At 68.1% G+C, this 49913-nt stretch carries 48 protein-coding genes and 1 pseudogene; 42 read left to right on the forward strand and 7 right to left on the reverse strand.

Features of this window, described 5'->3' with window-relative positions; all coding sequences use genetic code 11:
• The 12 genes from GORHZ_RS06150 to GORHZ_RS06205 form a co-directional block, all read left to right on the forward strand.
• On the forward strand, positions 1-2539 hold a 2539-nt coding region (locus GORHZ_RS06150; protein ID WP_006331315.1), incomplete at its 5' end, for a [protein-PII] uridylyltransferase.
• A 34-nt stretch (positions 2540-2573) separates the two neighbouring features.
• Positions 2574-4142 (forward strand): signal recognition particle protein, encoded by a 1569-nt coding sequence (ffh, locus tag GORHZ_RS06155; protein ID WP_006331317.1) that lies wholly within the window; start codon positions 2574-2576, stop codon positions 4140-4142.
• Positions 4143-4175: 33 nt separating this feature from the next.
• Positions 4176-5264: an amidohydrolase family protein gene (locus tag GORHZ_RS06160; RefSeq protein ID WP_006331319.1), complete on the forward strand. Its 1089-nt coding sequence runs from the start codon at positions 4176-4178 to the stop codon at positions 5262-5264.
• A gap of 494 nt (positions 5265-5758) precedes the next feature.
• Positions 5759-6220, forward strand: a complete 462-nt coding sequence (gene rpsP, locus GORHZ_RS06165) for a 30S ribosomal protein S16 (protein ID WP_006331320.1) — start codon at positions 5759-5761, stop codon at positions 6218-6220.
• Positions 6217-6459 carry an RNA-binding protein gene (locus GORHZ_RS06170; RefSeq protein WP_006331321.1) on the forward strand — a complete coding sequence of 81 codons (243 nt, stop codon included), beginning with the start codon at positions 6217-6219 and terminating at the stop codon, positions 6457-6459. Before rpsP ends, GORHZ_RS06170 begins: the two co-directional genes overlap by 4 nt.
• Before the next feature lie 16 nt (positions 6460-6475).
• Positions 6476-6994 carry a ribosome maturation factor RimM gene (rimM, locus tag GORHZ_RS06175; RefSeq protein WP_006331322.1) on the forward strand — a complete coding sequence of 173 codons (519 nt, stop codon included), beginning with the start codon at positions 6476-6478 and terminating at the stop codon, positions 6992-6994.
• 3 nt (positions 6995-6997) lie between these two features.
• Positions 6998-7696: a tRNA (guanosine(37)-N1)-methyltransferase TrmD gene (gene trmD, locus GORHZ_RS06180; protein WP_006331325.1), complete on the forward strand. Its 699-nt coding sequence runs from the start codon at positions 6998-7000 to the stop codon at positions 7694-7696.
• Positions 7697-7755: 59 nt separating this feature from the next.
• Positions 7756-8694, forward strand: coding sequence for a hypothetical protein (locus GORHZ_RS06185; protein ID WP_040530420.1), 939 nt, complete (start codon positions 7756-7758; stop codon positions 8692-8694).
• A 79-nt stretch (positions 8695-8773) separates the two neighbouring features.
• Positions 8774-9115 carry a 50S ribosomal protein L19 gene (gene rplS / locus GORHZ_RS06190; RefSeq protein ID WP_006331327.1) on the forward strand — a complete coding sequence of 114 codons (342 nt, stop codon included), beginning with the start codon at positions 8774-8776 and terminating at the stop codon, positions 9113-9115.
• A gap of 18 nt (positions 9116-9133) precedes the next feature.
• Positions 9134-10012 (forward strand): signal peptidase I, encoded by an 879-nt coding sequence (gene lepB / locus GORHZ_RS06195; RefSeq protein ID WP_006331328.1) that lies wholly within the window; start codon positions 9134-9136, stop codon positions 10010-10012.
• 31 nt (positions 10013-10043) lie between these two features.
• The gene (locus GORHZ_RS06200) at positions 10044-10736 is read left to right on the forward strand and encodes a ribonuclease HII (RefSeq protein WP_006331329.1); all 693 of its coding nucleotides are present in this window, start codon (positions 10044-10046) and stop codon (positions 10734-10736) included.
• Positions 10726-11037 carry a DUF2469 domain-containing protein gene (locus GORHZ_RS06205; protein WP_006331330.1) on the forward strand — a complete coding sequence of 104 codons (312 nt, stop codon included), beginning with the start codon at positions 10726-10728 and terminating at the stop codon, positions 11035-11037. The genes GORHZ_RS06200 and GORHZ_RS06205 overlap by 11 nt, the downstream gene beginning before the upstream one ends.
• Positions 11038-11392: 355 nt before the next feature.
• Here the strand turns inward: GORHZ_RS06205 and GORHZ_RS06210 are convergent, their stop codons facing one another.
• Together GORHZ_RS06210 and GORHZ_RS06215 are read right to left on the reverse strand one after the other, a co-directional pair.
• Positions 11393-12637: an HNH endonuclease signature motif containing protein gene (locus GORHZ_RS06210; RefSeq protein ID WP_051998772.1), complete on the reverse strand. Its 1245-nt coding sequence runs from the start codon at positions 12635-12637 to the stop codon at positions 11393-11395.
• A gap of 354 nt (positions 12638-12991) precedes the next feature.
• Positions 12992-13492, reverse strand: coding sequence for a nitroreductase/quinone reductase family protein (locus GORHZ_RS06215; protein ID WP_006331332.1), 501 nt, complete (start codon positions 13490-13492; stop codon positions 12992-12994).
• 188 nt (positions 13493-13680) lie between these two features.
• Here GORHZ_RS06215 and GORHZ_RS06220 point away from each other — a divergent pair, with 188 nt between their 5' ends.
• Genes GORHZ_RS06220 through dprA form a run of 3 tightly spaced genes read left to right on the forward strand, consistent with a single transcriptional unit; the run spans position 13681 to position 16756 of the window.
• The gene (locus tag GORHZ_RS06220; protein WP_083877206.1) at positions 13681-14103 is read left to right on the forward strand and encodes a YraN family protein; all 423 of its coding nucleotides are present in this window, start codon (positions 13681-13683) and stop codon (positions 14101-14103) included.
• A 2-nt stretch (positions 14104-14105) separates the two neighbouring features.
• Positions 14106-15626 (forward strand): YifB family Mg chelatase-like AAA ATPase, encoded by a 1521-nt coding sequence (locus tag GORHZ_RS06225; RefSeq protein ID WP_006331334.1) that lies wholly within the window; start codon positions 14106-14108, stop codon positions 15624-15626.
• Positions 15623-16756, forward strand: coding sequence for a DNA-processing protein DprA (gene dprA / locus GORHZ_RS06230; RefSeq protein ID WP_006331335.1), 1134 nt, complete (start codon positions 15623-15625; stop codon positions 16754-16756). The genes GORHZ_RS06225 and dprA overlap by 4 nt, the downstream gene beginning before the upstream one ends.
• Positions 16757-16812: 56 nt before the next feature.
• Here the strand turns inward: dprA and GORHZ_RS06235 are convergent, their stop codons facing one another.
• Positions 16813-17376, reverse strand: a complete 564-nt coding sequence (locus GORHZ_RS06235; RefSeq protein ID WP_006331336.1) for a TetR/AcrR family transcriptional regulator — start codon at positions 17374-17376, stop codon at positions 16813-16815.
• Between the two features lie 133 nt (positions 17377-17509).
• Between GORHZ_RS06235 and GORHZ_RS06240 the strand changes: the two genes are divergently transcribed.
• Both GORHZ_RS06240 and GORHZ_RS06245 read left to right on the forward strand, forming a co-directional pair.
• Positions 17510-18400 carry a siderophore-interacting protein gene (locus GORHZ_RS06240; RefSeq protein ID WP_051998771.1) on the forward strand — a complete coding sequence of 297 codons (891 nt, stop codon included), beginning with the start codon at positions 17510-17512 and terminating at the stop codon, positions 18398-18400.
• 79 nt (positions 18401-18479) lie between these two features.
• On the forward strand, positions 18480-19400 hold the full coding sequence (locus tag GORHZ_RS06245; RefSeq protein WP_006331338.1) for a tyrosine recombinase XerC: 921 nt from the start codon (positions 18480-18482) through the stop codon (positions 19398-19400).
• Here GORHZ_RS06245 and GORHZ_RS06250 read toward each other — a convergent pair.
• Positions 19348-20004 (reverse strand): M23 family metallopeptidase, encoded by a 657-nt coding sequence (locus GORHZ_RS06250; RefSeq protein WP_006331339.1) that lies wholly within the window; start codon positions 20002-20004, stop codon positions 19348-19350. The two genes, GORHZ_RS06245 and GORHZ_RS06250, sit on opposite strands and share 53 nt — an antisense overlap.
• 224 nt (positions 20005-20228) lie before the next feature.
• On the opposite strand from GORHZ_RS06250, the gene rpsB reads away from it, so the two are divergent.
• From rpsB to GORHZ_RS06275, 5 genes are all read left to right on the forward strand, one after another.
• Positions 20229-21044 (forward strand): 30S ribosomal protein S2, encoded by an 816-nt coding sequence (rpsB, locus tag GORHZ_RS06255; protein WP_006331340.1) that lies wholly within the window; start codon positions 20229-20231, stop codon positions 21042-21044.
• Between the two features lie 73 nt (positions 21045-21117).
• On the forward strand, positions 21118-21942 hold the full coding sequence (gene tsf, locus GORHZ_RS06260) for a translation elongation factor Ts (protein ID WP_006331341.1): 825 nt from the start codon (positions 21118-21120) through the stop codon (positions 21940-21942).
• A 135-nt stretch (positions 21943-22077) separates the two neighbouring features.
• Positions 22078-22818 carry a UMP kinase gene (gene pyrH, locus GORHZ_RS06265; RefSeq protein ID WP_006331342.1) on the forward strand — a complete coding sequence of 247 codons (741 nt, stop codon included), beginning with the start codon at positions 22078-22080 and terminating at the stop codon, positions 22816-22818.
• Positions 22819-22890: 72 nt separating this feature from the next.
• Positions 22891-23448 carry a ribosome recycling factor gene (frr, locus tag GORHZ_RS06270; protein ID WP_006331343.1) on the forward strand — a complete coding sequence of 186 codons (558 nt, stop codon included), beginning with the start codon at positions 22891-22893 and terminating at the stop codon, positions 23446-23448.
• Between the two features lie 35 nt (positions 23449-23483).
• Positions 23484-24407 (forward strand): phosphatidate cytidylyltransferase, encoded by a 924-nt coding sequence (locus GORHZ_RS06275; RefSeq protein ID WP_006331344.1) that lies wholly within the window; start codon positions 23484-23486, stop codon positions 24405-24407.
• Between the two features lie 36 nt (positions 24408-24443).
• On the opposite strand, the gene GORHZ_RS06280 is transcribed toward GORHZ_RS06275, so the two are convergent.
• Positions 24444-24827 (reverse strand): LapA family protein, encoded by a 384-nt coding sequence (locus tag GORHZ_RS06280; protein WP_006331346.1) that lies wholly within the window; start codon positions 24825-24827, stop codon positions 24444-24446.
• A 30-nt stretch (positions 24828-24857) separates the two neighbouring features.
• Here GORHZ_RS06280 and rlmN point away from each other — a divergent pair, with 30 nt between their 5' ends.
• Positions 24858-25964, forward strand: coding sequence for a dual-specificity RNA methyltransferase RlmN (gene rlmN / locus GORHZ_RS06285; protein WP_006331348.1), 1107 nt, complete (start codon positions 24858-24860; stop codon positions 25962-25964).
• A 30-nt stretch (positions 25965-25994) separates the two neighbouring features.
• On the opposite strand, the gene GORHZ_RS06290 is transcribed toward rlmN, so the two are convergent.
• A complete protein-coding gene (locus tag GORHZ_RS06290) occupies positions 25995-26258 on the reverse strand; it encodes a DUF2631 domain-containing protein (protein WP_006331349.1) in 264 nt (87 codons plus the stop codon).
• Positions 26259-26409: 151 nt separating this feature from the next.
• On the opposite strand from GORHZ_RS06290, the gene puuE reads away from it, so the two are divergent.
• The 14 genes from puuE (at position 26410) to GORHZ_RS06360 (ending at position 43207) form a co-directional block, all read left to right on the forward strand.
• A complete protein-coding gene (puuE, locus tag GORHZ_RS06295) occupies positions 26410-27369 on the forward strand; it encodes an allantoinase PuuE (protein ID WP_006331350.1) in 960 nt (319 codons plus the stop codon).
• 78 nt (positions 27370-27447) lie between these two features.
• The gene (gene dxr / locus GORHZ_RS06300) at positions 27448-28623 is read left to right on the forward strand and encodes a 1-deoxy-D-xylulose-5-phosphate reductoisomerase (RefSeq protein ID WP_006331351.1); all 1176 of its coding nucleotides are present in this window, start codon (positions 27448-27450) and stop codon (positions 28621-28623) included.
• Positions 28620-29831: a M50 family metallopeptidase gene (locus GORHZ_RS06305; RefSeq protein ID WP_006331352.1), complete on the forward strand. Its 1212-nt coding sequence runs from the start codon at positions 28620-28622 to the stop codon at positions 29829-29831. Before dxr ends, GORHZ_RS06305 begins: the two co-directional genes overlap by 4 nt.
• Positions 29832-29863: 32 nt before the next feature.
• On the forward strand, positions 29864-31054 hold the full coding sequence (gene ispG, locus GORHZ_RS06310; RefSeq protein ID WP_040530429.1) for a flavodoxin-dependent (E)-4-hydroxy-3-methylbut-2-enyl-diphosphate synthase: 1191 nt from the start codon (positions 29864-29866) through the stop codon (positions 31052-31054).
• Positions 31055-31136: 82 nt separating this feature from the next.
• Positions 31137-31973 carry a GNAT family N-acetyltransferase gene (locus GORHZ_RS06315; protein WP_006331354.1) on the forward strand — a complete coding sequence of 279 codons (837 nt, stop codon included), beginning with the start codon at positions 31137-31139 and terminating at the stop codon, positions 31971-31973.
• 82 nt (positions 31974-32055) lie between these two features.
• Positions 32056-33891 (forward strand): penicillin-binding transpeptidase domain-containing protein, encoded by a 1836-nt coding sequence (locus GORHZ_RS06320; protein ID WP_006331356.1) that lies wholly within the window; start codon positions 32056-32058, stop codon positions 33889-33891.
• A 113-nt stretch (positions 33892-34004) separates the two neighbouring features.
• The gene (map, locus tag GORHZ_RS06325) at positions 34005-34868 is read left to right on the forward strand and encodes a type I methionyl aminopeptidase (protein ID WP_006331358.1); all 864 of its coding nucleotides are present in this window, start codon (positions 34005-34007) and stop codon (positions 34866-34868) included.
• Between the two features lie 10 nt (positions 34869-34878).
• On the forward strand, positions 34879-36408 hold the full coding sequence (locus GORHZ_RS06330; protein WP_006331359.1) for a cobyric acid synthase: 1530 nt from the start codon (positions 34879-34881) through the stop codon (positions 36406-36408).
• A gap of 51 nt (positions 36409-36459) precedes the next feature.
• On the forward strand, positions 36460-37278 hold the full coding sequence (locus tag GORHZ_RS06335; RefSeq protein ID WP_373279565.1) for an alpha/beta fold hydrolase: 819 nt from the start codon (positions 36460-36462) through the stop codon (positions 37276-37278).
• 166 nt (positions 37279-37444) lie between these two features.
• Positions 37445-38476 carry a DUF6777 domain-containing protein gene (locus tag GORHZ_RS29415; protein ID WP_006331362.1) on the forward strand — a complete coding sequence of 344 codons (1032 nt, stop codon included), beginning with the start codon at positions 37445-37447 and terminating at the stop codon, positions 38474-38476.
• A 42-nt stretch (positions 38477-38518) separates the two neighbouring features.
• A complete protein-coding gene (locus tag GORHZ_RS06345) occupies positions 38519-39841 on the forward strand; it encodes a trypsin-like peptidase domain-containing protein (RefSeq protein ID WP_169330660.1) in 1323 nt (440 codons plus the stop codon).
• Between the two features lie 45 nt (positions 39842-39886).
• Positions 39887-40513, forward strand: a complete 627-nt coding sequence (locus tag GORHZ_RS06350) for a response regulator transcription factor (protein ID WP_006331369.1) — start codon at positions 39887-39889, stop codon at positions 40511-40513.
• A 1-nt stretch (position 40514) separates the two neighbouring features.
• Complete coding sequence (locus tag GORHZ_RS06355; RefSeq protein WP_006331370.1) at positions 40515-41156, forward strand: Pvc16 family protein; 642 nt, start codon at positions 40515-40517, stop codon at positions 41154-41156.
• Positions 41153-43207, forward strand: coding sequence for an ATP-binding protein (locus GORHZ_RS06360; RefSeq protein WP_245551359.1), 2055 nt, complete (start codon positions 41153-41155; stop codon positions 43205-43207). Before GORHZ_RS06355 ends, GORHZ_RS06360 begins: the two co-directional genes overlap by 4 nt.
• Here the strand turns inward: GORHZ_RS06360 and GORHZ_RS06365 are convergent.
• Entirely contained in the window at positions 43178-45109 is a 1932-nt protein-coding gene (locus tag GORHZ_RS06365) for a zinc ribbon domain-containing protein (protein WP_006331372.1), read from the reverse strand. The two genes, GORHZ_RS06360 and GORHZ_RS06365, sit on opposite strands and share 30 nt — an antisense overlap.
• 228 nt (positions 45110-45337) lie before the next feature.
• On the opposite strand from GORHZ_RS06365, the gene GORHZ_RS06370 reads away from it, so the two are divergent.
• From GORHZ_RS06370 to GORHZ_RS06385, 5 genes and pseudogenes are all read left to right on the forward strand, one after another.
• On the forward strand, positions 45338-46870 hold the full coding sequence (locus GORHZ_RS06370; RefSeq protein ID WP_006331373.1) for a phage tail sheath family protein: 1533 nt from the start codon (positions 45338-45340) through the stop codon (positions 46868-46870).
• A gap of 27 nt (positions 46871-46897) precedes the next feature.
• Complete coding sequence (locus GORHZ_RS06375) at positions 46898-47350, forward strand: phage tail protein (protein WP_006331374.1); 453 nt, start codon at positions 46898-46900, stop codon at positions 47348-47350.
• Positions 47343-47786 carry a hypothetical protein gene (locus GORHZ_RS31375; RefSeq protein WP_006331375.1) on the forward strand — a complete coding sequence of 148 codons (444 nt, stop codon included), beginning with the start codon at positions 47343-47345 and terminating at the stop codon, positions 47784-47786. Before GORHZ_RS06375 ends, GORHZ_RS31375 begins: the two co-directional genes overlap by 8 nt.
• Before the next feature lie 11 nt (positions 47787-47797).
• Positions 47798-47932, forward strand: a complete 135-nt coding sequence (locus GORHZ_RS32180) for a DUF6760 family protein (RefSeq protein WP_373279566.1) — start codon at positions 47798-47800, stop codon at positions 47930-47932.
• 41 nt (positions 47933-47973) lie between these two features.
• Positions 47974-49913 (forward strand): annotated as a pseudogene (locus tag GORHZ_RS06385) (hypothetical protein); the annotation flags it as partial.

The raw sequence follows: 49913 nt of genomic DNA on the forward strand, positions 1-49913 counted from the left end.
ACAGCTCCTGGAGTCGTCGAAGACCGGCAAGCTCGATGCGGCGGGTCTTCGGCAGGTGCTGGTCGATCTGCACGAGTTCTGGCTCACCAGCAAGGGCGCAGAACTCGGCATCCGCCCGGACAGCGGATTCGCGATCGTCGCCGTCGGTGGTCTCGGGCGCGGTGAACTGCTGCCGTTCTCCGATCTGGATCTCATTCTGCTCCACGACAACCGGCCTCTCGAAGAGGTCTCGGAGGTCGCCGACGGTCTCTGGTATCCGTTGTGGGACGCCAACATTCCGCTCGATCACAGCGTCCGTACCGTTCCGCAGGCCCTGCAGGTCGCGTCCGAGGACGTCACCGCCGCCCTCGGACTGCTCGAGGCCCGGCACATCGCCGGCGACGAGGACCTGTCGTCGCTGCTGATCAGCGGCATCCGGCAGCAGTGGCGTTCGGGTATCCGCGATCGGTTCGTGGATGTCGTCTCGCACGCGCAGGATCGCTGGCGTCGCGCCGGGGACATCGCACACCGGGCCGAACCCGATCTGAAGAACGGTCGTGGCGGTCTGCGCGACGTGCAGTTGCTCGGCGCGCTTGCGATCGCACAGCTCACCGACGGCATGGCCAGCCTACGGCCCGACTCGCCGGGCGCGGGGCCGCAGGTGGCGTACGCGAAACTCCTCGACATCCGTACCGAATTGCACCGCATCGCGGGTCGCCCCCGCGAGCAGGTCCGGGCGCAGGACGCCGACGAGATCGGTGCCGCGCTGCGGATCGGGGACCGGTTCGACCTCGCCCGCGTGATCAGCGATTCCGCCCGCACCATCAGCTATTCCATCGATGTGGGTCTGCGCACGGCCGGCAACGCCCTGCCTCGGCGCGGACTGGCGAAGCTGCGGCGGTCACCGATCCGCCGACCGCTCGACGAGGGCGTGGTCGAACACAACGGCGAAGTCGTGTTGGCGCGCAACGCGATTCCCAGCAAGGACCCCGGTCTCATCCTGCGGGTGGCGTCCGCGTCGGCGCGCACCGGCCTGCCGATCAGCGCCTCGACACTGAGCCGGCTGGCCGACTATGCACCCGAATTGCGCGAACCGTGGCCGAGCGAGGCGCTGAGTGACCTGCTCGTGCTGCTCGGCTCGGGACATCACATGGTCGACCCGATCGAGGCGCTCGACCGCACCGGGCTGTGGGGTCGACTGCTGCCCGAGTGGGGAGCGGTCCGCGATCTGCCGCCCCGCGACGCGATCCACACCTGGACGGTCGACCGCCATCTGGTCGAGACCGCCGCCCACGCCGGATCGATGACCACGCGCGTGTCGCGGCCGGACCTGCTGGTGCTCGGCGCGCTGATCCACGACCTCGGCAAGGGACGGGGAGCCGACCACAGCATCGTCGGGGCCGACCTGGCCATCCAGGTCGGCAACCGATTCGGGCTGTGGCCGCAGGATGTCGAGTTGGTGTCGGCGATGGTGCGCCACCACCTGCTGCTGCCCACCGTGGCGACCCGCCGCGATCTCGACGATCCGGCCACCTGGGAACTGGTCGCGGAGACCCTCGGGCACAACCGGGTACTGCTGGAATTGCTGGCGACGCTCGCCGAGGCCGACTCGCTCGCGACCGGCCCGGGCGTGTGGGGCGACTGGAAGGCGTCGTTGATCACCGAACTCGTCCGGCGGACCCAGCGGCTGATCGACGGGGCACAACCGGCCCGTCCGGAACCGTTGTCACCCGAGCAGATCGCACTCGCCGAGGGCGGCGGGTTCTCGGTCGGCATGGTCCCCGCCGACGGGCCGCACACCTTCCGGGTGACCGTGGTCGCCCCCGATCAACCGGGGTTGTTGTCCAAGGCTGCGGGGGTGCTCGCCCTCAACGGGCTGCGTTCACATGCCGCCACCGTGCAGAGCCACGCCGGCAGCGCGGTCAACACCTTCGTCGTCGTGCCGGCCTTCGGCAGCCCGCCCGAGGAGGGCCTGATGCGTCAGCAGCTGATGGCCGCCGTCGAGGGCAAGATCGACGTGCTCGCACGGCTCGATGCGCGCGAAGCCGACTCGCCGATCCCGACGATCGGCACCGTGACCGCCACGCCGGGATCGGTCGCGGGTACGGGCGTGTCGGCAGGCTCCACCGATCCGGCCGTCGACGGCGCCGGACACCCCAAGAGCGCCGTGCCGGCGCTGTTCGCGGTCGCGCCGCCCCGCGTGATCTGGATCGATCCCACCGAGATCGGGGGACAGACCGCACCGTCGGACGCGACGGACTCCTCGGAGGTGCTGATGGAGCTGCGTACCGACGACCGCACGGGTCTGTTGAGCCGGGTCAGCGCGGTGATCGAGCGGCACGGCGCGCAGGTGCGGTGGGCAAAGGTCACCACGCTGGGTGGCACCGTCGTCGACACGTTCTGTCTGAAGATGGCCGACGACAGCGGGGCCGGCCGCACCGCGCTGGCCGACGACGTCATCGCCGTCTGCCCGCCGCCGCGGCCGACCGTGGAGTCCGACGACGGCGACAATCCGCAGAGCTACGGCGGCACCGGACGCACCGGCGTACCCATCAGCTGACCGACAACTCCGACGAGCATGGAACACTAGAGGAATGTTCGATTCGCTATCCGATCGATTGGCCGACGCACTCAAAGATCTGCGCGGCAAGGGCCGTCTGACCGACGCCGATATCGACCGCACCTGCCGGGAGATCCGGCTCGCCCTCCTCGAGGCCGACGTTTCGCTGCCGGTGGTGCGGGGATTCATCGCCAAGGTGAAGGAACGCGCCAAGGGAGCGGAGGTCTCCGGCGCGCTGAACCCGGCCCAGCAGGTCGTCAAGATCGTCAACGACGAGCTCGTCGGCATCCTCGGCGGCGAGACGCGGCGCGTCACGTTCGCCAAGAAGCCCCCGACGGTCATCATGCTCGCCGGTCTGCAAGGTGCCGGTAAGACCACGCTCGCCGGCAAGCTGGCCCACTGGCTCAAGAAGCAGGGCCATTCACCGATGCTGGTGGCGTGCGACCTGCAGCGCCCCGGGGCGGTCTCGCAGCTGCAGATCGTCGGCGAGCGCGCCGGCGTGAAGGTCTTCGCCCCGCACCCGGGTACCAGCGTGGGTGGCGAGGGGACACTCGGGGTGTCCTCCGGCGATCCGGTGGAGGTGGCCCGCGCGGGCGTGGCCGAGGCGCAGGCACAGCACTTCGACGTGGTGGTGATCGACACCGCCGGGCGCCTGGGCATCGATGAGGAGCTCATGAAGCAGGCCTCCGACATCCGCGAGGCCACGACACCCGACGAGGTGCTCTTCGTCGTGGACGCGATGATCGGCCAGGACGCGGTGACCACCGCCGAGGCCTTCGCGACCGGCGTCGGCTTCACCGGTGTCGTGCTCACCAAGCTCGACGGCGACGCCCGCGGTGGCGCCGCCCTGTCGGTGCGCGAGGTGACCGGCAAACCGATCATGTTCGCGTCGTCGGGTGAGAAGCTCGAGGACTTCGACGTCTTCCACCCCGACCGGATGGCCAGCCGGATCCTCGGCATGGGCGACGTCCTGTCGCTGATCGAGCAGGCCGAGCAGCACTGGGATGCCCAGCAGGCCGAGGCCGCCGCCACCAAGATCACGCAGGGCGAGCTCACCCTCGAGGACTTCCTCGAGCAGATGCTGATGATCCGCAAGATGGGCCCCATCGGCAACATCCTCGGCATGCTGCCCGGTGCGGGGCAGATGAAGGATGCGCTCTCGCAGGTCGACGACAAGCAGCTCGATCGGGTGCAGGCAATCATCCGCGGCATGACGCCGCAGGAGCGGGAGAATCCCAAGATCATCAACGCCTCCCGGCGGATCCGCATCGCGAACGGTTCGGGGGTGACCGTCACCGACGTCAACCAGCTCGTCGACCGGTTCTTCGAGGCCCGCAAGATGATGGCGCAGATGTCGGGCCGGATGGGCTTCGGCGGCGGCGGGCGCAAGTCGAACCGCAAGAAGGGCAAGGGCAAGAAGGGCAAGAACCGCGGGCCGACGCCACCAAAGGCCGCGCGCGCCGGATTCCCCGGGATGGGTGGGATGCCCGGGATGCCGGCCGGTTTCCCTGATCTGTCCAACATGCCCGCCGGTCTCAACGAGCTGCCTCCGGGCCTCGAGGGCATCGACGTCTCGCAGTTCCAGAAGCCCAAGAACACCTAGGCACGTCTCAGTGGGGCAGTCGGACAGAGAGGGATGATCGTGAACGCCGACGATGTGCGGCACTACCGCGGGCGTGACCCGTTCACCGACGAACAAATCGACGTGTGGGTGGTCGGGGACACGATCACCCGCGAGCCGGTTGCCGGTGCGACCACCGTCGTCGATGACGGATGGATCATCCCGGGCCTCGTCGACGCCCACAACCATGTCGGTATCGCCCCCGGTCTGGGCGTCACCATCGACCGGGCCCGCGAGTTCGCCCACGCCGACGCCCGGGCGGGCACGCTGCTGATCCGGGAGGTCGGATCGCCCCTGGATACCCATCCGCTCGACGCCGATCCGGCCTCACCCCGGTTCATCCGGTCGGGCAAACACATCGCGCGGCCCAAACGTTACCTGCGCGACTACGGTGTCGATCTCGACGACCCGGACGACCTCGCCGACGAGGTCACCCGTCAGGCCCGTGCCGGGGATGGCTGGGTCAAGATCGTGGGTGACTGGATCGACCGGGAGATCGGTGATCTGGCGCCGCTGTGGACCCGCGCCCAGATCGACGCCGCAGTCGCCGCCGCCCACGCCGAGGGCGTCCGGATCACCGCACACGTGTTCGGCGCCGACGCGTTGCCCGATCTCATCGGTGCCGGCGTCGACTGCATCGAGCACGGCACCGGTCTGACCCTCGACCAGATGGACGAGATGGTGCAACGATCGATCGCGCTGGTACCCACCCTGATCCAGGTGGAGAACTTCCCCGGGATCGCCGACGGTGCCGACCGCTTCCCGGCCTACCAGGCAAATATGCGCAAGCTCTACGAGAACGCCGGTGCGGTGTTCGCGGCCGCGCGCGAGGCCGGTGTCGCCATCTTCGCGGGCACCGACGCCGGAGGTTTCGTCGAACACGGACGCATCGTCGACGAGATCGACGCGATGGCGGCCGTCGGGTTCGGCGCGCGGGACGCGCTGTACGCGGCGAGTGTGGCCCCGCGGCAATGGCTCGGTGCCGGTCTGCTCGCCGACGGGGACCCGGCCGACTTCATCGTCCTCGACGACGATCCGCGCCGTGACCTGACCACGCTGCGCCGCCCGCGCTCGATCGTTTGCTCCGGGCTAACGGTCGTCTGACCGCATCGCTGACAAATCCCCAGGTCACGATCTCCAGGATCATTCCAACGTGTGACGAATTGCACCCTGTCGTGTTCTGGTGCCGCTAACTTACTGTTTGGTAATGTAGCAATCGCGTTGCGGAGGGTTCGCGAGTGTCTCGAGGCCCGCGCGGGCGCCGCGGTCGCAGCTGATCAGGGGAGGGTCGCTGCGGCCGCGCCCACGTAATGGAGCCGATTCGACGCTTGAGCACGCGGCATGTGGTTACCTTCAGCGGGGTGGGTAACCACATGCCGAGCCCGGTACTTCGTTCGCGGAGCCAGACCGCGGAGCCGCACACGGCCGTCGACGCATGGCGATTTCCGAACACACCGCCTCATCTGGCACAATTTCAGGTCGGTTCGTCGGAACCGGTCACGTACCGACCGACGGTCACACCGAAACAGATCGCAAAACCGGGTCCGCCACACCGGGCGGGCCGCTGAATTGCGCAGTGACCACATGAGGAAGAAGACATGGCTGTCAAGATCAAGCTCACGCGGCTCGGCAAGATCCGCAACCCCCAGTACCGCATCGTCGTCGCCGACGCTCGGACCCGCCGTGACGGCCGGGTGATCGAGACCATCGGCAAGTACCACCCGAAGGAAGAGCCGAGCCTCATCGAGGTCGATTCCGAGCGCGCCCAGTACTGGCTGGGTGTCGGCGCGCAGCCGACCGAGCCGGTCGCGGCCATCCTCAAGGTGACCGGTGACTGGCAGAAGTTCAAGGGCCTGCCGGGCGCCGAGGGCACCCTGAAGGCGCCGGCGCAGAAGCCGTCCAAGCTGGACCTGTTCAACGCCGCACTGGCCGCCGCCGACAGCGCGCCGGTCGCCGAGGCAACCACCCCGAAGAAGAAGGCCGCCAAGAAGGACGAGGCCCCGGCCGAGGTCGCCGCCGAGGAGACCGCTGCAGCCGACGCCGGCCAGGCCGACGCGTGAGCGCAGTCGTCGCCGACGCGGTCGAACATCTCGTCCGCGGTATCGTCGCCAACCCCGATGACGTCCGGGTCGAGCTGATCACCGGCCGTCGGGGTCGCCTCGTCGAGGTGCACGTCAACCCCGACGACCTCGGCAAGGTCATCGGCCGCAACGGCCGGACCGCGACCGCCCTGCGCACCCTCGTCACCGGCATCGGTGGCCGTGGGATGCGTGTGGACATCGTCGACACCGACCGCTGACGTCGGCTCGTCCGCGATGGATCTCGTGATCGGCCGTGTCGCCAAGTCGCACGGCGTCCGCGGCGAGGTCGTGGTCGAGATCCGCACCGACGATCCGGAGGCACGGTTCGCACGGGGCAGCGCCCTGCGCGCCCGCCTGCCCAAGGCCGGCGGGGAGAAGACATTCACGGTGACAGCCGCCCGGCACCATGCCGGGCGGCTGTTGCTGTCCTTGGACGGGGTCGCCGATCGGACCGCCGCCGACGCTCTGCGCGGGACCCTGTTCCTCATCGACTCCTCGCAGGTCGACTCGGGTACCGATCCCGACGAGTTCTACGACCACGAACTTGAGGGATTGCCGGTCTCGACCGTCGACGGCACCGATGTCGGTGTGCTCGAGACGGTGCTGCATATGCCAGGTGGAGAGATCCTCTCGGTTCGCACACCCGACGGCCGCGAGGTGCTGATCCCGTTCGTGCGTGAGATCGTCCCGACGGTGACACGCGAACGCATCGAGATCGATCCGCCCGACGGCCTGCTCGACGTCGAGGCCTGAGCTATGCGCATCGACATCGTCTCGATCTTCCCCGAATACCTCGATCCGCTGCGGGTCGCCCTGCTGGGCAAGGCCATCGACGCCGGCCGGATTCGCGTCGACGTGCACGACCTGCGCGACTGGACCCACGACGTGCACCGCAGCGTCGACGACGCGCCCTACGGCGGCGGCCCCGGCATGGTGATGAAGCCGCAGGTGTGGGGACCGTGCCTCGACGACGTGTGCCCTGACGGCGCGCTGCTCGTCGTCCCGACGCCCGCCGGTGTGCCGTTCACCCAAGCCACCGCACAACGCTGGAGTCACGAGTCGCATCTGGTGTTCGCGTGCGGCCGCTACGAGGGGATCGACCAACGCGTCTTCGACGACGCGGCGCGGCGAGTGCGGGTCGTGGAGGTGTCCCTCGGCGACTTCGTGTTGATCGGTGGCGAGGTCGCGACCATGGCGATGATCGAGGCCACCGTCCGGCTGCTCGACGGGGTGCTCGGCAATCCGCAATCCCACCAGGAGGATTCGTTCTCCGACGGACTTCTCGAAGGACCGAGCTACACCCGGCCGGTGTCGTGGCGCGGCCTGGACGTGCCGCCGGTGCTGCTCAGCGGCAATCACGCGAAGGTGGCGCAGTGGCGCCACGAGCAGTCGCTGCAGCGCACGCGGGCCCGGCGCCCGGATCTGTTGCCGGACGAACCGGCCGGGGACGACTGAGCGGCGACGCTACGCTGGACACTGTGCACCGATGGCTCTCGGAGCGGGCTGCCGACTGGATGACCCACGACATCATCGAGCGCGGGCGACTCCCGTTGCTGGTGTTCTTCTGCGGTTTCATCGTCGGCTTCGTGTGTATCCGCATCAGCGTCCGGCTGATCAGGGCCGACGCGCGGTGGTGGTTCTCCAATGTCACCGCCGGCGACACCCATGTCCATCACGTCGTGTTCGGAGTGGTGCTGACGCTGCTCAGCGGACTGGGACTGATCTTCTTCGCGCTCAGCGAGGATCAGGTGATGATGTCGGTGCTGGCCGGACTGTTCGGTGTCGGTGCGGCGCTGATCCTCGACGAGTTCGCGCTGATCTTCTACCTGCGTGATGTGTATTGGTCACACGAGGGCCGCACGTCGGTGGATGCGGTGTTCATCGCGCTCGCCGCGACCGGCATGATCCTGCTCGGCTTTCGCCCGCTTGACCTCTACTTCGACGCGCTGCACGATTTCCGGATCGCGCACACGGTGGGTCTCGACCTGATCGCCGCGGTGTTCAACCTCGCCCTGGCCGCGGTCGTCGTCCTCAAGGGGAAGGTGTGGACCGGGGTGATCGGCGTGTTCGCATGGCCGCTGCTCATCGTCGGGGTGCTGCGCCTCGCCCGGCCCACCTCGCCGTGGGCCCGGTGGCGCTATCTGGGCCGACCGCGCAAACTCGAGCGGGCGATGGAACGGGAACGGCGTCTGCGTCGCCCGTTCATTCGTGCCAAGATTTTCGTGCAGGATCTGATCGCCGGACGCCCGGACGTCCTGCCGCATGTGCGTTCGGAGACCGAGCATCGGCTCGACGAGGTGGTCCACGCGGCACCGCCGCCACCACCGATTTCTCCGCACCGGGGTCTGTCTGGCACAATAGTCGGGTTGCCTGGCGACGACGTCCCTGCCATGGGGCGACGTCGCAGCGCACACCATGACTCGGAGCACGAACCGGTCGAACCTCACACGTGACGACCCGACATGTCGGGAGGTCGAGTGCGGGGCCGCCAGGTTCCTCTGTTCACGCGACCGCCAGATTGGACCAACCACGATGAACACCCTCGATTTTCTCGACAAGCAGTCGCTGCGCGACGACATCCCCGCCTTCGGGCCCGGTGACACCCTCGACGTCCACGTCAAGGTCATCGAGGGCTCCAAGGAGCGTATCCAGGTGTTCAAGGGTGTCGTGATCCGCCGCCAGGGCGGCGGCGTGCGTGAGACGTTCACCGTGCGCAAGGTGTCCTTCGGCGTCGGCGTGGAGCGCACCTTCCCGGTGCACAGCCCCAACATCGCCAAGATCGACGTCGTCACCCGCGGCGACGTGCGTCGCGCGAAGCTCTACTACCTGCGTGATCTGCGTGGCAAGGCCGCCAAGATCAAGGAAAAGCGCTGACCCGTCTACCCTGACGACGTGGCCGACAACAACTCATCGGACAACGAATCCGCGGCCGGTTCCTCACCCGACGGCTCTTCGTCGAGGGCTGAGGAATACGGTTGGGACCCCGACGGGGAGCATCCCGACGAGCGTCCGTGGCGCACGAAGAGCGACAAGCCGGAAAAGCGTGGCTCGGTCCTGCGTGAGGCCGTCATCATCATCGGGTGCGTGCTCTTGCTCACCTGGGTGCTGCAGACCTTCGTCGGACGTCAGTACGTCATTCCATCGGAGTCGATGGAACAGACGTTGCACGGCTGTACCGGATGTACCAACGATCGGATCGTGATCGACAAGATCACCTACCGGTTCGGTGACCCGTCGCCCGGCGACGTCGTGGTCTTCAAGGCCCCGTCGGAGTCGTGGGACGGCGCGTGGATGTCCCCGCGGTCGGATAATGCGGTGGTGAACGGGATGCAGGACGTGCTGTCCTGGTTCGGGTTCGCCCCGCCGGACGAGAACGATCTGGTCAAGCGTGTGATCGCCACCGGCGGTCAGACCGTCGAATGCCGGAACGCGGAGAACGTGGGCGTCAAGGTCGACGGCAAGCCGCTGGCCGAGCCCTACGTCGACAAGGCCCTGCAGGCCCAAGACGTCGCCGCGGGCAACATCTTGGCCGCGACCCCCGACGGGCAACCGAACTCGTGCTACGGACCGGATTTCGGACCGGTCAAGGTGCCCGAGGGCAACGTGTGGGTCATGGGGGACAACCGGGCCAACTCGGCCGATTCCCGCTTCCACATGGAGGACGAGTACCACGGCACCGTGCCGATCAGCGACATCCGCGGCAAGGTGAGATTCATCATCTACCCCTTCTCGCGGATCGGTGGTGTCGGTTCGTACAACCCGCAGCAATGACGCGGGAGGGTATGAGGCGCGGAGGTGGCCGATGAGCCGATGGCCGCCGCGGTTCCCGGTGCGTCGCGCCGCGAGCCTGCGGACCTTCGAGTTCGCGCTGGAGCGCAACGGACTCGGTCCCGTGGCCGGTGTCGACGAGGCGGGCAGGGGAGCGTGCGCCGGCCCGCTGGTCGTGGCGGCGTGCGTACTCAAACCGACCCAGCTCGTGTCGCTGGCGGACCTCGACGATTCGAAACGACTGACCGAGGCCACGCGCGAGACCCTGTACAAGGCGGTGACCCGTTACGCGCTGAGTTGGAGCGCGGTGGTGATCGACTCCGCCGAGATCGACCGGATCGGCGTCCACGTCGCCAACATCGAGGGGATGCGCCGGGCCGTTGCCGGGCTCGATGTTGTGCCCGGATATGTGCTCAGCGACGGTTTCGCGGTGCCGGGGCTGACCGTGCCGTCCCTTCCGGTGATCGGCGGTGACGGCGCCGCGGCCTGTATCGCCGCAGCGAGCATCATCGCCAAGGTCACCCGCGACCGGATCATGGTGGCCATGGACGACGAGGTGCCCGGCTACGATTTCGCTGTTCACAAGGGGTACAGCACGGCCCATCACATGGCCTGCATCGATCGTCACGGCCCGTCGGCGGTGCACCGCATGTCCTACCGGAACGTCGCTTCACGCGCGGCCTCCGACCCCGACTCGACCACGATAGGCTTATCTGATGAGTGCTGAGGATCTCGAGAAGTACGAAACCGAGATGGAACTCTCCCTGTACCGCGAGTACAAGGACATTGTCGGTCAGTTCACCTACGTGGTGGAGACCGAACGGCGCTTCTACCTGGCGAACGCGGTGGACATGGTGCCCCGCAACACCGATGGCGAGATCTACTTCGAACTGCGCATGAGTGACGCCTGGGTGTGGGACATGTACCGCCCCGCCCGCTTCGTCAAGCAGGTCCGGGTCATCACGTTCAAGGACGTCAACATCGAGGAACTCGAGAAGCCGGAGCTGCGTCTGCCCGACGAGCCGTGATCGGCGGGTGAGTCCCCAAAGCTGTGTCTTGTCCGCCCTGAAGACCTCACACCACCGGGCCGCCATCGACACCGGCGTTTCGGTGTCCCGCTCACGCGCGGAGTTCAGGGCCGGCCCCTCAACGCCCGGCGACGTGGTGGCTGGGCGGGCCCGCCGGATGTGACTCCGGCGGGCCCACCGGGCCGCCAGCTTCTTTCACACTGTGGAGTTGTCAAGGAACGTTCGTCCGGGGAGTTCCCGGGTGGTCTGGGCTGGTCGGGTCAGGCTGGGCTGCTGGTCGGTTCTTCCCGGTCAGGCCGTGCTGGTCAGGTGTGCTCGGTCGTGGTCGGGTCAGTTCTTCTCGGTCATGTTCGGGTCAGGCGGCGATGTCGTCGAGGCGCATGGTCCGCCGGTTGTAGGCGGGTATCGGGGTGCGGTTCGGGTCCTGCTCGACGGGTGGCAGCAGCCAGGGGTGGCGGTCGGCGCCCATGATGATGTCCCAGCCCGACGCGTGGATCTGCGCGTGACACGACGTGCAGAGTAGGCAGCCGTTGTCCAGGTCGGTGGGACCCCCGTCAGCCCAATGGGCGATGTGATGACACTGTGTATATCCTGCTGCCGCACCACATTTGACGCAGCAGTGGTCACGGATGATCAACGCCCTGCGCTGGTGATGGGTGAACAACCGCTGCGGGTGCCCCATATCCAACGGCACCTTCTCACCGTCGACGATGACCGCGCTCACGGTGCCATCGCAGGACAGGGTTTTCGCCAGGGTCTGCGAGATCGGCCCCAGCCACTGCAGGGACGCGGCATCGGGGGTGTCGACGGGCACGGTCAGGTTCAGGTGTGTTTTCGGGACCGTCACCAGATCAGCGACACCCGACGCGTTGGCGTGGGCGGCGGCATCGAGGATCATCTCCAACGCGTCGGCGCGGCGCTGCCCCGCGCTGCGGGCGTCCTCCGATCCGTCGGGTTCGGGGCGTTTCTGCGACAGGGATTCGATCGCCGACACCAGTTTCTCCCCGATCACGATGTCCAGGTTCGCCGAGACCTCCAACCGGCCGTCATCGGTGGGCTTGGTCGACCATTCATTGATGGAGCGGTCCTCACCCGCGGGCACCCCACCCTGCTCGTCGGCGATCTGGTTACCGAGCTTGCGGGCCGTGTCGAGCACCTCGCGTGGGGTGGCCCCAGCAAACGCCTGCGCGAGCAACGCCAACTGGTGTTCGATCCGTGACACCTCGCTCAACGGTTCCGGCGACCTCTTCTCGATATGCCCCATGCCACGCACGAGGGCGTCGATGTGTTCGCCGGAGAAGACCCCATCCCCGCTGTAGGCGGCCACCCGTTCCAGAGTGGACAGCGCGGCGGCGATCCGCAGCCACCGATCCGCCACCGTGGGTGCGGCACCCATCTCGATCAGCAGGGCGCGAGTTTTGCCGCCGGTCTGCCGGGCCACCCCCAACCGGTCCAGCGCGCCCGCGTGCACGGCGAGTTGATGGTCGACCACGTTGCGCAGACCCATCAGGATCTTGGTCGTGTCGAAGACCTCACGACCGGTGGCGTCGGCGGTGATCGTCAGGTCACGGACGGTGGGGAGCAGGGTGTCGAGTGGCATGCCCCAAGAGTAGTCGAACTGGTGTTCGAACGCAATGGGCAAATCGATGCTATTTCACTGCACTGCAACGGTTTTCGTCGACCAGAAACGGCTCAATCGCTCATCATATCGTTGAGGTGTGACAAGGTCGTCAGTGTCGGATTGCGCAGTGCTGCAGGGATATCGGGCCGCACCGCCTCCCGCCCTGGAGACCTCACACCTCGCACCAAGTCGTCGACGTACCCGCATCCGCGTGCCGCTCAGGTGCGGACTTCAGCACCAGCCGATAGGTCGCAGAACGTGCCTTTCGACCCTTCGCAGGCGTGCTCCTCGGGGATCGGGGATTGGGGGACGCGGACATCGGATTTCCGCAGTTCAGAGGTAGTCGACCTCGAAGACCGGATAGTCCGCCGCGATCAGCTCGAACTCCGCGACAGGTGCAGTGGGTGGCACCGGGATGTGCGGCCGCGAACCGGGCACCTGCTCGACGTAGGCCTTGAGCAGCGCCGCCCGGTGATCGGGTGGAACCTCGGTGAGATGCACTCGGCGCCGCCGACGGCGTTCGATGACGGCGTACCCGTCCGCGGCGCGGACATTGCGCACCCAATTGCAGTCGTTTCCGAGCATCGATCCGAGGTGATCACGGCCGTCGACGACGGCGATCCCGAGCGGGAACCGGGTGGGGTTACCGCTACGTCGGCCCGGCACCTCCAGCGTGACCCATCGTCGCCCGGGTACGAGTCCCTTGCCGAACGCCCAGCCCCACGCGCGGGCGAATCCGCGTGCCGCGGCGTTGCCCTTGCCGCCTGTGTACATGTTGCGCAGGATCTGCGCCTGGCGCTCCTTCAAGCCCTGCCACACCGCGGGAACGCTCATCGGTGCTCCTCCCATGCGTGTTCTCGTGGAGCCGTTGCCCCATTGTCGCGCGGATATTCGTCTGTGTCGTGTCGCGAAGCCCTCGGCGATCGACTCCGGAGTTGTGCACATTCTCGATTTGCTCCACAGTTCTGCATCTCTTCGAGGTGAAGGTCTGGATCATCCTGCGCGGCAGCAATGCTGGTGTCATGAGCGACAACACATCACAGTCGGGTCGGGCCGGTTCGCGGTCGCGGGGCGCGCGGACGGCCGCGATCGGCCGGATCGGCGAGGACCTGGCCGCCGAGCACGTGCAGGGCCTGGGTTGGACCATCCTGGAACGCAATTGGCGAAACCGGTACGGCGAACTGGACCTGATCGCGGCCGACGGGTCGGTGCTGGTCGTCGTTGAGGTGAAGACGCGTGCGTCGCGGGTCTTCGACGACCCGGTCGCCGCGGTCACGCCGACCAAACTCGCGCGGATGCGCCGGCTGACGGGGATGTGGTTGTCGGAGAACCGGCGTGGGTGGAGCCGAATCCGGTTCGACGTGATGTCGGTACAACTGGATTCGCGTGATCCGGAGGATCTCGAGCGCGCGGTCATCCGTCACCACCGCGGCGTCTTCGAGTGACGATGCGTCAGACCGGGTTGGGCCGCACTCATGCGGTGGGATTGAATGCGTTCGCGGCCAGGGAGATCGAGATCCAGGCCAACGTGGGCCAGGGCCTGCCGGGCTTCTCGATCAACGGGCATGTCGATGCCTCGTTGCGGGAGGCGCGTGACCGGGTGCGCCCGGCGATCACCAACTCGAAGTTCTCGTTCCCGGAACTCAAGGTGACGGTCGCGTTGGCGCCCGCGGAGATGCCGAAGGCGGGTTCGGCGTTCGACCTCGGCATCGCGTTGGCGATCCTGGTGGCGACCGAGCAGGTCGCGACCACCAAGATCGGGCACACCGTGTTTCTCGGCGAACTCGGACTCGACGGCCGGCTCCGACCGGTGCGCGGGGTGCTCCCGGCACTGGTGGAGGCGCGTGCCCGCGGATACACCCACGCCGTCGTGCCGATGGGCAACGTCGCCGAGGCGGTGCTGGTCGGTGGCCTGGAGGTCGGTGGCGCGCAGACGCTCGGTGAGGTCACCAGTTGGCTGTCCGGGGACCACGTCCTCGACACGGTGACCGGGTCACAGACCGTGCAAATCCCCGAGATTCCCGACCTGGCCGACGTCGTCGGTCAGTCCGAGGCCCGCCACGCACTCGAGATCGCCGCCGCCGGCGCACACCACGTCCTGATGACCGGGCCGCCCGGCATCGGCAAGACGATGCTCGCACGCCGGATGCCAGGCATCCTTCCGCCGTTGGGGTCCGACGAGTCACTGGAGGTCACCGCCATCCACTCCATCGCGGGCACCTTGCGTGCGGGGTATCCGCTGATCACCGCGGCCCCCTTCATCGCACCGCATCACAGCACCTCCGTGACCGCCATGCTCGGTGGCGGGACCGGTCTGGCCAGACCGGGTGCCGTCTCCCGCGCCCATCGCGGCGTGCTGTTTCTCGACGAATGTGCCGAAATGGGCCCAAAGGTGCTCGACTCCCTCCGCCAACCCCTCGAGGAAGGGGAGGTGCGGGTATCGCGGCGTGATGGTGTCGCCACCTACCCGGCACGCTTCCAGCTGATCATGGCCGCCAACCCCTGCCCATGCGCCCCGGCCCACGACGTCGACTGCGTGTGCTCGTCGGTCGCCCGGCGCCGCTACCTGGGCAAACTGTCCGGACCGTTGATGGACCGCATCGACATCCGGGTCCGCATGGACCCGCCGGGAAATACCGCACTGATGAATCCCGTCGAGGAGTCCAGCGCCGTGGTCCGGGAGCGGGTGGCGACCGCGCGCGCCGCGGCGATCGAACGATGGCACAACCGGGGATGGTTGACCAACTCAGAGGTTCCCGGTTCGGCTCTGCGGCAGCGCTTTCGACTACCACCGCGGGCGCTTCGGCCGATCGAGCTGTTCCTGCGGGACGGTCGGGTCACCGCGCGCGGCGCCGACCGGGCGCTCCGATTGGCCTGGACCCTCGCAGACCTCAAGGGGCTGACCCAACCCACCGAGTCCGAGGTCGCCGAGGCGCTGCTCTACCGGGACAGAGGAGGACACCGATGACCGAATCCGTCGACGACACCGCGCTGCGGGCCTGGGCCTACCTCGCCCGGGTCGCCGAACCACCCTGTGCGGCAATCGAATCGTTGTGCGACGAGCTCGGACCGGCGGAGGCCGCGGCGGCGATCAGGGCGCGCTCGGTCCCGCCGGGGCATGCCGGCGTGCTGGAGGCCACCGCCGCCCGTGCCGATTCGGACCGAGCCGCCGCCGACCTCGAGGTGGCCGAGCGGATCGGCGCCCGCCTGGTCACCCGGGACGACCCGGAATGGCCCGCCTGGGCCCTGATGACGCTGGGCCAGGCTGACACCGCGGTGCGCGGCGGCCCCCCGCTGGCGTTGTGGGTGCGAGGACCGGGCCGACTCGACGAGATGGCGACGAACGGTGTCGCGCTCATAGGGTCGCGGGCCGCATCGGGCTACGGCGAACAGGTGACCTCGACCCTGGCCTCGGGTCTGGCGCTGGAGAACTGGACGGTGACGTCGGGCGCCGCCTACGGCATCGACGGTGTCGCGCACCGGGCTGCGCTGGCCGCGGGTGGGCCCACAATGGCCGTGCTGGCCTGCGGCATCGACCGGGACTATCCGGCAGGGCACGCGCGGCTGATCGCCGAGATCGGCGAGCACGGGCTCGTGGTGTCGGAGTATCCGCCCGGCACGACCGCGGCCAAACACCGGTTCCTCACCCGCAACCGGTTGGTGGCCGCGATGTCGGACGCGGTCGTCGTGGTGGAGGCGGGACGACGATCGGGGGCCGCGAACACCGCGGCGTGGGCCCGAAAACTCGGCCGGCCGCTCGGCGCGGTGCCGGGTCCGGTGACGTCGGCGACCTCGGTCGGATGCCACCGGATGATCTCCGACGACCTCGCCGTGCTGGTCACCGACACCCGATCGGTGATCGCGTTGGCCCGCCCGGACGGGGCGGGTGACATCGGGCGGGGGCGGGGGCGCGAGACCGATGATCTGTCCGACGACCAGATCCGGGTGCACGATGCGATCCCGGCACGCGGGGCGGTCACCATCGAAGAGATCGCCTTTTCGGCCGGTCTGGACGTGTCGGTGGTGCGCTCGGCACTGGCGGTCATGGATGTCGGTGGGCACGTGGTGAACGTCAACGGTGCCTGGCGGCTGTCGTGAGCGGGGTGAGCGCACCAAGTGCCGAGTCGTGACCCGCGACCACCGCTTACCACGGTTCAGCGGCGGGTCAGCAGGTCGATGAAGATCCGGGTGTCGTCCTCGCTCGCCGGGCCGTGCCGCGGTCGGGAGTGCAGATAGCCGATCCCGGCATAGAGCAGGGTGGTGGCGCGGGCGTGGGCCTCGCGATCGTCGAATCCGAGCTCACGCATTGTGTCGTAGGCGACGGCGAAGATCTGGTCGTCGAGCGCGGCGACCGAGTCGGCGAGCGACTCGTCGGTCTCGGCCCATTTGCGGACCGCCGCCTCGACCTTCCAGCGTCGCGGATCGGTGACGAGTGCCACCATGGCCTCGATCCGCTCGACCGGGGGCAGTGACTGGAGATCGGCCATTGCCTGTCCGCCCGTCTCCTCGACGTGTCGGCAATGGTCGGCCAGCGCGGCCATCAGTGCCGCGATGTCGGTGAAGTGCCAGTAGAAACTGCCCTTGGTGACCCCGAGACGCTCACACAGTCGCGAGATCTTGATCGCCCCCGCACCGTCGCTGATCAGCACGCCCATCGCGGCGTCGAGCCAGTCGTCGACGGTGAGACGGGATCCTCGTCGCGACGATGACTCCGGCATATTCACCTCGCTCGAACGGGTGCTTCGGCGACCTGAACCCTCACTTTAGATCACTCCTCCGCACCGGCGCAGGCCCAGCAACTTAGGTTTACCTAAAAGGTAGGGCGTACGCTGTTCGGCGAGAGGAGGCTTCATGGCCAAAGGTTCATCCACGATGACGGTGCTGCGACGCGAACAGCTGAGCCCGCATTTCATCCGACTCTATCTCGGTGGCGACGGATTCGATGACTTCCTGCCCGACGGCGACCCCGCCGAGTGGGACACCGACATGTACATCAAGCTGCTCTTCGCGCCGGAGGGTGTGACGATCCCGCCTGAGTACGACCGACGGATGCTCAGCACCCTACCGCCCGAGCAGCAGCCCGTGCTCCGGACCTACACCGTCCGCAAGATCGACACCGACAACCGCGAAATATGGGTCGACTTCGTGGTCCACGGGGACGAAGGCATCGCCGGACCGTGGTCGGCGACCGTCGAACCGGGTACCGCCGTGCAATTCTTCGGACCGGGCAGCGGCTATCGGCCCCACCCCGACGCGCCGTGGCACCTGCTCGCCGCCGACGAGGCGGGACTGCCCGCCGTCGCCGCGGCCCTCGAAGCGCTTGCACCCGATGCAGTGGCGAAGGTGGTCATCGAGGTTGCTGGGCCGCAGGACGAACTCCCGCTGTCCGCGCCCGCCGGAACCGAGATCGTCTGGGTACATCGTGGAGGTGCGGCCGGTGAGGTCGGCGACGACCTCACCGGAGACAACGCCCCGCTCATCGCGGCGGTCCGTGCCCTCGAATGGCCTGACGGCGAGCCGCACGTGTTCATCCACGGAGAGGCGCAGGCGGTCATGAAGAACCTCCGTGGCTACATCCGCAAGGAGCGGGGGGTACGGGCCGCGAACGCGTCGATCTCGGGGTACTGGCGTCGCGGACGCACCGAGGAGGGCTTCCGGGAGTGGAAGTCCGAGTTGCGAGCCCAGGAAGAGGCCACGCCGGACCAGGCCACGCAGGCGGAGTCCGCGGGGGCATCGGCCTGACCCCGGCCCGCACGGCACGATCCGGCAACGATCGGCGTGGGCGGTTGTCGATGACGACGATGACGGGTTCGGTGGCGCCATGAGTCCCGAATCGGTGGGCAGCGGTGTGCTCGACGACTTCGCCGCCTTCCTCACCTACGAGAAGGGCCACAGCGAGCACACGGTGCGGGCCTATGCCGGCGATGTGCGCGGCCTCGTGGCGTTCGCGGGCGCCCGCGGGGTGGCGATCGGCGACCTCGACCTCGCCCTGTTGCGGGCCTGGCTGGCCGAACACACCCGCCGGGGTGCGGCCCGCACGAGTGTCGCGCGTCAGGTGTCGTCGGCCAAGACCTTCTGCGCGTGGGCGACCCGAGAGGGTCTGCTCGCCTCCGATCCGTCGACGCGTTTGCAGGCACCACGGGCGCATCGGACGCTGCCCGCGGTACTGGCGCCGGCGCAGGCCGTGGCCGCCGCGGAGCACGCGGCGGCGATGCCGTCGGAGGAGGACGTCGACGACCCGATCGCCCTGCGTGACCGGCTCATCGTCGAACTGCTCTACGCGACCGGGATCCGGGTCGGTGAGCTGTGCGGCCTCGACGTCGACGACCTCGATCCGCAACGCCGTGTGCTGCGGGTGATCGGCAAGGGGGACAAGGAACGGACGGTGCCCTACGGCGAACCCGCGGCCGGGGCCGTCGACCGATGGCTGCGCGAGGGGCGCCCCGAACTCGCCGGGCCGATGTCGGGTGCGGCACTGCTGCTCGGCGTGAAGGGCGGCCGGCTCAATCAGCGCATGGCGCGAACGGTCGTCCATAGAGCCGTGGAGGCTGCCGGTGGCCCCGACATGGGTCCACACGGACTGCGGCACAGCGCAGCCACCCACCTGCTCGAGGGTGGGGCGGATCTGCGCGTCGTACAGGAATTGCTCGGCCATTCCTCGCTGGCGACGACACAGATCTACACCCACGTCAGCGTGGAACGCCTGCGTGCGGTGCACCGTCAGGCCCATCCGCGGGCGTGAGCGGACCGGTGCGAACCGGAGTGGAATCGAGAGGTTTCAGTCGTACCCGCACTCCGCCGACGAGTCCGAGGGGATTGAGATAGGTCGCGTCGTGTCCGCGTCCGCGGCGAGCACCCCAGTGCAGGCACGCCACCGCACGACAACCCGGGTGCCCGGCGACGACGGTGCCGATCAACTCCCCGCGCCGCACCCGTCGGCCCCTCTCCACCGCCGCGCGGACGGGTTCGTAGGTGGTGATGATCCCGTCGGCGTGGCGGATCGACACCACCGGTCGGCCCGCGACCTGCCCGGCGAAGGTGACCGTGCCGTCGCCGGCGGAGCGCACCGTCGCGCCCGGGGCCGCGGACAGGTCGACCCCGCGATGGCCCGGAAGCCAGCGTTTCTCCGGCGGGTCGAACCCGCGCACCGCCGTCGTCGGCGGGTCCAGCGGGAGGGCGAAGCGGGCGGTGCCGGCGCCCGCGACAGCGGGTAGCACCCACAGCAGGGCCAAGACGACCGACAGCTCGATCAGGCCGTAGAGCACGCGGTAGCGGCGAGGTGTCACAGGGATCTGACGCAGCCCGCGCCCGATCGGCTCCCCGGACGTCGGAGCCCGGGCACGCATTTTGGTTATCTGCAGGTGACCGGCGTAAACTCGCTGGCGCATCTCATCGGAATCGATGGGGTGACTTCGCGCGCCCGCGTGGTGGCCGGATCACCGTCGGTGAACACGGCCACCGAACATCGTGGTGGGCGGTCCCGAGAACTCTCGGGTCCACCTCGAGTCGGGCGCCAGGATCGGCACTGAGGTGGTGTCGATGTCAACTGCACACAAAGGATAGAGAACTCATGGCTGTCGTGACCATGAAGCAGCTGCTGGACAGCGGCGCGCACTTCGGGCATCAGACCCGCCGTTGGAACCCGAAGATGAAGCGGTTCATCTTCACCGACCGCAACGGCATCTACATCATCGACCTGCAGCAGACCCTGACCTACATCGACAAGGCGTACGAGTTCGTCAAGGAGACCGTCGCCCACGGTGGCACCGTCCTGTTCGTCGGTACCAAGAAGCAGGCGCAGGAATCCATCGCCGCCGAGGCCACCCGCGTCGGGATGCCGTACGTCAACCAGCGCTGGCTGGGCGGCATGCTCACCAACTTCTCGACCGTCCACAAGCGCCTGCAGCGCCTGAAGGAACTCGAGACCATGGAGCAGACCGGTGGTTTCGAGGGTCGCACCAAGAAGGAAATCCTCATGCTCACGCGTGAGAAGAACAAGCTCGAGCGCACCCTCGGTGGTATCCGGGATATGGCCAAGGTACCTTCCGCCATTTGGGTGGTGGACACCAACAAGGAGCACATTGCTGTCGGTGAGGCACGCAAGCTCAACATTCCGGTCATCGCCATCCTCGACACCAACTGCGATCCCGATCTCGTCGACTACCCGATCCCGGGCAACGACGACGCGATCCGCAGTGCGGCGCTGCTCACCCGGGTGGTTGCCTCCGCGGTCGCAGAGGGCGTCCAGGCTCGTGCGGGCCAGTCGGCCGACGACACCAAGCCCGAGGCAGGCGGCGGCGAACCGCTCGCCGAGTGGGAGCAGGAGTTGCTGACCCAGGCCACCGCGACCGCGGGTGCCGAGGGCGACACCACCCCGGCGTCCTGAGTCGGGACGTCCGAGTCGGGTCACACCCCGATTTGCCAGACATTCGTCAATCTCTGAAGGAGGCTCGCCAACGATGGCGAACTACACCGCTGCCGATGTGAAGCGACTTCGCGAACTCACCGGCTCTGGAATGCTGGACTGCAAGAAGGCCCTGGAGAACAACGACGGCGACTTCGACAAGGCCGTCGAGGAACTGCGCATCAAGGGCGCCAAGGACGTCGGCAAGCGCGCCGAGCGTTCCACCGCCGAAGGCCTGGTCGTGGCCAAGGGTGGCGTGATGATCGAGCTCAACTCCGAGACCGACTTCGTGGCCAAGAACGCCGAGTTCCAGGAACTCGCCGACAAGGTGCTCGACGCGGCGATCGCGGCGAAGACCAGCGACATCGACGAGCTCAAGGCTGCAGCGCTGGGTGACAGCACGGTAGCCGACGCCGTCCAGGCGCTGTCGGCGAAGATCGGGGAGAAGCTCGAACTGCGTCGCGTCGCGGCCTACGACGGCCCGGTCGCGGTCTACCTGCACAAGCGTGCCTCGGATCTCCCGCCCGCCGTCGGCGTCCTGGTGTCCTACACCGGTGAGGGCGACGAGGCCGCGGAGGCCGCTCGCGGTGCCGCGATGCAGGTCGCGGCACTCAAGGCGCGTTACGCCACCCGTGACGAGGTTCCGGCCGACGTCGTGGACAACGAGCGTCGTATCGCCGAGGAGACCGCCAAGGCCGAGGGCAAGCCGGAGAAGGCGCTGCCGAAGATCGTTGAGGGCCGCGTGAACGGCTTCTACAAGGATGTCGTGCTGCTCGACCAGCCGTCGGTGCAGGACTCCAAGAAGACCGTCAAGGCACTGCTCGACGAGGCCGGCGTCACCGTCAACGGTTTCGCCCGCTTCGAGGTCGGCCAGTCCTGACCTGAAACACGCCGAACGACCCCGTGTCACCCCCAGGGTGGCGCGGGGTCGTTTCGCGTTGGACCTAAGATGGGTCCGAATGTTCGTCGCGACCGGTTGATCCACCAGTCCACCAGTCCACCAGTGAGGAAGTTGATGAGCGAAACTCCCGAGGCCGGGGATACGTCACGCCACGGATACCACCGCGTGCTGCTCAAGCTCGGCGGTGAAATGTTCGGTGGTGGCGGAGTGGGGCTCGACCCCGACGTCGTCGGCACGGTCGCCGACCAGATCGCCGAGGTGGTCGCCACGGGTGTGCAGGTCGCGGTCGTCATCGGCGGCGGCAACTTCTTCCGCGGCGCCGAGCTGCAGCAGCGGGGCCTGGACCGGTCGCGGTCGGACTACATGGGGATGCTCGGCACGGTGATGAATTGCCTGGCGTTGCAGGACTTCCTGGAGAAGCGCGGTGTCACCACCCGGGTGCAGACCGCCATCACCATGGGGCAGGTCGCCGAACCCTACCTGCCACTGCGGGCGCAGCGTCACCTCGAGAAGGGGCGGGTGGTCATCTTCGGTGCCGGTATGGGAATGCCGTATTTCTCCACCGACACCACCGCCGCGCAGCGCGCCCTCGAGATCAAGGCCGAGGTGGTTCTGATGGCCAAGGCCGTGGACGGGGTCTACGACGCCGACCCGAGGCTCGACCCGACCGCGACCATGTTCCGCGAGATCACCCACCGCGAGGTCCTCGACAAGGAGCTCAAGGTTGCCGACGCGACCGCGTTCAGCCTGTGTATGGACAACAAGATGCCGATCCTGGTGTTCAATTTGCTGGAAGAGGGAAACATCGCCCGCGCCGTCGCCGGCGAACAGATCGGCACGCTGGTGGCGACCTGAGTTCGACCCGGTCACCGACACCCGCACCGACCCACACCACCCGAAGCCTCACCGAGAAGAAGTAGGACGACGATGATCGACGAAGCGCTCCTGGACGCCGAAGAGAAGATGGAGAAGGCGGTCAATGTCGCCAAGGAGGACATGGGCGCGATCCGTACGGGACGCGCCAACCCGGCCATGTTCAACAAGGTCCACATCGAGTACTACGGTGCCATCACCCCGATCACCCAGGTCGCCAGCATCACCACACCAGAGGCACGCCTCGTGGTGATCAAGCCGTATGAGGCCTCGACGCTGCAGGCGATCGAGAAGGCCATCCGCAACTCCGATCTCGGGGTGAACCCCACCAACGACGGCACCATCATCCGGGTCGCGGTCCCGCAGCTCACCGAGGACCGCCGCAAGGAGCTCGTCAAGCAGGCCAAGAGCAAGGGCGAGGACGCCAAGGTGGCGATCCGCAACGTCCGGCGCAAGGCCGTCGACGAACTCAAGCGCATTCAGAAGGACGGCGAGGCCGGCGAGGACGACGTGGTCCGCGCGGAGAAGGACCTCGACAAGACCACGGCCGGGTACGTCTCTCAGGTCGACGAACTGGTCAAGCACAAAGAGAACGAATTGCTCGAAGTGTGAGCGCGGACTCGTCTGGCGCGGCTATACCGGAACCGATGGCCACCGAATCGTCCGCGAACACCCCGCGCCCCGACGGGCGCGGCGCCCGGACACCCGCCACCAACTCGACACCGGGCAGCAGCGAGCCATCCGGGAAGAAGAAGTCGCGCGCCGGACGCGATCTGCCCGCAGCCATCGGGGTCGGGGTGACACTCGGCGCGACGATCATCGCGATCCTGCTGTTCGCACCGAAGCTGTGGTACGTCCTCGTCGCCGCCGCGTTCGCGATCGCGACCTGGGAGGTCACCAAACGCCTGCGCACCGGGGGCTACCGGGTGGCATTGTGGCCCCTGTTGATCGGCGGACAGGCGATCATCTGGTCCAGCTGGCCCTGGGGATCGACCGGTGTGCTCACCGCGTTCGTCGCAACGGTGCTGGTGCTGATGGTGTGGATGCTGCTGGCGCAGGGCATCAATCACGCGCCCGAGAACTACGTGCGCAACCTCGCGGCCAGTGTCTTCGTGCTCGCCTGGCTCCCGTTGCTCGCCTCCTTCGGCGTGCAGCTGGTCATGCAGGACAACGGTGCGGCCCGGGTCGCGACACTGATGATCGTCGTGGTCTGCTCCGATGTCGGCGGGTACGCGGCCGGTGTCCTGTTCGGCAAGCATCACATGGCGCCGGCGATCAGCCCGAAGAAGTCGTGGGAGGGGATGGCGGGGTCGCTCGTCGTCGGGACCACCGGCGCGATCTGTTCGGTGCTGTTTCTCCTCGACACCCACTGGTGGGTCGGCGCCATCCTGGGGCCGGTGCTCGTCGTCTGCGCCACGCTCGGCGACCTCGTCGAATCCCAGGTCAAACGCGACCTCGGCATCAAGGACATGGGCACGCTGCTCCCCGGTCACGGGGGCATCATGGATCGGCTCGACTCACTGCTGCCGTCGGCCTTCATCGTGTGGGCGGTGCTCACCGCGCTACTGTGAGCGCCCCGACGTTCACAAGCTCCCCAAGAGTTGCAGCTAGCGCTTGGCCTTCTTCAGCGCCCGGTTGAGCTGGAACATCCGCGCCCCACCGATCAGCGCGGTGATCAGTGCACCCGCGATCGCCGCGATCAACAGACTCACGCCGACCGGGAGGTTGACCTCCCAGAAGAGCAGCGTGATCTGCTGGGAACCGAGATTCTGCAGGATGAACACCAGCAGCAGGATCGTGATGATGGCCCCGACCACCAGACCGATGAACATGGCCCGAGTGCGGGTGTGCTCGACATCCTTGGCCTTCGTCCGCACACTGTTGCGCTCAGCCAGCAACGCCTGGTTCTCCCGATCGAGGCCATCGTAGTCGGCGGGATCGACCGGCAGCTGCCCGGCCGGCGGCTCCTGCTGCGGATCGGGTGTGCTCATATACCCATCATGACATGCGACAATGGCGGCATGTCGTCATTGCCGCTCGTGTTCGACGCGCCTCGGCGCGGTCGCCCACCGACCCATTTCGCCGACCTCGATGCCGACGCCCGGGTGGCCGCACTCGCCGAGATCGGGCTGCCGAGATTCCGGGTGAACCAGCTCGCGCGCCAGTACTTCGGTCGTCTGAACGGCGACGTCGCGGAGATGACCGACCTGCCGGCGTCGGCCCGTGACGCGGTGGGCGAGCGACTGTTCCCCGCGCTGCTCACGCCAGTGCGGCAGATCTCCTGCGATTCGGGGGATACCCGCAAGACGTTGTGGCGGCTCCACGACGGCACGCTTCTGGAGAGCGTGCTGATGCGCTACTCCGACCGCAATACGCTGTGCATCTCCAGTCAGGCGGGCTGCGGGATGGCCTGTCCGTTCTGCGCGACCGGTCAGGGTGGGCTCGACCGCAACCTGTCGACCGCGGAGATCGTCGACCAGGTGCGGGCGGCCGCACGCACCTTGCGCGACGGTGAGTTGGGCGAACCCGGGCGGCTGTCGAATGTGGTGTTCATGGGGATGGGTGAGCCGTTGGCCAACTACAAGCGGGTGGTCAGCGCGGTCCGTCAGATCACCGCTCCGGTGCCCGATGGGCTCGGCATCTCGGCGCGTTCGGTGACCGTGTCGACCGTGGGTCTGGCCCCGTCGATCCGTCGCCTGGCCGACGAAGGGCTCTCGGTCACCCTCGCGGTGTCGCTGCACACCCCCGACGACGAACTCCGCGACACGCTGGTGCCGGTGAACAACCGGTGGTCGGTGTCGGAAGTCCTCGAGGCGGCGCGCTACTACGCCGACACCACCGGCCGCCGCGTGTCCATCGAATACGCGCTGATCCGGGACGTCAACGACCAGCCGTGGCGGGCGGATCTGTTGGGGCGCAAGCTCCACCAGGCGCTCGGTCCGCTGGTGCACGTCAATCTGATCCCGCTCAACCCGACCCCCGGATCGGAATGGGACGCCAGTCCCAAACCGGTGGAACGGGAGTTCGTGCGGCGCGTGCGCGAACAGGGCGTGTCCTGCACTGTCCGTGACACCCGCGGACAGGAGATCGCGGCCGCCTGCGGTCAGCTCGCGGCCGAGGAGCGGTGACACCCGGTCGATGCCGGGGCGTTAGGGTGGCTAGCTCTGCCAACGCCCGCGATGGCCGACGGTGGCGCGGATGATGAAACCCGCAAGCATGGCTGCTATCACGACCAGCCAGACGTCCTCGACGTGACCGGTGTGGTTACCGATCGTCATCGCCAACAGGGCGAACACGCAGAACCAGCCGGCGATCATGAAGGACTTGCGAGCCTGCCCGTGCCAGCCGAAACGTGCCGAAGGAGCCTCGGCGGGTTCATGCTTCCAACCGGTGTCGACGGGCTCAACCTCGGTGCTTGCCACGGCGGCTCCTCACTGCACGGTCAGATCTGACGGACACGGCGTCAGAAGTCTGACAATCGGTAGTAGTTCATCGAACAGCATAGCGGTAGGCGCCGGGCGGGTGTGCGGTGCCACCACGCACCGAGACGGGGCAAATGACAGAATGCCTGCCATGTCCGAGATCGCGCACAAGAGCCTGGCCGACTACCGATCCGAGAACTACCCGCGCGACATGGTCGGCTACGGTGCGACACCCCCGGACCCGAAATGGCCGGGCGGTGCGAAGATCGCCGTGCAGTTCGTTCTCAATTACGAAGAGGGTTCGGAGAACAACGTTCTCGAGAACGACCGCGGCAGCGAGACCTTCCTCTCGGAGATGATCGGCGCCCAGGCCTTTCCGAACCGACACATGAGCATGGAGTCGCTCTACGAGTACGGATCGCGGGCCGGGGTCTGGCGGATCCTGCGCACCTTCTCCCGGCGTGACCTCCCGCTCACCATCTTCGCCGTCGCACAGGCGATGGCACGCAACCCCGAGGCCGCCGCAGCGTTCGTCGAGCGTGGCGACGAGATCGCCTGCCACGGCTACCGGTGGCTGAATTACCAGCTGGTCGACGAGGCGGTCGAACGCGAGCACATGCAGGCGGGTATCGACCTGCTGACCGAGATCACCGGCAGCCGGCCGCTCGGGTGGTACACCGGTCGCGACTCACCGAACACGCGGCGCCTCGTCGTCGAACAGGGCGGGTTCGTCTACGACTCCGACAGCTACGCCGACGATCTGCCGTACTGGGTGAAGGTGTCCCGCGGTGAGGAACGCGTCGATCACCTCGTCGTCCCGTACACGCTGGACACCAACGACATGCGGTTCGCCTCGCCGGGAGGGTTCCCCAGCGGCGAACAGTTCTTCGCTCACCTGCGCGACTCCTTCGACGTCCTCTACGCCGAGGGCGCGGCCAGTGCGCCCAAGATGCTGTCGGTCGGGCTGCACTGCCGTCTGGTCGGCCGACCCGCGCGGCTGGCCGCGTTGGAACGGTTCCTCGACCACATCCAGTCCCACGACGGGGTGTGGATCACCCGACGTATCGATATCGCCGAACACTGGCGCACGGTGCATCCTGCGACGCCGTAGTCGGTCTGTCGTCGACATTGGGTGCCGACCTGTCGCGCGGATTTGGGGCTCACTCGTCGTTGACGGGACAATGATGCGGTGACGACGCGCGTACTCATCCTCGGCTCGACCGGGTCCATCGGTGTCCAGGCACTCGAGGTCGTCGCCGAACACCCCGAGTTGTTCTCGGTGGTGGGCCTCGGCGCCGGCGGTGGGCAACTCGATCTTCTGCGGGATCAGGCCAAGGCCTTCCGGATCCCGCCCGATGCTCTCGCGGTCGCCGACGCCGACGCCGCCCGGCGACTCTCCGACGACCTCGGGGGCCCGGTCCTCGGCGGACCGGATGCGATGTGCGATCTGATCGATGCCGTGCCCGCCGACGTGGTGCTCAACGCGGTGGTCGGGTCGATCGGGCTGCGGCCGAGCCTCGCGGCGCTGCGGTCCGGCGCGCGTCTGGCGCTCGCGAACAAGGAGTCGCTGGTCGCCGGGGGATCGCTGGTCCTCGACGCCGCCGCACCCGGCCAGATCGTGCCCGTCGACTCCGAACACTCCGCGATCGCTCAGTGTCTGCGCGCGGGCACCGACGACGAGGTCGACCGTCTGATCCTGACCGCGTCGGGCGGTCCGTTCCGCGGGTGGACCCGCGAGGCCCTCGACGACGTGACACCCGAACAGGCGGGTCGCCATCCCACCTGGTCGATGGGACCGCTGATCACCCTCAACTCGGCCACGCTGGTGAACAAGGCCCTCGAGGTCATCGAGGCGCACCTGCTGTTCGGCATCGACTACGACCGCATCGACGTCACCGTGCACCCGCAGTCGATCGTGCATTCGATGGTGACCTTCGTCGACGGCGCCACCATCGCCAAGGCCTCGCCGCCGTCGATGAAGCTCCCGATCGCGCTGGCGCTCGGCTGGCCCGACCGGGTGCCGGGCTCGTCGCTCGCCTGTGATTTCTCGACCGCCTCGGCATGGACCTTCGAACCCGTCGACAACGCGGTCTTCCCTGCCATCGACCTGGCGCGTGAGGCCGGCCGCGGCGGCGGATCGCTGACCGCGGTCTACAACGCGGCCAACGAGGCGGCCGCCGCGGGCTTCTTCGCCGGTGCCATCCGGTTCCCCCGCATCGTCGAGATCATCCGCGAGGTGCTCGCCGGAGCCGATCAGTGGCGTGCCCGGCCAGGTACTGTGGAAGAGGTTCTGGCCGCCGACGCGTGGGCGCGGGACCGCGCGGCGAGTCTGGTCGCGGCATACGCGGATGGAGTGAGTCAGTGAGTTTTGCGCTGGGGGTGGCGCTTTTCGCCGCGGCGCTGTTGTTGTCGGTGGCCTGGCACGAATTGGGTCACATGTGGGCGGCGCAGGCAACCGGGATGAAGGTGCGCCGCTACTTCGTCGGATTCGGTCCGACGGCGTGGTCGACGCGTCGCGGTGAGACCGAATACGGTCTCAAGTGGCTGCCGCTGGGCGGATTCTGCGACATCGCGGGTATGACCCCGCACGAGGAGCTGACCGCCGCCGAACGCGAACGCGCGATGTACCGGCAGTCCGCCTGGAAGCGTCTCGTCGTGCTGTTCGCCGGGCCCGCGCAGAACTTCATCCTCGGGTTCCTCCTCGTCATCGTCCTCGCCGTCGGCTGGGGTCTGCCCAACCTCAACGGTGAGGCGAAGGTCTATGTCGACCGCCTCACCTGTGTGGCCCCGACGACCGACGCCCAGGGCACGCCCGTGGACTGCACCGGTGTCGGACCCGCCGAGCAGGCCGGGCTCGAGCCCGGCGACCAGGTCGTCGCGATCAACGGTCACGAGGTGAAAAACGCCGAGGACCTGGTGCTGACCACCTGGGAGATCCAGGGCACCGCCGACGTCGAGGTCCTCCGCGACGGCGCGACGATGCATTTCGCGGTCCCGGTGACCCAGGTGCAGCGCATGAAGAAGGAGTCCGACGGCTCGCTCGTCCCGGTCACCGTCAGCGCCATCGGCATCGGACTCTCGCAGGACGGCATCACCCACTACAACGTGGTCACCGCGATCCCGGCGTCGATCGGGTTCACCGGTGACCTGCTCGGCGCGACCTGGGATGCGCTGCTCTCGTTGCCGTCGAAGGTCGGTGCGTTGTGGACCGCGGTCACGGGAGGTGAACGCAGCGCGGACACCCCGGTCAGCGTGTACGGCGCATCGGTGATCGGCGGGCAGGCCGCCGAACGCGGCGCCTGGAGCATGTTCATCGGCCTGCTGATCAGCGTGAACCTCTTCCTCGGGTTCTTCAATCTGATCCCGCTGCTCCCGCTCGACGGCGGCCACATGGCCATCGTCTTCTACGAGAAGATCCGCAACGCGGTGCGTCGCCGGTTCGGGCGCACGGCCGCCGGCCCGGTCGACTACCTCAAGCTCATGCCCATCACCTACGCGGTGGTGGTGGTGCTCGGCGGCTTCATGGTGCTCACGCTGACCGCCGACATCGTCAATCCCATCCAGATCTTCTGACCGTCAACCACCAGGCATTCGAGGTGAACGAGATGAACGCCCCAGCAACATCGGAGACCGGCGGCGGTGTGACGCTCGGCATGCCGTCGGGACCACCGCCGGTCCTCGCGCCGCGCCGAAAGACCCGCCAGATCCAGGTCGGCCGGGTCGGGGTCGGCAGCGACCACCCGATCTCGGTGCAGTCGATGACCACCACCAAGACCCATGATGTCAACGCGACGCTGCAGCAGATCGCCGAACTGACCGCGTCGGGTTGCGACATCGTGCGGGTCGCCTGCCCGCGGCAGGAGGACGCCGACGCGCTGTCGACCATCGCCGAGCACTCGCAGATCCCGGTGATCGCCGACATCCATTTCCAGCCGCGCTACATCTTCGCCGCTATCGACGCCGGCTGTGCGGCGGTGCGTGTCAACCCCGGCAACATCAAGGAGTTCGACGGCCGGGTGAAGGAGGTCGCGCACGCCGCATCCGCGGCCGGCGTCCCTATCCGGATCGGCGTCAACGCCGGGTCGCTGGACCCGCGTCTACTCAAGAAGTACGGAAAGGCGACCCCGGAGGCGCTCGTCGAATCGGCGCTGTGGGAGGCGAGCCTGTTCGAGGAACACGGCTTCGGCGACATCAAGATCTCGGTCAAGCACAACGATCCGGTGATCATGGTGGAGGCCTACCGCCAGCTCGCGGCCCAGTGCGACTACCCGCTGCATCTCGGAGTGACCGAGGCGGGCCCGGCATTCCAGGGCACCATCAAGTCGGCGGTCGCGTTCGGCGCGCTGCTCTCCGACGGTATCGGCGACACCATCCGGGTGTCGTTGTCGGCGCCGCCGGCCGAGGAGGTCAAGGTCGGTGACCAGATCCTGCAGTCGCTGAATCTGCGACCCCGCAAACTCGAGATCGTGTCGTGTCCGTCCTGCGGGCGCGCGCAGGTCGACGTCTACAAGCTGGCCGACGAGGTCACCGCAGGCCTCGAGGGTCTCGATGTGCCGCTGCGGGTGGCGGTGATGGGATGCGTCGTCAACGGTCCGGGGGAGGCCCGCGAGGCCGATCTCGGTGTCGCGTCGGGCAACGGCAAGGGCCAGATCTTCGTCAAGGGCGAGGTCATCAAGACCGTGCCGGAGTCGGCGATCGTCGAGACGTTGATCGAGGAAGCGCTGCGGATAGCGGGTGAGTCGGGTGACACTGATGGGGACACTCAGGTGGGTTCACCTGTCGTGACGGTCGGCTGACCGTCGTCGGCGAGTGGCCCGACGAGGGCCGACCCGCCAGGCCGCAGGTCGTGACCTGCATGACCAGTTCAGAGGAGCGGTGGTGCTGAAGCTTCTGGGTGACCGGCCGTTGGGCGCGCGCGACGCGCCGGCCGTCGAACGCGCCATGGCGTCCGATCCGGTGGCCATGTGCATGGTCGCCGCCCGCCTCGAATCCCACGGCATCAACCCACGACTGCTCGGCGGCGAACTGTGGACCGTCGACAGCCCCACCACATCGCTGTGTTTCTCCGGCGCCAACCTCATCCCGTTGCTCGGCTCGACGAGCGACATGGAGAGTTTTGCGGACCGTGCCTCGTCCTCGCCACGGATCTGCTCGTCGATCGTCGGCCGGGCGGAGTTCGTGATGCCGTTCTGGGACCGCATCCAACCGTCATGGGGGCCCGCGCGTGAGATCCGCGACTCCCAGCCGTTGCTGGCGTTGACCGGGCCGCCGGCGGTGGCACCGGATCCGCGGGTGCGACTGGTGACCCTCGACGACCTCGACGCCTATGTACCCGCGGCGATCGACATGTTCGTCGGTGAGGTCGGGGTGGACCCGTGTGCCGGGGACGGGGGTCGTTCGTATCGTCGGCGCCTGTCGTCGTTGGTCACCGCGCACCGTGTCTTCGCCCGATTCGACGGCGGCGAGGTCGTGTTCAAGGCCGAAATCGGTTCGCTGTCCCGCCGTGTCGGCCAGATCCAGGGGGTCTGGGTGGCGCCGCATCGTCGGGGCGAGGGCCTCGGCGCGGGCGGCACCGCTGCCGTCGCCGCGGCGATCATCGCGCACGGTCGCATGCCGAGCCTTTACGTCAACAGTTTCAACCTGCCCGCGCGGGAGGTCTACCGGCAGATCGGGTTCACCCAGGTCGGCACGTTCTCGACCGTTCTCATCGACTGAGCCGCGAAAAACGTAGGCATTCTGACATTCCACGCGCGTGGCGCAACGGAATCGGGATCACGTCGCCATAAGATCGCAACTGATGTTGCAGATGAGACGGCGTGTGATCAACGTGGCGTGTGTGTCGGTGAGTGCTGCCGTGGCGCTGACGGTGGCGGGATGCGCCACCACCGACGACGGTCCGCGTCAGGCGGTCGAACAGTTCCTCGCTGCCTACACCGCGCGCGACATCGCCGCCGCGGCCGATCTCACCGACAACCCCGACCGGGCCCGGACCGAACTAGACGCCGCGTGGGAGGGCCTCGGGGCCGACGATCTCACCGCGAGCACCGGCAAGGTGCAGGTGACCGGTGACACCGCCGACATCGAGGTCGCCTACCACTGGGGCCTGCCGCAGGAACGCGTCTGGGACTATCCGGCCCACGTAAAACTCGCCCGGTCCGACAAGGGCTGGTCGGTGCGCTGGACCTCGACCGACATCCATCCGGATCTCGGTGCCAACCAACGGCTTTCGTTCCGGACCGTGCAGGCGCCGCGGGCCACCGTGAACGAGTCGGACGGTTCCAAGGTCCTCGTCAACGGTTCGATGATCGGGATCAACTTCGATGCGCGGCAGGCCGCCGAGAACGGTTCGGTGGTCGATTCGGTGACGCGTCTGGTGTCGGTGCTGCGCCCGTTCGCCCCGGGACTCGACGCGCAGAAGATCGCCGAGGAGTCGACCGCGAACGATCAGCAATACCCGATCACGCGGTTGTCGGAGCGCGACTTCGACCGGCTCCGTGACCAATTGGCCATCCCCGGCGTCGTCCACAACGTCCAGGCGGAACTTGTCGCAAAGGACCGGGATTTCGCTCCCGCATTGCTGACCGAGGTCAAGAAGGTCGTCGACGGAGAGATGGACGGGCGCGTCGGATGGCGGGTCGTGACCGTCAACCCCAACGGACTCGACGCGGACGTGCTCGTCGACGAGGCTCCCGAACCCGCGCCCGCGATCTCGCTGAGCCTGTCGCGGCGCGTGCAGAACGCCGCGCAGCGCGCCGTCGACGCCACCAACCGATTCCAGATCGCCATGGTGGTGATCCAGCCATCGACCGGCCACATCCTCGCGATCGCACAGAACCGCGCGGCCGACCGGCAGGGCCCGATCGCGACCAGCGGTCTCTACCCGCCGGGTTCGACCTTCAAGATGGTGACGGCAGCCGCCGCGATCAGCCGCAACCTGGCTCATCCGGGCTCGATCGTGCCGTGTCCCGGCGAGATCGAGATCGGACCCCGACGCATTCCCAACTACGACAGGTTCTCCCTCGGCCCGGTGCCGATGCTGCAGGCGTTCGCCAGTTCGTGCAACACCACCTTCGCTCATCTCGCGAGCAAAATGGGGCCGTCGGATCTGGCTCACACCGCCGCCGCGATGGGCATCGGTCAGCAGTACGAGATCGCGGGTCTCGATGCGGTGTCGGGTTCGGTGCCGATCGAACCGGCACTCGTGGCGCGCAGCGAGGACGGGTTCGGCCAGGGCAAGGTTCTGGTGAGCCCGTTGGGTCTGGCGCTGGTGGCCGCGACCGTGGCCCACAACGGCAAGGCCCCGGTGCCGCAGCTGATCCTGGGTCGGCCGACGAAGGTCGAAGGGCCGAGGCCGACCCTGGCGCCCGGAGTGGCGGCGGAACTGCGGCCGATGATGCGCGCGGTGGTCACCCAGGGTACGGGCACCGTCATCGCCTCGATGGGAGATGTTCTCGGCAAGACCGGTGAGGCGGAGTTCGACGGCGGTTCGCACGCCTGGTTCGCGGGGTATCGCGGCGATCTGGCCTTCGCGACGCTGGTCGTGCGGGGTGGCGACTCGAACAACGCGGTCGGGGTGACCCGAGACTTCTTCTCGTTCCTGCCACCCGGCTACGCGACCGGCGCCCGCTCCTGAGCATTCCCGCGACTCGAGGCGTAGCGCTGACGCGGGTGCCGAGGGCGCCGTGTGGACCGGCGTGACGCGGGCGCGGCACCTGTGCTCTGCCACGTCTGGATAAGCTTGGCTGCATGACTGTTCGCGCTGCCTTGCGGCCCGGCACCATCTCGCCGACCCGCCCGGTCCCGGATTCCATCGAGCGCCCCGAGTACGCGTGGAAACCGACGGTGCACGAGGGACACGAGCCCTGGGTGCAGACGCCGGAGACCATCGAGAAGGTTCGTGTCGCCGGCAAGATCGCGGCCAACGCGCTCGCCGAGGCCGGGAAGGCCGTCGCCCCCGGGGTGACCACCGACGAACTCGACCGGATCGCCCACGAGTACATGGTCGACCACGGCGCCTACCCGTCGACACTGGGCTACAAGGGGTTCCCGAAGTCCTGCTGCACCTCGTTGAACGAGGTCATCTGCCACGGCATCCCGGACTCGACGGTGATCGAGGACGGGGACATCGTCAACATCGACGTGACCGCTTACATCGACGGCGCGCACGGCGACACCAACGCGACGTTCCTCGCGGGCGACGTGTCCGCGGAGGTCGCCGATCTGGTCGAGCGCACCCGGATCGCGACCGAGCGGGCGATCAAGGCGGTCAAACCCGGACGCGAACTCAACGTTATCGGCCGGGTCATCGAGTCCTATGCGAACCGGTTCGGTTACCACGTCGTCCGTGACTTCACCGGCCACGGCATCGGTGAGACGTTTCACAACGGCCTGGTGGTCCTGCACTACGACCAGCCCGACGTCGACACCGTCATCGAGCCCGGGATGGTCTTCACCATCGAACCGATGATCAACCTCGGCGGCCTCGGATATGAGATCTGGGAGGACGGCTGGACGGTGGTGACCACCGACAAGAAGTGGACCGCCCAGTTCGAACACACCCTGGTGGTGACCGAGGACGGGGCGGAGATCCTGACCTTGCCCGACGCGTGAAACGGCGCGCGTGAAGGGGGCGTTGCTCGTCGGCGGGACCAGTTCCGATGCCGGGAAGAGTCTCGTCGTCGCCGGGTTGTGCCGACTGTTCGTGCGGCAGGGAATCCGGGTGGCGCCGTTCAAGGCGCAGAACATGTCGAACAACTCGGTGGTCACCCTCGACGGCGGGGAGATCGGTCGCGCGCAGGCACTGCAGGCCTACGCCTGCGGGCTCGCGCCGTCGACCCGCTTCAATCCGGTGCTGCTCAAGCCGGGCAGCGACCGCCGCTCCCACGTCGTGGTGCGAGGGCGTCCCGCCGGCGACGTCGGGGCACGCGACTACCACCGCCGGCGCAGCGATCTGGCCGCGATCGTGGCCGGCGAGTTGTCGTCGCTGCGCAACGATTTCGACGTCGTGATCTGCGAGGGCGCCGGTTCGGTCGCCGAGATCAATCTGCGGGCCACCGACATCGCCAACATGGGCCTCGCACAGGCGGCCGGGATGCCGGTACTCCTGGTCACCGACATCGACCGGGGTGGTTCGCTGGCGCATCTGTTCGGGACGACGGCGGTGCTCGACGCCGACGATCAGCGCCTGATCGCCGGATACGTGATCAACAAGTTCCGCGGCGACCCGTCGATCCTGGCGCCCGGCCTCCATCGGCTCCGGGAACTCACCGGGCGGACCACACTCGGTGTCCTCCCGTTCCGCTCCGATCTGTGGATCGACGCGGAGGATTCGCTCGCCGTGCCCGTCGGTCGGCGGGTGGGCCCACCTGATGCCGGGTCGGCCGGTGACGTATCGGCGCGGCTGACCGTGGCGGCGGTCCGGCTCCCACGCGTGTCGAACACGACCGACGTCGAGGCGCTGGCCTGCGAACCGGGCGTCGACGTCACCTGGGTCGACGATCCGGGCAGCGTCCTCGCCGCCGACCTCGCGGTCCTGCCCGGCACCCGCGCCACCGTCTCGGACCTGGGCTGGCTGCGGGAGCGTGGCATCGACGGTGCGCTTGCCGCCCGGGCCCGGCGCGGACTGCCGGTGCTCGGTATCTGCGGCGGTTTCCAGATGCTCGGCACCCGCATCGACGACCCGGTCGAGTCGCGTCTCGGGCCGGTCGACGGACTCGGTCTGCTCGACGTCGAGTTCGCATTCGATGACCACAAGATCCTGCGTCAGGTCACCGGGACCGCTGCGGGTCATTCGATCGGCGGATACGAGATCCACCATGGCCGGGTGGCTTCGTCGGGCGTTCCGGGCTGGATCACCGATGCCGTCCACGGCGAGGAGGGCGCGGTGCGCGGCCCGGTGCGCGGGACCCACTGGCACGGCCTGATGGCCGCCGACGAGTTCCGGCGCGACTTCCTGCGCACGGTCGCCGACGAGGCCGGGAAGAGGGCTTTCACGGTTGCGACCGACACCGTGGTGGACCGGATTCGCACCGCCCAGGTCGATCTGATCGCCGATCTGCTCGAGGCCCACCTCGACATGACCGCTCTGGCCACCATCGTCGAGCGAGGGCCCGATCCGGACCTGCCCGTCATCGCCCACCGTCTGTCCTGACCCGCGGAGACGTCGGAATGTGCCGATCTCGCATATTCTGTGCCGGTGGACATGCAACAGCACACGGTGAAGGTGGGTGAGCTCACCTTCGATGCCCGGACAGGCGGGCCTGAGGGGGGGAAATGGGTGCTGCTCTTGCACGGTTTCCCGGTGAACAGCTCGTGCTACGACGCGGTGCTGCCGAGGCTTCATGAAAGTGGTCTGCGCACAGTCGTTTTCGATCAGCGTGGCTACAGCGCGGGGGCGCGACCGGAGTCGGTGGACGACTACCGGCTGAATTGCCTGGTCGCTGATGCGCTCGGGGTTCTCGACGCGCTCGGTGTGCAGTACGCGATGCTGGTGGGACACGACTGGGGCGGGATCGTCGCATGGCATCTGGCCGGGAAGCATCCGGATCGGTTCACCGGCCTGGTGGCGGCCAGCACGGGGCACCCGTCGGCGATGCGCGACGCGCTGGCGATGGGGGACCAGCGCGAGAAATCCATCTACATCAAGGATTTCATCGCCGAGGGAGCGGAGAAGAAACTGCTGGCCAAGAGCGGTGCGGTGCTGCGAGAGGCCGGGGTGAGTGCCGAGGAACTCAAGCCGCTGACCAAGCGCGGGGCATTGACCGGGCCGCTCAACTGGTACCGGGCCAACTTCACCGGCGACATCGCCGAGAAGCTGGCGTGCCCTGCGGTGGAGATCCCGACGACCCTGCTCTGGGGCAACGAGGACGATACGCTCGGTCGTGAGCAGGCCCAGCTCAGCAGTCGATACGTCTACTCGGACTTCCGGTTCTGCGAGCTCGCCGGTGTGGGGCACTGGATCCCCCAGCAGGCGAGTGCCGCGCTGGCATCGGAGATCGCGCTCCGTTCGGCGGTGTTCTGATCGTTCGGGGCCCCGTGGCCAGTTGACCTACCTGAAAGTGAGGTAGGTCACATCACCGGTTACGTAGTGCCGGCCGGGGAACAGGAGTAGTCCGCTACGCGTGTCATCGTGGCCCTGCACCACGAGCATAGGGTGCATGGCGAAGGGACATCGGAGTAGTACTGGCGTGGCCGCATGGTTCACGCTGGCGGCCGCGGCGGCGGTAGCGATCCTGGTGCTCGCCGGATGCACCAAGGACGTCGCACCCGAGACGAGTGCGGTCACCCTCGAGGCGGCGACGTCCGCGGGAGATTCCCCGTGGACGCAATCGATCGCAGAACCGGTCGATCCGTCGAAGGTCGTCACCCTCGACGCGAAGGTCACCGGGCCGGCCGGACAGGGGACGACCGCCGACGGCGTGACGGTCGGTCTGTACGGCGGCTCGACCCAGCTGACGATCTGCAACAAGACCAAGCTCGTCGCCTTCCTGGAGTCGGAGCCCGACAAGGCCGATGCCTGGCGCAACGTCCTCGGTGTCGGTGACATCCCCGACTATGTGGCGACGCTGAGGCCGGTCGTGCTGATGCAGGACACCCTGGTCACCGACCACGGGTTCGAGGACGGACACTCGACGGCGTTCGACGCCCTGCTCCAGTCGGGAACCGCCATCCTGGTCGACCCCAAGTGGGTGCCACGGGTCCGGTGTGCCAGCGGCAGTCCGCTGACACCGGCCGACGTGTCCCTCGGCGACACCACCTACACCGGCGACCAGTGGACGGGCTGGCAGGAACACAAGGTGGTGCTGCCGCCGCACACGACCAGCGAGACGCCGAGCACAACGGTGACGACCTCGGAAACCTCGGAACCCGTGTCGCCGTCGCAGCCGGTCGTGTCCTGCGACCCCGGGCCGTGTCCTCCGTCGCAGTCGGCCGGCGTCGACTCCTCCGCACCGAACGGCGAGGGGACCGACGGTGGGGGACAACAGGACGGCACCGGCGACCAGGGCACCGGTGGTGGCCAGGAGGCGCCAGGGACCGGTGACGGGGCAGGCACACAGCCGGATACGGGCGGCGACGGCCAGAGCAACACCGGTGGCACCGAAGGTCAGGGCCAGGCCGGCCAGGGTGGGGATCTGGGTGGTGCACCGGCCGGTGCGTCCGTCCCCGCACAAGAGGTCGTCACCGATGTCGTCGTCCCCTCGTCGGTCCCCGTCCAGTGACCCAGTGACTCAATGACTCAGGGACTCAGGGAACGAGACATCATGTCATCACCACTCCCACCGCGACGTCGCGGTATCCGAGGCGGCGCAGCCGTTGTCGCCACAGTCGTCGGGGCGTCGGCGGCTCTGTGGGCCGCCCCGGCCGGAGCGGCGCCCGTACCGACCGATTCGCCGGCCACCCGGGCTGCGGCCGTGATTCGTCCGGCCGTGGTCTATCTGGAAAGTGCCATACCGGGCTCGGTGACCACCCGCTGCAGCGGCTTCGTCGTGAACCCCGATGGCTATATCGCGACGGCCGGCCACTGTGTCGACCCGCAGCACCTGACCGGAGACGACACCACCGCCGCGTCGAGCAATCAGATACTCGACGAGATCGCCACGACCGGCCTGGAGGTCTCCGTGCTGTTGCCCGACCCCGCGGGCGATGCCGTGAAACCCGTCGCCGCCCGGGTGGTGGATGTCCGGTCGCTGCGCCAGGGAGATCTCGCGTTGCTGAAAGTGGCGCGGACGAATCTGCCGTCGTCGGAGTTGTCGGCCACCCGGCCCGAGATCGCGCAGCCCGTCCAGGCGATCGGCTATCCGGTCGACACCGAAACCGACGCCGAAATCGACTTCGCCAACCTGGAGCCGACCGCGCGCAGCGGCGCCATCAGCGCCATCAAGACGCTGGGAGCGTCGTCGGTGATCGAGGTCAGCGCCGAGATGTCCCCTGGGATGAGTGGCGGTCCGACGATCGGTGAAGACGGAAAGGTCATCGGCGTCAACAGTTTCCGGAAGGCCGACGACGCAGGTGCGTACTACGTGACGGCGGCCGCCGAACTCAGTGAGATGTTGAAGAACAACGGCGTGACCTCTGCCCTGTCGGCGGCGGACGAGGCCTACCGGACCGGGCTCGACGAATACTACAGCGGCGACTTCTCCGCCGCGATCGAGAACTTCGACAAGTCGGCCCAGCTGTCACCCGGCTACCCGAACGTCGCCGAACTCAAGACCGACGCAGTGCGGCGCCGGGAGGCCGCCGGCGGCGGGACCGGTTCCACCTCCGACATCACCTCGTCACTGCTGATCGGCGGTGCCGTGCTCGTCGCGCTCGCCCTCGCCGGCGGCATCGGCTTCTATCTCTACACGCGCCGCGGCAATCGCGCCGCCGGCGACGTCCCCGGTGACGTCCTGCCCGCCGGTGCCTACGCGCGACCCCCGGCCCCCGGGGCCGGACCGGCGCCCACCCCCGGACCGGCCGCCGGCGCGACGACGCAACCGATGGGACCCGCCCAGAGCACCGGTGGAATCCGCTGCCGCAATTGCGGATTCGAGATCCCGCCGGGTCAGGCGTTCTGCGGTCGATGCGGCACGCGTCAGGATTAGCGGGCGATCGCCCGCGGCATGAACGATGTTGGGAGACGAGAGATCATGCAACGCAGAATCATCACCTACGTGTATTCGAACGACCCGGTCCTGCAGGCCGGTGTCGTGAGCCAACTGAGCCTGCGCCCCGAGGTCGTGGTGGTCTCGGAGACGGCGCTGGACACCGCCGAGGTGGCCGTGGTCGTCGCCGACCAACTCGACGACGCCGTGCGCCGCAATCTGAAGGCCTTGCAGCGCAATGGCGTTCCGAGAACGATGCTCGTCCTCGGAACCATCGACGACGGCGTCGTCGTGGCGGCCGCCGAGGCCGGGGTCAGCGGACTGGTCCGCCGCTGCGAGGCCACCGCCGACTCGCTGACCCGGCACATCCGCAAGGTGGCCGACGGCGGTGGGGTGGTACCCGCGGACCTGGTGGGTAACCTCCTCGGACAGGTGGGTCGGCTGCAGCGACAGGTGCTGGCGCCACGCGGCATCCACTTCTCGGGGCTGACCGAACGCGAGATCGATGTGATCCGACTGGTTTCGGAGGGATACGACACCGCCGCGATCGCCAAACAGCTCTGCTACAGCGAACGGACGGTCAAGAACATTCTGCACGAGGTCACCTCGCGGTTGCAGTTGCGCAACCGGTCGCACGCCGTCGCGTATGCCCTTCGCGAGGGACTGATCTGAGATGATCGACGAGATCGACGCCGCTCTGAGGGCGATCATCGTCGATGAGGCGCTCGCGGGTGCCGACGTCGATCTCGCCTTCGACGCCCCGACCAAGGAGTGGGCGAGCAAACGGAGCGCGCCGACGATCTGCGCGTACCTCTACGACATCCGCGAGGACGTCCGTCGCCGCGAGAGCGGCTTCGTCGAGGAGTACCGAGACGGTCGGGCGGTGTCGCGACACAGTCCGCCCCGCTACTTCCGGTTGTCCTACCTGGTGGCCGCGTGGACCCAGCGGCCGGAGGACGAGCACGGGCTGTTGGCCCGGCTGCTGCGCTGTCTGATCAACTACCAGTCGATCCCCACCGACCGGCTCACGGGTTCGCTGGCCGAACTCGCACTGCCGGTGACGATGACGGTCGCGTTGCCGCCGTCAGAGGACCGGTCGTTCGCCGATGTCTGGAGCGCGCTCGGCGGCGAGCTCAAACCATCCGTCGACGTGGTGATCTGCGCGCCCCTGGCGGTGAGGTCGACGCAGCCGGTCGGGCCTCCCGTTCGGGTTCCCGTGCTCCGCACCGGCGGCATGCGGGATGCTGCGCAGTCCGCGGAAATCCGCCGCCGACCGCGAATCGACGAGACGCCCGGGACCGGAGGACCGTGGTGAGAGACGGTCTGTGGTACCTGCGCGCCCGGATGGAGTTGGTGGAGAACAGGATTTCGCAGGTCGTCGCCTTTCGCAGAAGCGTCGATCCCACCCCCGACGATCCGTTTCGCGGCCTCTACGTCGGGGAGGAGACGGTGGATGCGCTGCTGGCCCCGCACGACGACCCGCCATCCACCCACGGTGACCGCCTACTCGTCATCGAGGACCGGGCCGACGTCGAGGAGGCGCACGGTGGCGAGTTCCGGCTTCGCCGGCTGGCCCGATGCGCGGGACTGACCGACCTCGACGTCGAACTCCTCCTGATCTGCGCGCTGCCGGAGATCGACGCCCGATGGGAGCGGCTGTACGGCTATCTGAACGACGACGTGTCTCGTCGACGCGCATCACCGGGCCTGGCCTTGGCGTTGGCCGGATACTCCACCTGGGACGCCGTGGCACGTGCGCGTCTGGCACCGGGCGCACCGCTGGCGAGTCTGGGGCTGCTGGAATTCTCCGACGTCGACCGCCCGTTTCTCACCCGCACGCTGCGAGTGCCCGACCGGGTCGTCGACCACCTCCTCGGCGACGACGCGCCGCCACGTGCGCTCACCGACATCCTCGTCGACCCCGGCCTGCACCGCGGTGAGACGACGTCGCGGGTTGCTCGGGCGTTGCGCTCGTCGTGGGGGCTGATCTACCTGCGCGACGACACATCCGGCGTCGGCAGCGCCGCGGTGGTGGCCGCGGCCGCCGAAGTGCGGCGACGCAGCCTGGTGATCGATGCGCGGCGCCTCGGCGGGCGAGACGTCGGGGCCATCCTGCATGCGGTGCGCCGCGAGGCCGTCTTGACCGACGCGGTCGTCGTCGTCGAGAGCTTCCACGAGCTGTCCGAATCGGATTCGTGCGCAACCCTGTTCGAGTGCCCGACACCGGTCGTCCTGGTCGGGCACGGACCGTGGGCGCCCGAGACCGGTGACCGCCTCCCGATCCTGGTCGAGGTCCCGGCCGTGGCCACCGCCGATCGGCTGGCGATGTGGCGAAACGGGATCGGCCAGGCGGACAGCGGGATACAGGTCGGCGACGTGGCGGTGTACGCGCTGAACCCCGCGCAGATCCGGCGCGCCGTCGCCAATGCGGCGGCCGTCGCCGACGTCGACGCCACGACGATGACGGTGGGTCATGTCAGGGAGGGCGCGCGGATGCTGAACTCGGCCGGGCTGCAGCGTCTGGCACGTCGCACCACACCGGCGGTGGACTGGGATGATCTGGTATTGCCGGCGTCCACCACCCAGATGTTGCGTGATCTCGCCGCGCGCGCACGATACCGGGAGCGGGTGCTCGGCGAGTGGCGGATGCGGCCGGGCGGTGGTCGGGGCCACGGCGTGATCGGTTTGTTCGCGGGCGATTCCGGCACCGGGAAGACCATGGCCGCCGAGGTGCTCGCGGCCGACCTCGGACTCGACATGTACACCGTGGACCTGGCGTCGGTGGTGTCGAAATGGATCGGGGAGACCGAGAAGAACCTCGACCGGATCTTCGCCGAGGCCGAATCGGTCAACGCCGTTCTCGTGTTCGACGAGGCCGACGCGCTCTTCGGCAAACGCAGCGAGGTCCGCGACGCGCAGGACCGCTACGCCAATGTCGAGACCGCTTATCTGCTGGCGCGCATGGAGTCCTTCCGCGGCCTGGCGATCCTGACCACCAATCTGCGCGCCAACCTCGACGACGCGTTCACCCGCCGGCTCGACGCCGTCGTCGAGTTCCCGCGCCCGGACGAGAACGCCCGGCGCGAGCTGTGGCGGCGATGCCTGCGCGACCCGGTACCGTGCGCGCCGCATCTCGATCTCGAATTCTGCGCGGGAGCATTCCCCATGTCCGGCGGTAACATCCGGGCCGCCGCGGTGTCGGCGGCCTACCGTGCGGCCGACACCGGTCATCCGGTCGGCACCGACGACCTCGTGTACGGGATCGAACAGGAGTACCGCAAGCTCGGCCGGCTCATCGGTCCGGAGTTCGCCCGCTCCGAGCAGAGGTCGACGACGTCAGCGGCGGCGGATACACGCCCCGCCTAGGAAACCGAGGGCGGCACCGACGACGACCAGCACCGCGCCGTACATCGGACCGCCGGTACCGAACTGCTTGGTGAGGAACTCCATGTAGCCGACGAAGCCGACCGCCATGGTCAGCGCAGCGGTCTGGGTCGGCTTTCCGGATCTCGCGAACACACCGAGCGCCATCACCCCGGCGAGCACCAGAACCGCTGCACGGGCGGCCGGTTGAGTTTGTTCGACAAGATCCGAGCCGGCGAGCGGGGTGGACAGGAGCCGGTGGACGAGATAGTCGGGCAGTGTCCGGGCCCAGGGGGCGAAGGCGCCGGCCGCCGCGAGTGCGGCGCCGAGCAGGGTCAGCACGACCCGGGCGATCGGCATCCAGTCCGAGGTGTGCTGGGCGAAGGAGCCCTCGCAGGTCACCGACTCGTGGCCGTCGGTCGCGGTGAACGACAGGCTCCGTTCGCTGCTCTGGCCGGCGTCCGGGGGCCCGGCGGATACGGTGGTCCGCACCCAGACCGATCGGCGCGGCGGGACGTCCACCGTGTTCGGGGTGATCGTGACCCGTGCCGCCGCCTCGGGGTCGGAACCGGCGAGATACACGCTGAGCCACTGATCGGAGGCGGTGTTGTCGACGATCAGCCTGGTATGACCCGTCGAGGTGTTGCGCACCGAGATCTTGCTGGGATACAGGCGAAGAGCGGCCGTGGTGATCGGTGCGGGTGAGCGTGACAGCGTCAGGGTGCCGGTGGCCTCGACCTCCTCGATCGCATCGGTTGCGATGACGGTGAACGGATAGGACACCTCCTTGCCGACCTCGGGCGGCTCGGCCTGCACGGTCAACGGGACGGTCACGATCCGCCCCGCCCTGACCCGCACCTGCGAGGTGGGGAAGGTGAACGACACCCGCGCCTCCGGATCGCGTCCGCCGATGGTCAGCGTGCGGTCCTCGGCCCCGCGCCGGTTGTCCACCGCGAGCACGAGATCGGCCATGTTGAAGTCGGTGACGCGGATGACGCTGGGCTCCAACCGAAGCGACACCGCAACATGCTCGGGCGCGGCGGAACGCTGCTGGCTGACCGCGATCGTCGTCTCGGACTCGTCGTCGCCGGTGGCGGCGGTGACGGTGAGCCGCCGCTCGGTCTGCGCGCCGTGATCGAGGGTGGGGGCGTGGAAGGAGAGTGTCGCCGTCGCGGTGGCGGCGGGGCCGACGGTGACCGTGGCCGGTGCCACCGTCAGGTCGACCACCCCCTCGGGCTCCGACGCGGAAACGGTGACCGTCTGCGGATAGTTGCTGGCCGTGTTGTCCAGCGTCAATCGCGCAGCGCCGTCGGTCTCGTCGAGCAGCTTGATCACCGACGGATGTGCCTCGACCCCGACCGGCCCGCCGACCCTGGGGACGGTGACCTCGATCGTCGCCGAGGTGGTCTTGTCCTCGTCGGTCATCGACCGGGTCAGGAGGTCGACGGCGACGGTCTGTGCCTCGGGCAGTGGGCCGGCGGCGAGACCGAAGCTCACCGGCACCATCGCGTCGGTGTTCGGGAGCAGGCTGATCTCCTCGTGGTCGACGGTCAACCACGGTGGTGCGTCGGGGATCTGCACCACGTAGCTGTCGACGACGGGCGACGGGTTGTACATGTGCAGCCGGGTCGAGACGGCGGCCGCGGGTTCGAGGTCGATGGTCGTCCGATCCGGCTCCACCGTCGGCGCGATCACCCGGCTGACGTCGGTCGCGCTCGCGGATCTCCCCTTACCGCCCATCGAGCGAGTGGACCCGTCGCCGGACATCCCGCCGGACTTCCCTCCGGACTGCCGACGGTCCCGTGCGGATGACCGGTTCCAGGCCAGATAGGCGTCGCATTCCGTGCAGAACTGGGTACCCGGCGGATTCGCGGTTCCGCATGCCTCGCAGATGATGTCGCTCATGGGGTTCTTCCGGTTTCGACGTGGTGCGCGCATCTGAATCCAGCGTGGCCGCGAGGGCGTGGTGTGCCAATCGCGTTCGGGCCCTTTCGGATGCCCCTTCGTGCGGAAATGCCTGCCCCCGGCACCGGCCGAATGCACATTCTGCAGACAGTCTCCCAGCACCGATGATCGATGCACACCACAGGCCCCTCAGAGTGAGGCACCTCCACGGCGAATCAGGAGCACCCCATGCCTTCGTATCTCTCACCCGGTGTCTACGTCGAAGAAGTCGACTCCGGCTCCCGCCCGATCGAGGGAGTCGGAACCGCCGTCGCCGCCTTCGTGGGCCTCGCCGAGAAGGGGCCGTTCGATACTCCGACCCTGGTCTCCAACTGGACCCAGTTCACCACCAACTTCGGTGGGTTCATGGCCAACACCTCACTGGCCCAGTCGGTGTTCGCCTATTTCCAGAACGGCGGCGGCAACTGCTACATCGTCCGGATCGGCGACGGATCGAGTCCGTCGAAGAACGGGGACGCGCGCCGCGCCATCGAGTCCCGGCCCGCGCAGGCCGAGGTCGGGAACATGAAGGTGATCGCGGTCGACCCGTCGGCACCCGATCGCAGCCTCTCGGTCGAGGTCGCCGAACCCGACGAGGGCGCCCCGGAAGGCAGCGTGAAGGTCATCGTCAAGCGCGGCGAGGAAGTGGTCGAACAGCACACAGGTGTCATCTCGGGCCGCGGGCAGACCAACGTCAAGACCGTGGTCAACAACGAGTCGAAACTGATCAAACTCGAAACCGTCACCAGCAGCTCGGGCGGTGAGATCGCCAAGGGCCAATCCGCGGTCCTGGTTGTTCCGCCGCCGGTCGCGGAGGTGCCGTCGACGATGTCGGCCCAGGACTACGTCGGCGAGGTCGAGACCCGCACCGGATTCTCGGGTCTCGAGGCCATCGACGACGTGACCATGGTCGCCATCCCCGACCTCATGACAGCGTACGCGCAGGAGACCATCGACCTCGACACGGTGAAGTCGGTGCAGCTGGCGATGATCGCGCACTGCGAACTGATGGGTGACCGGATGGCGATCCTCGACACCCCGCCGGGCCTCAACGCCCAGCAGGTCAAGCAGTGGCGCACCGAGACAACGGGATACGACTCGAAGTACGCGGCGATGTACTGGCCGTGGATCGGGGTGGGCAAGGGCGAGTATCTTCCGCCCTCGGGGTTCATGGCCGGGATCTGGGGCCGCAACGACGACACGCGCGGCGTACACAAGGCGCCCGCCAACGAGGTCGTCCGCGGCGCGGTCGAGATCCAGACCCAGATCACCCGCAATGAACACGATCTCCTCAATCCGTCGGGTATCAACTGCATCCGGTCCTTCCCGGGCCGGGGCATCCGGGTCTGGGGCGCCCGCACCCTGTCGTCGGACCCGGCGTGGCGTTACCTCAACATCCGGCGCCTCTTCAACTACCTCGAGGAGTCGATCCTCGGCGGGACCAACTGGGTCGTGTTCGAGCCCAACGACCCTGCGCTGTGGGCGCGGTTGCGTCGCACCATCTCCGCCTTCCTGACGAACGAGTGGCGCCGCGGCGCGCTGTTCGGGCTGACCCCCGACGAGGCGTTCTTCGTCAAATGCGACGCGGAGACCAACCCGTCCGAGGGGATCGACGCCGGCGAGGTGGTCTGTCAGATCGGAGTCGCACCGGTGAAGCCGGCCGAGTTCGTCATCTTCCGGCTCTCCCAGTACTCCGGCGGCACCAGCTTGGTCGCCGAGTGACCTCCACGACGAAAGTGATGTGACACCATGGCACTTCCCGAATTCGACAGCTCCGTCGGCCATTCCTTCGGCCTCGAGTTCGACGGCATCCAGATCAAGAGCATCACCGAGGTCAACGGCCTCAAGATGGAACAGGACGTCATCGAGTACAAGTCGAACACCGCTGCCGACGGCAAGTACGCGATCAAGAAGCTTCCCGGCCGCTGGAAGGCGGGCGAGGTGACCCTGACCCGACCGCTGACCGACGACAACAGCTTCGACAAGTGGATCAAGGATTCCCAGCTCGGGAAGATGGCCGACGTCCGCAAGGGCGGGGCGATCGTGGTCTACGACTACGAGGGCAGCGCGGTGAAGCGCTACAAGGTCACCAACGCGTGGCCCAAGAGCCTCGAGATCAACACGTTGAAGGCCGGCGACACCAGCGTCCTGACCGAGAAGCTGGTCCTGACCTATGAGCGGCTGGAGGTCGACAGTGCGTAGAACCCACAGTGGTGCAGCACTTCTCGATCCACCTGGCGCAGAGCCGGAGACGCGCGACGACGCCGCGACGCTGGCCACGGAATTCGACTTCGTGCTGCCGCGCGGCTACGTCGACTCCTCGGGGACCCTGCACCGAACGGGGACGATGCGGCTGGCCACCGCGCGTGACGAACTCGTGTCGCAGCGCGACGACCGGGTGCGGGAGAACCCCGGCTACCTCACGGTGGTCCTGATCAGCCGGGTGTTGACGCGGTTGGGGACGCTCGACGACGTCCATGCGGGTGTCGTGGAAACCATGTTCGCCTCCGATCTGGCGTTCCTGCAGGACATGTACCGGCGCATCAACCAGGAGGGCCACACCCGGGCCGGGGTGGTCTGCCCGCACTGCAACGGCGAATTCGCCGTCGACCTCTCCGGGGGCCGCCTGGGGGAATAGCCACGTACGAGATCGAACACCTCTACCGCGAGATCTCGTACGTCGCACTGAACTTCCACTGGGGTCGTGACGAGATCCTCGACCTCGAGCATGCCGAGCGGCAACGCTATGTCGGCATGATCAACGATCTCACCGCGACGGAATGACCGACCTCTCACGCGATCGCGTGACATGAAAGGCGAAATCGATGGACTGGCCATGGCCGTGGCGACGAGCCGGCGCAGAGCGCCGGGTGCAGCGAACCCCGGCACCCCGCGCCACCGCAGGGCCCTCGGCGCGCGCACTGCCCGTGACGCAGCCGGCCATCGCCCCGCTGCACGTCACGATGGCCGACGAGATCTCCACGACACGGGCGTTCGCCGCGTCGCTGTCGGGTGGATCGCAAGCACTCGTGATGTCCTCACTGGCCACGACTCTCGACCTGCAGCGCGACCCGGCGATGCTGCACGATCCGGCGACGATCCGAGTTGGGCACGCCGCGGCGCCGACGCCGGACACCGCTGCGTCGATCGAGGTCGCCCGACCGGCGTTCATGCGGGGCCCGGAGCCCGCGCGCCGCACGGCGTTCATGCGGGCCCCGGAACCCGCGCGCCGCACGGCGTCGATCGGCCCGCTCCAGCGGGTCGACGCGCGTTCTCCACGGCATGCCTTCGCCGCGGACACTCCGTCCCCACCGGTGCCCGCCCTCCCGGCATCACACAGGCCCGACGCGGCGTGCGACACCGCATCGGTCACCAGGTCGGTTCCCGTCGCCGACATCGCGCCCGTCGCTCCACCCGTCGGGAGAACGCTCACACCTTTGCCGGGACCGATCCAGCTGATCGGGTCGGTTCCGGCGGCTCCACGGCATGTCCCGGCCCCGGCGCAGCACGCACCGCACGAACCGACGGCACCGCACGAACAGATCACCGCGACCGAACCGCTCGTTTCCCGCGCGGCACAACGATCATCGGTCAACCCCGACGTCCCGGCGCCCGCGAGCGCCGGCGACGTCATCACCCACATGAACGACGCTGCACCCACCGATCACGTTGCCGGGGTGCCGATCCTGGCAGTCGAGACAGCGGTGCCCCCGACCGACACCGCTCCGAAAGCCCCGGTCCCGATGGCTGCGACCCTGACACGCTCGGTGCAGGCCGCGACATCGGCGGTGCGGGTGTCCCGACTTGCGGCATCCACGGCATCCACGATGCCGACGGCGGTGCCCTCATCCGCGGTGCACACACCAGGGATCCCGGCGACCGTCGCCGGGATCGTGCAGCGCCCCCAGACGGTGCCGGCCTCGCGCCAAACGCCGATGTCTCCCAGCGAGCCGGCACCTCCTACCTCACCCGCGCCACCCGTCTCCGCTACCGTGCAGACCTCGAGGGTCATCTCTGCACCCGAGACGGCGCGCGTTGCACCAGAGCCGAAGATCGCAGAGCAGCACCCACCGGAGCCTGAGGACCGACGCGCCCGCGAGCCCGCGCCTCAGGGACCGGGTGATGCACCTGGGGGATCTGATGACGTCCCCACGGGGGTATCGCGATCGGTTCAACGCACCGCACTGGGCCGGCCCGTGTCCTCGAACCGGCCGGCCGAGACATCCGCGGAGGTGAGTTCGTCCGAGCCGGTGTCGTTCGCGACCATGTTCGGGTTCGGCGACGGCGGCGATCGGACCCATACCCCGGTCGTCGAGCCCACGTCCAGCGGTGAGATCCGCGTTGTGAATCGGCCCGCCCGGTCGCAAGGAACCGGGCTGCGGGCGGCGTCCGCTCAGCGGACAACGGTGGGGCGGCCTGCCTCGGCGCCGCCGGTCAGCGCCCAACGCTTCGGGCTTCCCATCGCACCACCCGACCTGGGACACATCCTCGACGACCGCGGAGCGGGCGCACTGTCGGCCGTCCGCGACCGACTCGGCAGCCCGACGATCCCCGGCGTGGTCGACGAGATCGCCCGCCGAGCACCGGGAGCTGCCAAGGCGGCGCGCGGAGTGGTCTCCGACGCATCCCGAGCCCTCGATGCGGTCCGTGGCTCTGATGCATCCCGAGCTCTCGATGCGGTGCGTGGTTCGGATGCGTCGCGGGTGTTGGATGCGGTGCGTGGTTCGGATGCGTCGCGGGTGTTGGATGCGGTGCGTGGTTCGGA

This window comes from Gordonia rhizosphera NBRC 16068 (assembly GCF_000298195.1).
GTDB lineage: Bacteria > Actinomycetota > Actinomycetes > Mycobacteriales > Mycobacteriaceae > Gordonia > Gordonia rhizosphera.

Bases quoted from the DNA above. Each gene is read 5' to 3' on its own strand.
- puuE (WP_006331350.1), top strand. From the start codon at position 26,410: ATGTCCGAGATCGCGCACAAGAGCCTGGCCGACTACCGATCCGAGAAC.
- GORHZ_RS06220 (WP_083877206.1), top strand. From the start codon at position 13,681: ATGAGCGACAACACATCACAGTCGGGTCGGGCCGGTTCGCGGTCGCGG.
- GORHZ_RS06320 (WP_006331356.1), top strand. From the start codon at position 32,056: ATGTTGCAGATGAGACGGCGTGTGATCAACGTGGCGTGTGTGTCGGTG.
- rimM (WP_006331322.1), top strand. From the start codon at position 6,476: ATGGATCTCGTGATCGGCCGTGTCGCCAAGTCGCACGGCGTCCGCGGC.
- GORHZ_RS06240 (WP_051998771.1), top strand. From the start codon at position 17,510: ATGGCCAAAGGTTCATCCACGATGACGGTGCTGCGACGCGAACAGCTG.
- rplS (WP_006331327.1), top strand. From the start codon at position 8,774: ATGAACACCCTCGATTTTCTCGACAAGCAGTCGCTGCGCGACGACATC.
- GORHZ_RS06345 (WP_169330660.1), top strand. From the start codon at position 38,519: ATGTCATCACCACTCCCACCGCGACGTCGCGGTATCCGAGGCGGCGCA.
- rlmN (WP_006331348.1), top strand. From the start codon at position 24,858: ATGTCGTCATTGCCGCTCGTGTTCGACGCGCCTCGGCGCGGTCGCCCA.
- dprA (WP_006331335.1), top strand. From the start codon at position 15,623: ATGACCGAATCCGTCGACGACACCGCGCTGCGGGCCTGGGCCTACCTC.
- pyrH (WP_006331342.1), top strand. From the start codon at position 22,078: ATGAGCGAAACTCCCGAGGCCGGGGATACGTCACGCCACGGATACCAC.
- GORHZ_RS06245 (WP_006331338.1), top strand. From the start codon at position 18,480: ATGAGTCCCGAATCGGTGGGCAGCGGTGTGCTCGACGACTTCGCCGCC.
- GORHZ_RS06275 (WP_006331344.1), top strand. From the start codon at position 23,484: ATGGCCACCGAATCGTCCGCGAACACCCCGCGCCCCGACGGGCGCGGC.
- tsf (WP_006331341.1), top strand. From the start codon at position 21,118: ATGGCGAACTACACCGCTGCCGATGTGAAGCGACTTCGCGAACTCACC.
- GORHZ_RS06185 (WP_040530420.1), top strand. From the start codon at position 7,756: ATGACCCACGACATCATCGAGCGCGGGCGACTCCCGTTGCTGGTGTTC.
- ispG (WP_040530429.1), top strand. From the start codon at position 29,864: ATGAACGCCCCAGCAACATCGGAGACCGGCGGCGGTGTGACGCTCGGC.
- GORHZ_RS06225 (WP_006331334.1), top strand. From the start codon at position 14,106: ATGCGTCAGACCGGGTTGGGCCGCACTCATGCGGTGGGATTGAATGCG.
- frr (WP_006331343.1), top strand. From the start codon at position 22,891: ATGATCGACGAAGCGCTCCTGGACGCCGAAGAGAAGATGGAGAAGGCG.
- GORHZ_RS06355 (WP_006331370.1), top strand. From the start codon at position 40,515: ATGATCGACGAGATCGACGCCGCTCTGAGGGCGATCATCGTCGATGAG.
- GORHZ_RS06210 (WP_051998772.1), bottom strand. From the start codon at position 12,637: ATGCCACTCGACACCCTGCTCCCCACCGTCCGTGACCTGACGATCACC.
- GORHZ_RS06375 (WP_006331374.1), top strand. From the start codon at position 46,898: ATGGCACTTCCCGAATTCGACAGCTCCGTCGGCCATTCCTTCGGCCTC.
- rpsP (WP_006331320.1), top strand. From the start codon at position 5,759: ATGGCTGTCAAGATCAAGCTCACGCGGCTCGGCAAGATCCGCAACCCC.
- GORHZ_RS06215 (WP_006331332.1), bottom strand. From the start codon at position 13,492: ATGAGCGTTCCCGCGGTGTGGCAGGGCTTGAAGGAGCGCCAGGCGCAG.
- GORHZ_RS06250 (WP_006331339.1), bottom strand. From the start codon at position 20,004: ATGCGTGCCCGGGCTCCGACGTCCGGGGAGCCGATCGGGCGCGGGCTG.
- trmD (WP_006331325.1), top strand. From the start codon at position 6,998: ATGCGCATCGACATCGTCTCGATCTTCCCCGAATACCTCGATCCGCTG.
- GORHZ_RS06160 (WP_006331319.1), top strand. From the start codon at position 4,176: ATGATCGTGAACGCCGACGATGTGCGGCACTACCGCGGGCGTGACCCG.
- GORHZ_RS06235 (WP_006331336.1), bottom strand. From the start codon at position 17,376: ATGCCGGAGTCATCGTCGCGACGAGGATCCCGTCTCACCGTCGACGAC.
- GORHZ_RS06205 (WP_006331330.1), top strand. From the start codon at position 10,726: ATGAGTGCTGAGGATCTCGAGAAGTACGAAACCGAGATGGAACTCTCC.
- GORHZ_RS06280 (WP_006331346.1), bottom strand. From the start codon at position 24,827: ATGAGCACACCCGATCCGCAGCAGGAGCCGCCGGCCGGGCAGCTGCCG.
- map (WP_006331358.1), top strand. From the start codon at position 34,005: ATGACTGTTCGCGCTGCCTTGCGGCCCGGCACCATCTCGCCGACCCGC.
- rpsB (WP_006331340.1), top strand. From the start codon at position 20,229: ATGGCTGTCGTGACCATGAAGCAGCTGCTGGACAGCGGCGCGCACTTC.
- GORHZ_RS06365 (WP_006331372.1), bottom strand. From the start codon at position 45,109: ATGAGCGACATCATCTGCGAGGCATGCGGAACCGCGAATCCGCCGGGT.
- GORHZ_RS06370 (WP_006331373.1), top strand. From the start codon at position 45,338: ATGCCTTCGTATCTCTCACCCGGTGTCTACGTCGAAGAAGTCGACTCC.
- GORHZ_RS06200 (WP_006331329.1), top strand. From the start codon at position 10,044: ATGAGCCGATGGCCGCCGCGGTTCCCGGTGCGTCGCGCCGCGAGCCTG.
- GORHZ_RS06350 (WP_006331369.1), top strand. From the start codon at position 39,887: ATGCAACGCAGAATCATCACCTACGTGTATTCGAACGACCCGGTCCTG.
- ffh (WP_006331317.1), top strand. From the start codon at position 2,574: ATGTTCGATTCGCTATCCGATCGATTGGCCGACGCACTCAAAGATCTG.
- GORHZ_RS06335 (WP_373279565.1), top strand. From the start codon at position 36,460: ATGCAACAGCACACGGTGAAGGTGGGTGAGCTCACCTTCGATGCCCGG.